At 59.2% G+C, this 41,303-nt stretch carries 36 protein-coding genes, 1 tRNA gene and 1 pseudogene; 23 read left to right on the top strand and 15 right to left on the bottom strand.

Annotated elements, in window-relative coordinates; genetic code table 11:
• Nucleotides 1-9: 9 nt before the first annotated feature.
• The 4 genes from HHJ06_RS11035 to folP form a co-directional block, all read right to left on the bottom strand.
• Entirely contained in the window at nucleotides 10-660 is a 651-nt protein-coding gene (locus tag HHJ06_RS11035; protein WP_215429756.1) for an SDR family NAD(P)-dependent oxidoreductase, read from the bottom strand.
• A 29-nt stretch (nucleotides 661-689) separates the two neighbouring features.
• Nucleotides 690-2,450: a (E)-4-hydroxy-3-methylbut-2-enyl-diphosphate synthase gene (gene ispG, locus HHJ06_RS11030; RefSeq protein WP_215429754.1), complete on the bottom strand. Its 1,761-nt coding sequence runs from the start codon at nucleotides 2,448-2,450 to the stop codon at nucleotides 690-692.
• A 151-nt stretch (nucleotides 2,451-2,601) separates the two neighbouring features.
• Nucleotides 2,602-5,196 carry a YfhO family protein gene (locus HHJ06_RS11025; protein ID WP_215429752.1) on the bottom strand — a complete coding sequence of 865 codons (2,595 nt, stop codon included), beginning with the start codon at nucleotides 5,194-5,196 and terminating at the stop codon, nucleotides 2,602-2,604.
• Between the two features lie 8 nt (nucleotides 5,197-5,204).
• Complete coding sequence (folP, locus tag HHJ06_RS11020) at nucleotides 5,205-6,044, bottom strand: dihydropteroate synthase (protein WP_215429750.1); 840 nt, start codon at nucleotides 6,042-6,044, stop codon at nucleotides 5,205-5,207.
• A gap of 64 nt (nucleotides 6,045-6,108) precedes the next feature.
• On the opposite strand from folP, the gene HHJ06_RS11015 reads away from it, so the two are divergent.
• The gene (locus tag HHJ06_RS11015) at nucleotides 6,109-6,624 is read left to right on the top strand and encodes a hypothetical protein (protein ID WP_146016647.1); all 516 of its coding nucleotides are present in this window, start codon (nucleotides 6,109-6,111) and stop codon (nucleotides 6,622-6,624) included.
• Between the two features lie 256 nt (nucleotides 6,625-6,880).
• Here the strand turns inward: HHJ06_RS11015 and pssA are convergent, their stop codons facing one another.
• Both pssA and alaS read right to left on the bottom strand, forming a co-directional pair.
• Nucleotides 6,881-7,705, bottom strand: coding sequence for a CDP-diacylglycerol--serine O-phosphatidyltransferase (pssA, locus tag HHJ06_RS11010; RefSeq protein ID WP_102713129.1), 825 nt, complete (start codon nucleotides 7,703-7,705; stop codon nucleotides 6,881-6,883).
• A gap of 33 nt (nucleotides 7,706-7,738) precedes the next feature.
• Nucleotides 7,739-10,567 (bottom strand): alanine--tRNA ligase, encoded by a 2,829-nt coding sequence (alaS, locus tag HHJ06_RS11005; RefSeq protein WP_215429748.1) that lies wholly within the window; start codon nucleotides 10,565-10,567, stop codon nucleotides 7,739-7,741.
• A gap of 132 nt (nucleotides 10,568-10,699) precedes the next feature.
• Between alaS and HHJ06_RS11000 the strand changes: the two genes are divergently transcribed.
• The 5 genes from HHJ06_RS11000 to HHJ06_RS10980 all read left to right on the top strand — a co-directional run bounded on the left by HHJ06_RS11000 (nucleotide 10,700) and on the right by HHJ06_RS10980 (nucleotide 15,950).
• Entirely contained in the window at nucleotides 10,700-11,722 is a 1,023-nt protein-coding gene (locus HHJ06_RS11000) for an efflux RND transporter periplasmic adaptor subunit (RefSeq protein ID WP_215429746.1), read from the top strand.
• On the top strand, nucleotides 11,719-13,482 hold the full coding sequence (locus tag HHJ06_RS10995) for an ATP-binding cassette domain-containing protein (protein ID WP_215429744.1): 1,764 nt from the start codon (nucleotides 11,719-11,721) through the stop codon (nucleotides 13,480-13,482). The genes HHJ06_RS11000 and HHJ06_RS10995 overlap by 4 nt, the downstream gene beginning before the upstream one ends.
• Nucleotides 13,479-14,585: an ABC transporter permease gene (locus HHJ06_RS10990; RefSeq protein ID WP_215429742.1), complete on the top strand. Its 1,107-nt coding sequence runs from the start codon at nucleotides 13,479-13,481 to the stop codon at nucleotides 14,583-14,585. The genes HHJ06_RS10995 and HHJ06_RS10990 overlap by 4 nt, the downstream gene beginning before the upstream one ends.
• Nucleotides 14,586-14,589: 4 nt before the next feature.
• Nucleotides 14,590-15,702 (top strand): ABC transporter permease, encoded by a 1,113-nt coding sequence (locus tag HHJ06_RS10985; RefSeq protein WP_215429740.1) that lies wholly within the window; start codon nucleotides 14,590-14,592, stop codon nucleotides 15,700-15,702.
• 173 nt (nucleotides 15,703-15,875) lie between these two features.
• Nucleotides 15,876-15,950 (top strand) — tRNA-Arg (locus HHJ06_RS10980).
• A gap of 173 nt (nucleotides 15,951-16,123) precedes the next feature.
• Here HHJ06_RS10980 and HHJ06_RS10975 read toward each other — a convergent pair.
• Together HHJ06_RS10975 and HHJ06_RS10970 are read right to left on the bottom strand one after the other, a co-directional pair.
• Nucleotides 16,124-16,663: a methylated-DNA--[protein]-cysteine S-methyltransferase gene (locus HHJ06_RS10975; protein WP_343206622.1), complete on the bottom strand. Its 540-nt coding sequence runs from the start codon at nucleotides 16,661-16,663 to the stop codon at nucleotides 16,124-16,126.
• A 54-nt stretch (nucleotides 16,664-16,717) separates the two neighbouring features.
• Nucleotides 16,718-16,928: pseudogene (locus HHJ06_RS10970) on the bottom strand (Ada metal-binding domain-containing protein); the annotation flags it as partial.
• 166 nt (nucleotides 16,929-17,094) lie between these two features.
• On the opposite strand from HHJ06_RS10970, the gene HHJ06_RS10965 reads away from it, so the two are divergent.
• The 7 genes from HHJ06_RS10965 to recR all read left to right on the top strand — a co-directional run bounded on the left by HHJ06_RS10965 (nucleotide 17,095) and on the right by recR (nucleotide 24,773).
• A complete protein-coding gene (locus tag HHJ06_RS10965) occupies nucleotides 17,095-18,048 on the top strand; it encodes a bifunctional helix-turn-helix transcriptional regulator/GNAT family N-acetyltransferase (RefSeq protein WP_215429733.1) in 954 nt (317 codons plus the stop codon).
• A 763-nt stretch (nucleotides 18,049-18,811) separates the two neighbouring features.
• Nucleotides 18,812-19,891 (top strand): DNA polymerase IV, encoded by a 1,080-nt coding sequence (dinB, locus tag HHJ06_RS10960; RefSeq protein WP_215429731.1) that lies wholly within the window; start codon nucleotides 18,812-18,814, stop codon nucleotides 19,889-19,891.
• Between the two features lie 111 nt (nucleotides 19,892-20,002).
• Complete coding sequence (locus tag HHJ06_RS10955) at nucleotides 20,003-20,518, top strand: peptide-methionine (R)-S-oxide reductase (protein ID WP_251841507.1); 516 nt, start codon at nucleotides 20,003-20,005, stop codon at nucleotides 20,516-20,518.
• Nucleotides 20,519-20,636: 118 nt separating this feature from the next.
• Entirely contained in the window at nucleotides 20,637-22,274 is a 1,638-nt protein-coding gene (locus HHJ06_RS10950; RefSeq protein WP_215429723.1) for an alpha/beta fold hydrolase, read from the top strand.
• Nucleotides 22,275-22,388: 114 nt separating this feature from the next.
• Nucleotides 22,389-23,636 carry a beta-ketoacyl-ACP synthase II gene (gene fabF / locus HHJ06_RS10945; protein WP_215429721.1) on the top strand — a complete coding sequence of 416 codons (1,248 nt, stop codon included), beginning with the start codon at nucleotides 22,389-22,391 and terminating at the stop codon, nucleotides 23,634-23,636.
• Between the two features lie 86 nt (nucleotides 23,637-23,722).
• Nucleotides 23,723-24,172 carry a hypothetical protein gene (locus HHJ06_RS10940; protein WP_215429719.1) on the top strand — a complete coding sequence of 150 codons (450 nt, stop codon included), beginning with the start codon at nucleotides 23,723-23,725 and terminating at the stop codon, nucleotides 24,170-24,172.
• Nucleotides 24,165-24,773, top strand: a complete 609-nt coding sequence (gene recR / locus HHJ06_RS10935; RefSeq protein WP_215429716.1) for a recombination mediator RecR — start codon at nucleotides 24,165-24,167, stop codon at nucleotides 24,771-24,773. Before HHJ06_RS10940 ends, recR begins: the two co-directional genes overlap by 8 nt.
• Before the next feature lie 231 nt (nucleotides 24,774-25,004).
• Here recR and HHJ06_RS10930 read toward each other — a convergent pair whose 3' ends face one another.
• From HHJ06_RS10930 to HHJ06_RS10920, 3 genes are all read right to left on the bottom strand, one after another.
• Nucleotides 25,005-25,229 (bottom strand): hypothetical protein, encoded by a 225-nt coding sequence (locus HHJ06_RS10930; protein WP_215429709.1) that lies wholly within the window; start codon nucleotides 25,227-25,229, stop codon nucleotides 25,005-25,007.
• A gap of 14 nt (nucleotides 25,230-25,243) precedes the next feature.
• Nucleotides 25,244-26,797, bottom strand: coding sequence for a hypothetical protein (locus HHJ06_RS10925; RefSeq protein WP_215429707.1), 1,554 nt, complete (start codon nucleotides 26,795-26,797; stop codon nucleotides 25,244-25,246).
• A gap of 102 nt (nucleotides 26,798-26,899) precedes the next feature.
• Nucleotides 26,900-28,609, bottom strand: a complete 1,710-nt coding sequence (locus tag HHJ06_RS10920; RefSeq protein ID WP_215429705.1) for a hypothetical protein — start codon at nucleotides 28,607-28,609, stop codon at nucleotides 26,900-26,902.
• Between the two features lie 135 nt (nucleotides 28,610-28,744).
• Between HHJ06_RS10920 and HHJ06_RS10915 the strand changes: the two genes are divergently transcribed.
• Both HHJ06_RS10915 and HHJ06_RS10910 read left to right on the top strand, forming a co-directional pair.
• A complete protein-coding gene (locus HHJ06_RS10915; protein WP_102725335.1) occupies nucleotides 28,745-29,368 on the top strand; it encodes a peroxiredoxin in 624 nt (207 codons plus the stop codon).
• A gap of 493 nt (nucleotides 29,369-29,861) precedes the next feature.
• Nucleotides 29,862-30,527, top strand: coding sequence for a hypothetical protein (locus HHJ06_RS10910; RefSeq protein ID WP_215429703.1), 666 nt, complete (start codon nucleotides 29,862-29,864; stop codon nucleotides 30,525-30,527).
• Between the two features lie 116 nt (nucleotides 30,528-30,643).
• Here the strand turns inward: HHJ06_RS10910 and HHJ06_RS10905 are convergent, their stop codons facing one another.
• Complete coding sequence (locus tag HHJ06_RS10905; protein WP_215429701.1) at nucleotides 30,644-31,186, bottom strand: hypothetical protein; 543 nt, start codon at nucleotides 31,184-31,186, stop codon at nucleotides 30,644-30,646.
• A 250-nt stretch (nucleotides 31,187-31,436) separates the two neighbouring features.
• On the opposite strand from HHJ06_RS10905, the gene HHJ06_RS10900 reads away from it, so the two are divergent.
• The 4 genes from HHJ06_RS10900 to HHJ06_RS10885 all read left to right on the top strand — a co-directional run bounded on the left by HHJ06_RS10900 (nucleotide 31,437) and on the right by HHJ06_RS10885 (nucleotide 34,096).
• Nucleotides 31,437-32,330 carry a mechanosensitive ion channel family protein gene (locus tag HHJ06_RS10900; protein WP_215429699.1) on the top strand — a complete coding sequence of 298 codons (894 nt, stop codon included), beginning with the start codon at nucleotides 31,437-31,439 and terminating at the stop codon, nucleotides 32,328-32,330.
• Between the two features lie 65 nt (nucleotides 32,331-32,395).
• Nucleotides 32,396-33,121, top strand: a complete 726-nt coding sequence (gene pyrH / locus HHJ06_RS10895) for a UMP kinase (protein WP_215429697.1) — start codon at nucleotides 32,396-32,398, stop codon at nucleotides 33,119-33,121.
• A gap of 53 nt (nucleotides 33,122-33,174) precedes the next feature.
• A complete protein-coding gene (frr, locus tag HHJ06_RS10890) occupies nucleotides 33,175-33,741 on the top strand; it encodes a ribosome recycling factor (RefSeq protein WP_102713087.1) in 567 nt (188 codons plus the stop codon).
• Nucleotides 33,742-33,775: 34 nt separating this feature from the next.
• On the top strand, nucleotides 33,776-34,096 hold the full coding sequence (locus HHJ06_RS10885) for a bactofilin family protein (protein WP_012420356.1): 321 nt from the start codon (nucleotides 33,776-33,778) through the stop codon (nucleotides 34,094-34,096).
• A 343-nt stretch (nucleotides 34,097-34,439) separates the two neighbouring features.
• Here the strand turns inward: HHJ06_RS10885 and HHJ06_RS10880 are convergent, their stop codons facing one another.
• Nucleotides 34,440-36,959 (bottom strand): M16 family metallopeptidase, encoded by a 2,520-nt coding sequence (locus HHJ06_RS10880; RefSeq protein WP_215429689.1) that lies wholly within the window; start codon nucleotides 36,957-36,959, stop codon nucleotides 34,440-34,442.
• A gap of 236 nt (nucleotides 36,960-37,195) precedes the next feature.
• On the opposite strand from HHJ06_RS10880, the gene HHJ06_RS10875 reads away from it, so the two are divergent.
• The 3 genes from HHJ06_RS10875 (at nucleotide 37,196) to HHJ06_RS10865 (ending at nucleotide 39,058) form a co-directional block, all read left to right on the top strand.
• Entirely contained in the window at nucleotides 37,196-37,438 is a 243-nt protein-coding gene (locus tag HHJ06_RS10875) for a hypothetical protein (protein ID WP_215429687.1), read from the top strand.
• A gap of 146 nt (nucleotides 37,439-37,584) precedes the next feature.
• Nucleotides 37,585-38,064: a glycine zipper 2TM domain-containing protein gene (locus HHJ06_RS10870; RefSeq protein WP_215429685.1), complete on the top strand. Its 480-nt coding sequence runs from the start codon at nucleotides 37,585-37,587 to the stop codon at nucleotides 38,062-38,064.
• A 34-nt stretch (nucleotides 38,065-38,098) separates the two neighbouring features.
• Nucleotides 38,099-39,058, top strand: a complete 960-nt coding sequence (locus HHJ06_RS10865) for an aldose epimerase family protein (RefSeq protein WP_215429683.1) — start codon at nucleotides 38,099-38,101, stop codon at nucleotides 39,056-39,058.
• 37 nt (nucleotides 39,059-39,095) lie between these two features.
• On the opposite strand, the gene HHJ06_RS10860 is transcribed toward HHJ06_RS10865, so the two are convergent.
• Both HHJ06_RS10860 and pstB read right to left on the bottom strand, forming a co-directional pair.
• Nucleotides 39,096-39,743 carry a phosphate signaling complex PhoU family protein gene (locus HHJ06_RS10860; protein WP_215429681.1) on the bottom strand — a complete coding sequence of 216 codons (648 nt, stop codon included), beginning with the start codon at nucleotides 39,741-39,743 and terminating at the stop codon, nucleotides 39,096-39,098.
• 185 nt (nucleotides 39,744-39,928) lie between these two features.
• Nucleotides 39,929-40,711: a phosphate ABC transporter ATP-binding protein PstB gene (gene pstB, locus HHJ06_RS10855; RefSeq protein ID WP_215429679.1), complete on the bottom strand. Its 783-nt coding sequence runs from the start codon at nucleotides 40,709-40,711 to the stop codon at nucleotides 39,929-39,931.
• A 397-nt stretch (nucleotides 40,712-41,108) separates the two neighbouring features.
• Between pstB and HHJ06_RS10850 the strand changes: the two genes are divergently transcribed.
• The coding region (locus HHJ06_RS10850) for a hypothetical protein (RefSeq protein ID WP_215429677.1) at nucleotides 41,109-41,303 on the top strand (195 nt) is incomplete at its 3' end.

Below are 41,303 nucleotides of genomic sequence, written 5' to 3'. Positions count from 1 at the left end.
AACTCATCATCAGACAATCCGGCTGTCCAGATCAAACGCCTGGCCGGAAGCCGCCGTGAGAATTTCCTGCAAAAACAGCAGGAACGCTGCGGCCTTTTCCGGCGTATTAAACCTGCCCAGCACATGCCTGGATAAAGCCGCCTCCTTCACACTCTCCCTCAGCCCCGCGGTCATCTCCGTCAGCATGAAACCCGGCAGCACCAGGTTCACGCGGACTCCTTCCCTTCCCCATTCCCGCGCCAGGCTCTTCACCAACCCTTCCAGGGCGGACTTGGAAGCGGCATAAGCCGTCTGAGAGGGCGACGGGCGAAGCGCCGCATAGGAACCGATCATCACCACCTGCCCTTCCCGTTTCTCCCGTATCATAGCGGCGGCGGCACAGCGGGCGCACCAGGCGGCTCCTGTCACATTCACGTCCATCACCTTGTCCCATTCCTTCTCCGTCTGTTTCAGGAATGGCCTGTCCCTGGTGATTCCGGCGGCGCAGACCGCCAGATCATAGGCGGGATGCCCGTCAAACCAGCGGCGCACGGCGGAGCGGTCCTCCACATCCAGCTCCGTATGGGACGGCGCATCCGCCTCCCAGCCGGCAGCGGTAAAACATTCCACGGCGGCCCGCGCCAAACCGCCGTGACCGCCGCTGATGAACAACCTTCCCATACCGGAATCTTTCCAGAACCATCAGAGCCTCACTTGGGGTCCACCCACCGCCCGTATTCCTTGATCAGGTCCACCAGCCGCTCCACGGCCTCCTCCTGGGGAATGTTGAACTTGACGGGGGTATGCTTCACGTACAGGTTGATCTTGTTCGGAGCGCCGCCCACATAGCCGAAATCGGCATCCGCCATTTCACCGGGCCCGTTCACAATGCACCCCATCACGGCAATCTTCACGCCCTTCAAATGCTCCGTGGCTTTCCGGATGCGGGCGGTAGCCTCCTGAATATTGTAGAGGGTGCGCCCGCAGGACGGGCAGGAAACATAATCCGCCCGGGTCAGGCGCGTTCCGGTGGCCTGTAAAATATTGAATCCCAGGAAGGAAGCCAGCCGCGGATCGGACTCTCCCTGAATCAGCAGCGCATCCCCAATGCCGTCGCTCAGCAGGGAGCCGATATTGCGCGCAGCCACCAGCGGCACGTCTTCATCGGAAACGGAACCGGGAACCAGCGTATCCTTCAGCAGAACCAGGTGCCTGTCTTCAATGCGGGCCGCCAGCAGGCGGAAGGCATAAACGGGTTCCATGTCCAGGCCGTTCTTCACGGTGACAATGGACGGCTCCGCCAATTCTTTCAGCGGCTCAAGTTCATCGTCGCGCCGGGGGTCTACCTCAATGACATCCAACTGGCCATAAGCCAGTTCCGGCATCATGTCCCCCATCGCCTCCCGTTCCGTCTGAAGGGCGTAAAACCCGGCATCCGGCACAACCACCCGCACGGGCTGGTCCCAACCCAGGCGCACGCCGTAGCACATCGCCAATCCCCCCTGCCTTTTGGAAAACTTCAGGGAATCGTACCCCAGTTCAGGTTCAGGAAAGGAAGAAGGAGGATCATCGAAACGTTCCGACGGCTGGAACGGATTGGACAGGCGGTAGGCCACCGGCACTTCCTGCACGGCGTCCTCCGTCAGGGAGACGCGCAGGGTATCCCCAATGCCGTCCATCAGCAGGGAACCGATGCCCACGGCGCTCTTGATGCGTCCATCCTCGCCCCCTCCGGCTTCCGTCACCCCCAGATGAATGGGATAATTCCAGTCCGGGCCCAGCGCATTCAGGCGCTCCACCAGCAGGCGGTAGGCGGCCACCATCACCTTCACGTTGGAGGCCTTCATGGAAAACACCAGGGAATGGTAATCCAGGTCGCGGGCAATCCGGGCAAACTCAATCGCGCTCTCCACCATCCCCTCCGGGGTATCTCCAAAACGGTTCAAAATGCGGTCGGACAGGGAACCGTGATTGGACCCGATGCGCATGGCCCGCCCATGTTCCCGGCAAAACAGCACCAGGGGAGTAAACTCCTCCCGCAGGCGTTCCAGCTCCTCGTTATATTCCGTGTCCGAATACTCCCGCACCTCAAACTTCTTCTTGTCGATGAAATTGCCGGGATTAATGCGTATCTTCTCCACCCATTTGGCGGCCTCCATCGCGGCATCCGGCTTGAAATGAATATCAGCCACCAGCGGTACATGACAGCCCGCGGAGCGCAATTCACGGGATATGTTTTCCAGATTGGCGGCATACGCCTTGGTCTGGGCCGTCAGGCGGATAATCTCGCACCCGGCGGCGGCCAGTTCCAGAGCCTCCTTCACGCAGGCGTCCGTATCCCGCGTATCAGACGTCAGCATGGACTGGACCCGGATGGGATTGGACCCGCCCACCCCCACATTCCCCACCATGACCTCCCGGGTCACGCGGCGCGTATATCGATAAGGACTCGGACAATAGGAAGACTGCATGCAACCACTCTACCGCGCCGCGCCGCGCTGTCAACCATCCTTCAAAACAGAACATCTCTTCACCACGCCCGGTAAAAGCGGAAAAACCGGTGGTGCATACGCTGAATGCCTTCTTCCCGTCCGGAAGTATTCCGTCAGGGGAAAGCTTTTCTCACATTCCCAGGGACTGCACGATAAACAAAACAACGGCCCCTATATACACCGCCCCCAGGACAAGCGCGGAACAGCACAGGAACAAACGGTATCCGGCGGCCACAGCCAGCCTTCTCAAGGGAGATTCCGGATGCCGCCGCACCCGCCACGCACATAGTAAAAAGAACGCAGCCGCCCCCGCAGACACGAGCAGGGCAGCCTTTAACAAGGGGGGGTAATAATCAAACACCACCCGGTTACGCCCCTCGTCCAGACGCACCGCCATCAATTCCCCCACTTTTTCAATGGGCGCTTCCACGCCGTTGCGTTCGGCTTTCCATCCCCGGTCGTAAACCACTGGAATCATTAACGCCTCTCCCTTTCCAGCGGACAGAACGGCCTCCACATGTCCTCCCCATCCCCGTGCCTCCAGCCCGTACTTATCCTGTTCCCTGCCCAGCACCGGCACTTCCTGCTCCGGCACGCGCGCCTCAGCCGCCAGAAGAGGAGACTCCACCGGACGGCGCAGAATTCCCTCCACTACGGTTTCCCCGGCTCTGCCCGCCTGCTTCAATTCCAAAACTCCGTTATAAGTGCGCCCCGTCCAGCCCGGCTTCTCCTGCGCCACTGCCATCACTGGGACAGCCAGTCCATTGACCCGGAAGTCATCAATATCCGTCTGCGGAAATCCGTACACAGCGCCGGAACATTCCGCAATCCTCCCCCTGTATCCATCACCATCCTTCTCTGTCTGCACTTCCACGGGAACGTACAGGGCCCCTTCCCCAGATGGACAAAGAGCGGCATGCAGGGCATTGAGATTGGTAAATACATCAGCCTCCGCATCAAGCCTCAGTCCCAGAGCGTTTTGGGGAACCACCAGCCCCCACCGGGCGCCCGGAAGCCTGTACAAGTGCATCCCGTGCCCGGAAAGCACCCTTTCCATTCCTTCCACGGGACGGGACGCCAGCATAAATCCATTCCCCAGCAGCAAATCTGAGAACAGGGTTCCCCCTTGTCCGTACGTGCGCGTGAATTCATCCCGGTACCCCAGGTTTTTCAGAAAACGGAAATGAGCAATGCTCGTGGTATGCCGGAAATTGCTGATGCTGGGCACCGGACCCAGACAGGCGGAATTGTCCACCAGCAGGCGGTCCCTGTCCTTCACGCGCAGCAGCCCGGCACATCCGCCCATGCGGCGCGTCAGCCACTCGGCGTTGAGGGTCTGGACAGCGGCTTTTTCCTCTTCTCCCCGCTTCCAGAATGCGGCAGCCCCCACGGGCAGCCCCAGCAACATCACGGCGGCGATGGACCATGCCAGCTTCCCGCCTTCCGCATGCCGCCAGCACAGCCATGCACACACAAAAAACAGCAATGGCAGCAGGCGCACCGCCAAATCCGCATCTGTCACGGAAAGGACAAGCAGGGAAATGGCAAAAGCCGCCGCGGGAAGGCCCAGGCACAGCCCCCAGCCCCAGTTGCGCCCCGCCGGTTCCGGCAGCCTGCCGCCGGACAAAATCCAGGCGCAGAAGGAGACTGCCACCAGATTGGGGATGAACCCGAACCGGACGGGAAAATCCACATAGCTCCACAGGTGGGCGGCCCGGTGAAGGGGCTCAATGAATGCGGGAAGCACGGACGCGCCCAGCAGGAGAAGGAACAACCGCCTCCCCCGGTCCGATGAAGGGGCCTCTTTCCTCCCATAGGCCAGATAGGCGGCCGCCAGGGAAGCGCAGGCCATTCCCGGCAGGCACGCATACAGGCGTTCCAGGAATTTGGGGGGATCAAACGGCCACGTCAGTTCAAAAAACGTGGGCGCAGTCATGAACAGGGAGCGCATGGAATCCCGGCTCATGTCCATCATCGGCAGCCAGTAATAGCAGGTAGCCATCGTCACCGCCGCCGTGTACCAGAACACGCGGGCCAGGCGCACGCGGCGTTCCTCCGTTCCTTTCAGGGGCAGCGTATAGGCCCAGGCGAACAGCCAGCCCAGCACGACGGCCATGAACGCGCTGTACAGGGAAGTGGCCAGCAGAAAAAGCCCCACGGCGTACAGCCACCCCTTTCCCCCGTTTACCAGCCGGTAAAGGCCCAGGGCAAACAGGGGGAACATGGCCGCATGGTCCAGAAACTGCATGAATCCGTACTTGGTCTGGAAAAATCCCCCCAGCGCATATCCCGCCGTCAGGAGCACGGTCCAGCACACGGACAGGGAGGGAAACACGCGCCTCAGGAACCAGGAGGCCGTCAGGCAGATGCACATCACATCCGCCAGCATCACCCAGACCATGTCCTTCAACAGGAAGGAGTCCCCCATGGCTACGGCAATCCAGGTGGAGGGAACCAGCAGCTGGTGCGGCAGCGTGGGGCTCACGCGAATGCCCGCACCGGAATTGACATCATAAAAAAAGGACCCGTCACACATGCCGCTCATCAGGGCGGACGCGTAATACTTCAAGGTGGGATAAACGAGCTGCCCGTTATCCATGTATTCCAGAAAATGGCCTCCAAGCGGCCAAATACCCCGCACGGCCAGAAACAGGCACAGCGCCGCCAGGGCAAACGCCATGGAGGCCAGAGACGTCAATACCGGACGGGATGAAGCGGGTTCCATGGGAGCGGTCAGCGGACAAAAGGTTCAGCGGCCTGCACCAGTTTCAGGGCGCGGGCGCACTCCTCCACGTCATGGACACGGTGGATACGGGCGCCGTGCAGATGGCCCCACACCGTCATCACGGCGGTACCCAGCGGGGCGCGCCCCTGCTCCACACTTCCCAGAATGGCGCCCAGCATGCGCTTGCGGGAAAGGCCCAGCAGCACCGGGCGCCCCGCCACCTGAAGCTTGTCCATATTGGACAGCAGGGCCAGATTGTGTTCCACCGTCTTGCCGAAGCCGATGCCGGGATCCCAGCAAATCTGTTCTGGAACAAGACCGCGCGCCAGCAGAAAATCATAACGTTCCTCAAAATAGCCGCGCACCTCCCCCACCACGTCACCATAGGAAGGCGCCTCCTGCATCGTCTCCGGCGTTCCCTGCATGTGCATCACCACCACGCCGCAGCGCGCCGCGGCGCACAGCTCCGCCATTCCCTCCTCCTGCAATCCGGAAATATCATTGATCACGTCCGCCCCGGCTTCCAGCACGGCTTCTGCCACGGCTGCATGGCGGGTATCCACGGAAATCACGGCCTCCGTGCACGGGCGCAATTCCCGCACCACGGGAAGCACCCGGTCCAGTTCCTCCTCCACGGAAACCTCCGCGGCCCCCGGCCTGGTGGACTCTCCGCCTATATCCAGAATCAGAGCGCCCTGCCGTTCAAGCTCCTTCGCATGGGAGACGGCGCGTTCCAGCGTATGGAACCGCCCTCCGTCGGAAAAGGAATCCGGAGTCACATTCACTATTCCCATCAGCACGCCTCCGCGCTCCACATTCAATAGGTCTCGCCTTACAAGCCAGTTCATCTAATTACGTTCTTGTCAAAGGCACTATACATCACTTTAATAAGTCAGAAACACTTTTTTCATCATGAAAATATCGCCCCTGCTTCTCATCGTTCCCCTGGCCATGACATCTGGAGCCCTGGCTGCCAGCCAGGACGATTTCAATGTCCAGACCTCCTCCTCCCGGCTGGTCAAGCATGAAGACGGATCACGCAGCTATTTTGAAAAGACCAACGAAGGCAAGGGGATGAAAAAAACGACTTACAATACCCATAACGTGCTGGTTTCCGTAACGCTTTACACCCGGGGCAAATACAACCAGCTTCTCTCCTGCCTCATCTTCGACGGGCAGAAAAACGAGCTGTTCTACGTAAGCTACGGCTACAACCAGAACGCAGAGCTGGTGGAAGAACGGATGTTCGACTCCAAGACCAAGGAACTCGTGCGCCGCTTCCTTTACAGGTATGACGCCATGGGCAACCGCAGCAAGCCCGTGTGCATCACCTTGGTTAAAGACAACAAAAACGTGGAGAAATACGGCAAGGAAACCGCTCCGGAAAAGGACCCCTTTGCCGCCGACTTTGAAAAGAAGAACAAGTAGGCTCCAGAAGACCGGGGAAAACTGTTCCACCCCGCCACCTTTCAACCGGCCTCATCCCCGTGATGCCCGTCCGGTTTTACCCTTCATGCCGCGTGAAGCAGGCCGGAAGGATACACACCTCTTCCAACCAGGGAGGAACGTGCACGAATGCCCTGTTCAAGGCTAAAACACGGCTCCCCGCGTCAACCGCCTCAATCCGTCCTGTACCGGAAACGGGGGCGGATTCAGGAACGTCCTGTCAACAGAGCGGGGTGTCTTATTCCTCGTCGCTGGCCTCCAGCCTGTTCCGCCAGCGGCGGGCCACCCAGGGACGCACCAGCCCGTAAAGCAGGTAAATGGAGAAAATGACCGCGGGCATCACCCACGGGAACTTGAAAATACAGATGACCGCCAGCACAATGAGCACGATCGCGTACATCGTTCCCCGCGTACGCATGTTGATATGCTTGAAGCTGGGATAAACCACCCGGCTCATCATCAGGACGGACACTCCCGCCATTGCCAGCGCAATCACGTACTTGAACACGCCCAGGTCCATGGCCCCGTCCGGAGCCCTGCCCGCCAGGTACATCACCAGGTACATGGTGGAAACCACGGCTCCCGCCGCCATCGGAACGGGAAGGCCCACAAAATCGCTGCTCTGCCCCTCCTTCCGGGGAGCGGCCGCCATGCAGTTGAACCGCGCCAGGCGCAGGGCGGCGCACAGCAGGTACAAGATGCCGATGCCCCAGCCCACCTCCGGCGGAGAAAGCTGGAACAGGACGGCCTTGGCCACCAGCAGCGCCGGGGCGATGCCGAAGGAGACGATGTCCGCCAGGGAGTCAAACTCCCGTCCAAACGGGCCGTCCTGCCCGCGCATGCGCGCGATGCGGCCGTCAAACAAATCAAACAGGCACGCCGCGAAAATCAGGAACGTGGCATTCTGGTAATAGGAAAAGGCCGCCACGGCGTCGCTGTCCGCCTGGTTGATCCCTTCAAAAATCGTCAGAATGGCGAAAAACCCGCACACCAGGTTCCCTGCCGTAAACAGGTTCGGCAGAATGGGAATCTCAGGTTCGTCCGGAAAAATCTTCTTGTCCATGATCAGTGTCCTGTGGGGCGCCCCTGTACGGGGCTAATCATTAATAATATTGCGGGCCGCCGCAGCCAGAGCCTGGGGATCTGCATCCTGCGGGGCGGAACCGCGGGCCTGGTCCGGACGGCCGCCTCCCTTGCCTCCGACAAGAGCGGAAACCTCGCGGATCATATCCCCGGCGGACAATCCGTCCGCAATGGCATCTTTGCCACAATAAGCGCCCAGGAGCAAGGAAGAACTGTCCACGCACAGCAGGAAGGCGGCGCCCGCATACTGGCGCTTTTTCAGACCGTTCAGCAATTCCTGGAGCAATTCCCCGGCGCCCTCCGCCACCTGGATCAGAGAGGCGGGGTCATCGGAAAGCCATTCATTCAGCAGGGCGTCAGCCCGGGCGGCGGACTGCCCGGCGCGGGCCTTCTTAAGCTTCTTTTCCGCCTCCAGGGCCGTCTGCTTGAAATGCTCCACGGAGGCGGCAAAACGCGCCAGGGAATCATTCACCGTCCGGATGTCGGAAGCGCCCAGGGCGGACAGCCCCGGCTTGCCTTCAATCGTGGGGACCGGGACCTGTTCCAGCCCCATGTCCGCCAGTTCGCCATTCACCTCCTTGATTTTCTCCACCGCCCTGGCGATTTCCAGGCTTTTGGCGACGACGTGCTGGCGGATCATTTCCAGAGCCGCGTCTCCCGTCATGGCCTCAATGCGGCGCACGCCGGAGGCGATGGCCCCCTCGCTCTTGATCTTGAACAGGCCTATATCCTTCGTATTGGCAATGTGCGTACCGCCGCAGAACTCCATGGAAACGCCGTCCAGTTCATTCCGGCAGCCACCCACCTGGACCACGCGCACCACGTCCCCGTACTTGTCGCCAAAGAACTGGGCAATCGCGGAATTTCCCTTCACGTCCGCATAGGCGCGTTCCGTGCAGTGAACCGGCAGGGCCTCCTCAATCCAGCCGTTCACCTTCTCTTCAATCCGGCGGAGCTGGTCCGGCGTGACGGCACCGCTGTTAAAGTCAAAGCGCAGGCGGTCTTCCGAAACGTAGGAGCCCTGCTGGGCCGCATCCGGGCTCACCACCTGGTGCAGGGCGCAGTGAAGAAGGTGGGTGGCGGTATGGTGCGCCTCCACACGGCGGCGGCGTTCCGCGTCAATGCTCAGATGCACGCGGTCCCCCGGCTTCACGGCCAGTCCCTCGCGGGCTTCCACCACATGGGCGCGGGCATTCCCGATCTGCTGGACGGCCATCACATGGTAGCTGTCTCCGCCTATTTCAATCAACCCGGCATCAGAAACCTGGCCGCCCATCTCCGCGTAAAACGGAGTCTTGTCCGTAATGATGAACAGGGAATCCCCCTGGCGGCTCACTTCCAGCACCGTGGCGGCGCATTCGTCCACATCATACCCCGTGAACTCCGTCACGGCATCCGTCTTCAAATCCAGGGCGCGGACCACCTCGCTCTTGCGGGCGGCGCGGGCGCGTTCCCGCTGCTCATTCATCAGCCTGTTGAACCCGTCCATGTCAATTTCCAGCCCGCGTTCTTCCGCAAGCAGGGCCGTCAGGTCAATCGGGAAACCGTACGTATCATACAGCTTGAACGCAAACTCCCCGCTCACCTTTCCGGCGGAAGCCGTTTCCGCATCAAACAATTCCAGGCCGCGGTCCAGCGTTTCATTAAAGCTGGCCTCTTCACGGTTCAGCACCTCCTTCACGGTGGCGGCGCGGGCGGCAAGCTCAGGGAACACCTGGCCGAAGGATTCCACCAGCGTATCCACCAGTTCCGCCAGGAACGGCTGGGTGAAGCCCAGGCGGCGGCCGTAGCGCACGGCACGGCGCAGAATGCGGCGCAGCACGTAATTACGGCCGTTGTTGCCCGGCAAAATGCCGTCCGCTATGGAAAAACTGAGCGTGCGCAGATGGTCCGCAATCACGCGGAAGGCAATCGCCTCCTGAAGAGAATCATCCTGCGCGCCCACCTTCTTGGAACCGGGCGCCGGATACACGTCCGCATACTTGCGTCCGCTTAAAACCTCCAGACGGTCAAACAGCGGGCGGAACACGTCCGTGGCGTAATTGGACGGCTTGCGGGAAAAATCCTTGAACCCGTCCGTGCACTGCATGATGGAGCACGCGCGTTCAAAGCCCATGCCCGTATCCACATGGCACGCCGGAAGATTGCGCATGGAACCGTTGCTCTCCGCATTATACTGGATGAACACCAGGTTCCAGATTTCTATGCACTGGTCGGAATCCTTGTTCACCAGGCTCCCCTTCGTATCCCCCTCCGGGGTCAGGTCCACGTGCAGCTCGGAACAGGGGCCGCAGGGGCCGGTTTCACCCATCATCCAGAAATTATCCTTCACGTTCCCGTGCACGATCTGAACGTCCGGGTCCAAACCGCGGGAACGGAACAGCTCAGCCCAGTAATCCCAGGCCTCCTGGTCAAACTCTCCGGGATCGCCCTTGCTCTTGTCCGGCGCGTATACGGTGGCGTACAGCCGTTCCGCCGGGAACCCCCACCGTTCCACCACCAGCTCCCAGGCCCACTGGATGGCCTCCTTCTTGAAATAATCCCCAAAGGACCAGTTCCCCAGCATTTCAAAAAACGTATGGTGGTAGGAATCATAACCCACATCCTCCAAGTCGTTGTGCTTGCCACCGGCGCGGATGCACTTCTGGGTGTCCGTGGCGCGGGCAGGCGTCCACGGCGGGGTCCATACCCCCAGGAAATACGGAACAAACTGGTTCATGCCGGCATTAGTGAACAACAATCCGGGGCTCTGGGGCATCAAAGAAGCAGAGGGCACGACCGTGTGCTGTTTCTCGCGGAAAAAGTCCAGAAAGCTTTGGCGTATCTCGGTGGCGGTCATCATATCAATAATAGGAAAAGTAAAAGTCGCCGGATTATGCCTGTTCCGCCCCCGTTAGTAAACCGCTAATTCCTTCTCCGTCATGCCGGACGTATTTTTACTTGTAAAAAATTATACACTTGTATAAATAGAGACATGAAAAAACTGGTGATCCTCCTGATTCTTCTTGCGGCGGCAGGAGCGGCAGCCTGGTTCATCTACCGGGAAGCTCCGTCCGGGCCTGAGGATAAAGCCGTCCTTTACGGCAACGTGGACCTGCGCCAGGTGGACCTGGCCTTCCTGATCTCCGAACGGATTGACTCCGTGCTGGTGGACGAGGGAGACACCGTGGTCCCCGGGCAGAAACTCGCCACGCTGGAAACGGTGCGCCTGCAGCAGGCTGTGGATGAAGCGCGCCAGACGACGGAGGCCGCGCGCCAGAACTACCTGCGCGTTAAAAACGGCCCGCGCGCGGAGGAAATAGCCCAGGCGCGGTCAAACGTGGAGGCGGCGGAAGCCACGCTGAACAACGCCGCAGTGCGCAGCAAGAGACTGGTGGCGCTGGCTGACACCAAATCCATCTCCCGGCAGGAGGCGGACGACGCCGTAGCCTCTCAGCAAGTGGCGGCGGCCAACCTGGACGTAGCCAGAAAACAGCTGGAACTGCTGCTGGCGGGCTCCCGCGCGGAAGATATTGCCCAGTCCCTGGCCCAGTACAACCAGGCGAAGGCCAACCTGGTCATCAGGGAACAGAACCTGAAGGACGCCGTGCTTTACGCTCCAAGCAACGCCGTGGTGCGCAACCGGATTCTGGAAAAGGGGGACATGGCCTCCCCGCAGAAACCCGTGTACAACCTCTCCCTGAACCACACCAAATGGGTCAGGGCCTATCTGACCGAATCCCAGCTGGGAAAGGTAAAACCCGGCTTTTCCGCCACCGTCCATAACGACAGCTTCCCGGATACGGACTTCAAGGGAACGGTGGGCTTCATCTCCTCCGTGGCGGAATTCACGCCCAAGAACGTGGAAACGCCGGACCTCCGCACCGCCCTGGTGTATGAAGTGCGCATCATCGTGGATGACCCGGACAACCGGCTGCGGCTGGGCGCCCCCGCCACGGTCACCATCCCGCTGGACCAGGGCGCCGGGCAGCGGGCTCCGGAACAGCCCAGGCCATGACCGCGGACTCCCAGCCCCTGATTGACTGCCGGAACGTCCGTAAAATGTTTCCGGACCCGGCGGGCGTTCCCTTTGCGGCGGTGGACGGCGTCTCCTTCCGCCTTTCCCCCGGGGAAATCGTGGGCCTGCTGGGGCCGGACGGCGCGGGAAAAACCACCCTCATCCGCCTCATCACCGGGCTGATGAAGCCGCATGAAGGCTCCATTTCCGTCCTGAATCTGGACTCCGTCAAAAAAGCGCGGGCCATTCAGGCCTCCATCGGGTACATGCCTCAGAAATTCGGCCTTTACGAGGACCTTACCGTGAGGGAAAACATGGAGCTTTACGCCCGCATGCACGGCGTCTCCGGCCAGGACCGGGAAAAACGCTTCCGCAGCCTGCTCTCCATGACCAGCCTGGAGCGCTTCACCACGCGCCTGGCGGGCAAGCTCTCCGGCGGCATGAAGCAGAAGCTGGGGCTGTGCTGTTCCCTGGTCTCCTCCCCGCCCCTGATCCTGCTGGATGAACCCACCGTGGGGGTTGACCCGCTCTCCCGCCGGGAACTCTGGAACATCCTGGGGCAGTTCTCCCGTGAGGAAGGCGTGGGCGTGCTGGTCAGCACCTCCTATATGGATGAATCCGCCTACTGCAACCGCACCCTCATCATGTACAAGGGGGGCCTGCTGATGGATGCTCCGCCCGCGGACGTCATCGCCCGCGCGGAGGGCATGTGCATCACCGTGCGCACGCCGGAAGGCATCCACGCGCGCCAGTTCCAGAGCAGGCTGGCCGCCCTGCCCGGAATCATCAACGCCACTCCCCAGGGAGGCACCGTGCGCATCATCCTGCCGCGTGACCACCCCACGCGGCAGAAGCTGGAGGAATACCACCCGCAGCCGGGGCTGCCGGATTTTTCCGACGGCTTCATGACCCTGCTGGCCGGACAGACGGACCTCACCCCGCAGGACATCCCCGCTCCCGCGGAAACACCTCCTCCCGACCAGGGAACCGGCGGAGAAACCATCATCCAGGTAACGGACCTTGTACGCAAATTCGGCAGCTTCACCGCTGTCAACCACGTCAGCTTCTCCGTCAGCCGGGGGCAGGTCTTTGGCCTGCTGGGACCGAACGGAGCCGGAAAAAGCACCACGTTCCGCATGCTTTGCGGCCTCCTGCCCGCAACCGGAGGCACCCTTAACGTGGCCGGAGCGGACCTGAGAACCGCCGCCGCCCGCGCGCGGAGAAGAGTGGGGTACGTGGCCCAGAAATTCTCCATGTACGGCATGCTCACCACGCGGCAGAACCTGGAATTCTTTGCTGGAGCCTATGGCATGGCCGGAAAGGAACGGCGGGACGCTATCCGCTCCATGGAAGAAGAATTCCACCTCACCCCGTACATGAATGCCCCCGCGGCCCACCTGCCCGGCGGCTACAAGCAGCGCCTGAGCATGGCGTGCGGCCTGCTCCACTCCCCGGACATCCTCTTCCTGGACGAACCCACCTCAGGCGCGGACCCCCTGGCCCGGCGCGACTTCTGGCTGCGCATCAACTCCCTGGCGGAAAAAGGCGTCACCATCATCATCACCACCCACTTTCTGGGGGAAGCGGAATTCTGCGACAACATGCTCATCATGATGGACGGAACCACGCTGGCGGAGGGCTCTCCGGATGAAATACGCAACTATGCCCCGCCCCGCAAGGACGGCGCCCCGGCCTCCCTGGAAGACGCCTTCCTGGCCATCACGGAGGAACACATGCGGAAAGGAGGGGAAGAATCATGACGGCCTCCCTCAAACGCATCGGCGCCCTCATCGTCAAGGAACTCCACCAGGTGGTGAGGGACCCCGGCAACATTGGCATCGCCGTCATTCTCCCGGCCGTGCTCCTGCTCCTCTTCGGCTACGGCATGAGCATGGACATCAAAAACGTGCGCATCGCGTACCTGGCCGTTCCGGCCTCCAGCGAATCCACCAACCTGGAAACGCGCCTCACCCTCTCCAAATACTTCCAGACCACCCGCGTCTTCTCCTCCCGCGAGGCGGAAGAAAAGCTGCGCACCCATCAGGCGGACGCCTTCATCGCCCTGCAAAGCGACGCCCCGGACACGCTCAACGGCGGCGTCACGAAAGTCCAGATCGTCGTCAACGGAGTTAACGCCAACCAGGCCACCCTCATCCGCAACTACCTCCAGGCCGTTGTGGGCTCCTGGGCGGCCTCCCTGGACGGACAGTCCGCCCCCGTGCTGGACGTGCAGACGCGTACCCGCTTCAATGAAGCCAACGACAGCCACTACTACCTGGTTCCCGGCGTCATCGTCACCATCATGACCATGATCGGAGCGCTCCTCACCTCCCTGGTCATGGCAAGGGAATATGAACGGGGCACGCTGGAAAGCCTCTTCGTCACCCCCGTGGGCAGCGGGGAAATCCTCACCGCCAAGGCGGCCACCAACTTCCTGCTGGGCATGGTCAGCCTGGCCATCTCCATGGTCTTCGCCGCCTTCGTCTTTGACATCCCCATCCGCGGTTCCCTCACCCTGCTGCTGGCGGTCTCCGCCCTCTTCCTGATCGTGGCCCTGGGGCTGGGCCTCGTCATCTCCACCGCCACGAAAAACCAGTTCCTGGCCTGCCAGTTCGCCATCATGGGCACCTTCATGCCGGCCCTCATGCTCTCCGGCTTCCTGTATGACATCCTGAACATGCCGCCCGCCGTGCGCGCCCTTACTTACATGATCCCGGCGCGCTACTACGTCACCCTGCTCCAGACCCTCTTCCTGGCCGGGGACATCCCCTCCGTCATCATCCCGTGCTGCATCACGCTGGGCGTCTTCGCCGTCATCCTCATGGGCATCGCCCGCCTGAAAGCCCCCAAATCCCTAGAATAACGCCATGGACTTCTTCGTCAGAATAGCCTCCCTCGTCAAAAAGGAACTGCTGGCCGTGCTCCGGGACAAAAAAAGCCGCATGGCCCTCATCATCCCGCCCGTCGTCCAGATCTGCATCTTCGGATACGCGGCTACCATGAACGTCACGCGCGTGCCCTACGCCGTGCTGGACAAGGACGGCGGGGAAGCGGCCGCCCAGTACATCGCGGACCTGGAAGGCACCGGCATCTTCCGGCGGCAGGCCACGGCAACCACGGAAAAGGACATCGACCGCATGATCGACAACCGGGACATCGTCGTAGGGCTCACCATTCCGCCGGACTTCTCCCGCAACCTCCAGACGGGCCGCCCCGCCTCCCTCCAGCTCATCGCGGACGGGCGCAACGCAAACACGGCAGCTATCGCCCTTGGCTACGCCCAGCAAATCGCCTCCGGCTTCGGCGCGGACCTGGCCGTCAAAAACGGCGCTGCCACCCCGGTGGAAATAGAAGCCCGCTCCTGGTTCAACCCCAACCTCATCACGCGCTGGTTCATCGTGCCCGGCCTCATTGCCGTCCTCGCCCTGATCAACTCTATCCTATCCGGCGCGCTCTCCATCGCCCGGGAACGGGAGGAAGGCACCTTTGACCAGCTTCTGGTAGCCCCGTACAACCCGGGGGAAATCCTGCTGGGCAAAGGCATCGCCACGGTCATCACCGGTTCCATGCAGGCCGTCTTCGTGGTGCTGGTGGCCATGTTCTGGTTCCGCATCCCCTTCCAGGGCTCCATCTGGCTGCTTGCCGCGGCCATTCTGCTCTTCATCATCACCGCGGCGGCCATCGGGCTGTGCATCTCCTCCTTCGCCCAATCCCTCCAGCAGGCCATTGTGGGAACCTTCCTGCTCCTGGTGCCCATGGTCATGCTCTCCGGCTTCGCCACGCCCATCTCCAGCATGCCGGACATCTTCCAGGACCTCACCCTGCTCAACCCCATGAGGTACGGACTGGAACTCATCCAGCGCATCTTCCTGGAAGGAGCCGGATTCCTGGACCTCTGGCCTCTCTTCGGAGCCATTCTCATTGTAACGGCTGTCTCCGTGTTTGCCGCCATCTTCTCCTTCCATCACAAAATCTCCTGACGGAAAACTCCACGGAAACTCTCCCTTCCCGGCCCCCGGAACATCCCGGCGCCCTTTTGCCCTTAATCTTTCGTCTTGAACATTTTCATCACGCCAATCCCGTCACCCGCATAAAAATACTTGCATCCGGCCCGGTTTTTCTATTCTATCTCCTTCGTTCTCCTTGAGAACATGGGCTCGTCGTTCAATGGATAGGACATCGGTTTCCGGTACCGACGATGTAGGTTCGATTCCTACCGGGCCTACCACTTTTTCATGCCGCAAGTTATTATTTATCAGCGCTGGCGATTTTTGTTTCTTGAACTGCAAGACATCAGAACGGTTTTTGGAGTCTCCTCGTACCGTCTGGTGGAACGTTCCGCCAGTGCTGGCCATCCTGCCAGCCCCCCGGAACATTCACCCCAAGACATTACTGCCTCCCTTAAAGGGCCGTCCCCTTTTTCGGCGTGAAAAGACGAGTCAAATCGGCTCCTTCAAGCTCCAGAAGCCGGATTTTTGCAGGGATTCCGCCCGCATAGCCCGTCAGGCTGCCGCCCGTGCCCACCACCCGGTGGCACGGGATGATGATGGAAATGGGATTATGCCCCACCGCTCCCCCCACCGCCTGTGCAGACATCCCCTTTTTATTTCCGTTCCTGGCTATCTTCCGGGCAATTTCCCCGTAAGTAGTTACTTCTCCATAGGGAATTTCACAAAGAATCCTCCATACGGCCCGGCGGAACTCTCCGCCCACAGGGGCCAGGGGCAATTCGCCTGTCCGGGGCTTCCCTCCTGCAAAATACCTGTCCAGCCAGTCTTTTGCTGCGGCAAACACAGGCAGACCATCTTTTTCCTCCATATTCCCGTTGACGGTTCCTCCAAAATACTTCTGGCCTTCCAGCCACAGGCCTGTGAGATGTTCCCCGTCGCCCGCCAGCGTGAGCGGCCCAAGGGGTGACGAATAGTGTGTTAAGTAATACATCATATTTTCAGTGTTTCAGTGAATGCCATAAATTAACGGCGGCATGCTTCCCCACGGCCTCCAGCCCAGGCAAGGCCGGAATCCGGCCCGTTCCGCTTCCGCCGCCGTGGCGTAATAGGTGCAATTCCCGGGCCTGGGAAACTTTGCCCGGCATATGGGCCGGCAATAAATGCCCCGCAGACACAACCCCCACGAAGAAATGGCCGTCAAACCGGGCATCCTTGGATTTAAATGCGGCATACCAGGCCTTTTCATTTCCTTTCATGGTTTTGGCAAACTCCACGTTTGAGACTCACTATAGCAAACTGCGGAAATAATTACCGCCATTTTCGGACATGCATTCAAAAAAATTATTTTGACATCGGGCAAACAATTATATAACTAATTACGTAATCAGTTACGTTTTTAACAACACAAAAGGAGAAGGGAACATGGATTTCTTCAACCAGACAGGGAAAATGGCCATTGGAAGCAGACTGAGGATGCTGACGGATAAAATAACGAATGACGCCGCCCTGATCTTCAGGATGTACGGTGTGGACATCCGCCCCAAATGGTTTCCCGTATTCTTTGTCCTGTCACGGGGAGAGGCCAAAACCATCACCTCCATTGCCAGGGAAATAGGGCACTCCCACCCGTCGGTCAGCAACATCGTCAAGGAAATGGGGGCCAGGGGGCTGGTAAAAGAAAAAAAGGACAAAACGGACGGGCGGAGAAACCTCATCATGCTGTCCGCCAAGGGAAAGAAAATGTCCGATATCATGGCGGAACAATATCCCGACGTGGAAGCCGCCGTGGAGCAAATTTCCCGCCAAACCCGGAACGATCTGTGGCGCGCGATTGAAGAATGGGAAGGCCTGCTGGCTGAAAAAACGCTGCTGGAACGGGTGAAGGAAGCAAAAAGGGAACGGGAAGGCCGGGACGTGGCCATTGTTCCCTACGAGCCCCGCTACCAGACCGCTTTCAAGATGCTCAATGAAGAATGGATTACGGCGCACTGGCAGATGGAAGAACCGGACCATCACGCGCTGGACCACCCGCAGGAGCACATTCTGGACAAGGGCGGCCACATTTTCGTGGCGCTTTATAAGGAGGAGCCGGTCGGCGTGTGCGCCCTGTGCAAAAAGGATGACCCCGTTCATCAGTATGAGCTGGCCAAACTTGCCGTCAGCCCCAACACGCAGGGCAAAGGCATCGGCATGCTGCTGTGCCGGACCGTCATCGCCAAGGCAAAAGAACTGGGCTGTAAAAAAATCTTCCTGGAAAGCAATACCCTGCTCCGCCCGGCCATCCAGCTGTACAGAAAGGCGGGGTTCAAGGAAGTTGAGATTTACCACCCATCCTATGAACGGGTGAATATCCAGATGGAACTGATGCTCCAGTAACGCGCAACCCTTTGCGCAACCCGTCCCGAATAGTTCCGGAGAAAAGCCGCTGTCTTTTCCTCCGGTCAAAAAATTCATGTTTCCTCATATCTCCGTCAAACGGTCATCACTCCTCTTCCGATAAAACAGTCTGGCGTCTTGTGAACAAACTTCATCAAAAAAGAGGAAGCATTGCCATTCCCTGATCTCAGATTTTTATTATAAGGGGACATTTCTCCACTGGTTCCGGCCCGGCAGTTTTTTCTTTAGGAAAAAACTCACTCTTCTTTCGGACGATGGCAGCAGTCCGCCGTTATAACAGTTAGAGATGGGGATGAACCGGGTCCCTCCCCTCCGGTTCCCCGTCTCTCTCCGCCCCTAAACAGTGGCGAAATTCGCACTGCCATCAATAGAAAAGGCATCCTGTCCCCTTTCCATGCCCCAACACCAGCAAGGCCGTTTCCCCCGTGCAGAAGGGAAACGGCCTGTTGTTTTTCCGCCTCCCCATTTCCCTCATGCATGGCGCGGCCGGAAAAAGAAACATATCCCTTATATTCGCGCCCAGGCTGGCGGCACTCCATTTTCCCCTGGAAATTCCGGTGTTCAACCACCTTCCTGCAAACCGTTTCATTCAAAATCGCCGCGTTTTCCAGAAACCTCCCTTTCTTTCATATTCAAGTCTTTCTTTACCCTGTCCAACTGGACTTGGCAGGAAAATTGCGTTATGATGGCGGCGCCCCTTTTCTCATGATTTTCCCTTCACCAGGGATCATGAAGCGCACCCATGAAACAGAGAAAAATCATCCATGTGGATATGGATGCCTTTTACGCATCCATTGAACAGCGCGACCATCCGGAATACCGCGGCAAGCCCATTGCCGTAGGCAGGCCGGAGATGCGCGGCGTGGTGGCGGCGGCCAGCTATGAGGCGCGCCGCTTCGGCGTGCGTTCCGCCATGCCTTCCATGAAGGCGATGAAACTCTGCCCCAAGCTGATTTTCACCAGCAACCGCATGGACGTGTACAAATCCGTTTCAGCGCAGATACGTTCCATATTCCACCGTTATACGGACCTGGTGGAACCTCTTTCCCTGGATGAGGCTTTTCTGGACGTCACGGAGAACAAGCCGGGCATTCCGCTGGCTGTAGATATTGCACGGCGCATCAAGAGGGAAATCCGGCAGGAGCTTCATTTGACGGCCTCCGCAGGCGTTTCCTACAATAAATTCCTGGCTAAGATCGCCTCAGACTACCGCAAGCCGGACGGCCTGTTCACCATTCACCCCTCCCGCGCGGAAGAATTTATTGCGCGGCTTCCCATTGAGGCCTTCTGGGGGGTAGGCCATGCCACCGCGGAACGCATGCGCGCCCTCTCCATCACCAACGGGGCGCAGCTCCGGGAACGGAGCCTGGATTTCCTGCTCCGCCATTTCGGCAAGATAGGAGGAGTCTTCTACAACTTCGCCCGCGGTTTGGACGATCGTCCCGTGGAACCTTCCCGCATTCGCAAATCCGTGGGCTGTGAAGAAACCTACCGGGAAGACGCCACCAAGGCGGAAGCCCTGAAAACGCACCTTCCCCTCCTGTCGGAAGAGCTCGCGGGACGCCTGGCGCGCTCCGGATTCCAGGGCAATACGCTGACGCTGAAAGTCAAATTCCCGGACTTCGTCCAGAAGTCCCGGAGCATGACCGTTCCGGATTGCCTGACGGAGACGGAGGACATCCTGCCCCTGGCACGTACCCTGATGGAAGACCTGGATTCCGGAGACCGTACCTTCCGCCTGCTGGGCCTGTCCGTTTCCCATCCCAGGGAAGAGCAAGCCGGGGGAATCTGGGAACAGCTTTGGCTGGACCTGGAATACTAATCCTCCCACAGACTCCCATATTTTTAGGCTTCTTCCCTTAAAATCAACCTTATCCACAAGATATTGGCGTATGAATGAGCGAAATCCGCCCTTACCTGGTCATAGGTACGTATGAATCAGGAAGAACGGAGACACTGGAGATCATGGATAGGAACGATCGCTGAAGGAGTGGCAGGCGTCATGGCCGTGGACGGGGGGATTCCCGCCTCCCAGGACGTGCCTGATCCCGGCCCTTCCCGGACGCGCCGTCCCCTCACGGAAACGGAAAAGCGCATCATCGAGCACCAGGGCACGGAACCGCCCTTTTCCGGGGAGTTCGTCAACTGCTTTGAGCAGGGAACCTATTCCTGCCGCAAGTGCGGGGAAGCCCTCTTCCGGTCGGAAGACAAATTTGACGCCGGATGCGGCTGGCCCTGCTTTGACGACTCCCTGCCGGATGCCGTCAGAAGCATCCACTCAGGTTCCGGACGGCGCACGGAGGTCACATGCGCCCATTGCGGCGCACATCTGGGCCATATCTTCATGGGGGAACACCTGACGCTGAAGGATACCCGCTACTGCGTCAATTCCCTCTCCCTGGAATTCCAGGCGGAGCCGCAGCCCGCCATGGCGCACAGCTCCCCTTGAGGCGGGCAACACGAAAAAGGACCAGCCGCCAACCGGACAAAACCTCCCGGAAAACAGAATTTTCCGGGAACAATGCCTTGCTGAAACATTCATTCCCGTGCCCGCGTAATGTGGTATCATGAGAATGAACGCACTGCGCATCATCCCGGTACTGCTGGCCCTGCTCCTGGCGCACGCCATGGGCGCGGAACCCAGAATCGCCCTTCTGGGGGACAGCATCCCGTATTCGGGTCAATGGCCTGCCCTGGTGGAATCAGCCCTGCGGCAGACTCCGGCTTACCGGGATGCGGAAATCGTCAGCATGGCCCTCCCCAGTGAAACAGTCTCCGGCCTATCGGAACCGGGCCACGCCGGGGGTGCCTTTCCGCGCCCCTGCCTCCATGACCGCCTGGATTCCATTCTCTCCAAATACAGGCCCACTCTCGTCATTGCCTGCTACGGCATGAATGACGGCATGATGAAGCCTTTTTCAGAAGCCGCTTTCCAGGCCTTTAAAAAAGGCATGGAGCGGCTGAAGCAGCGGGTGGAAGGGGCCGGGGGCCAATTCATCGTCATCACGCCGCCCCTGTACATGGCGGATACCCCGGAAAAGGATGCGGCGCGTTACAACCAGGTGCTGGATACCTATGCCGCATGGCTGGTCAGCCGGAAAAAAGCGGGCTGGAAGGTAGTGGATATGCGCCCGGAACTTGCCAGGCAAATCCGCGAAGCGAAGAAAAAGAACCCCAAATTCATTTATGCCGGGGACGGTGTCCACCCGGGCACGGAAGGCCACTTCATGATTGCCGGGGCCGTCTGGCCGCCGCTCGCCTCCATCCTCCGCCTGCCCTCCCGCGTCCGTTTTCCGGAAGGGGATGATTTCAGAAAAGTCCTGGACCGGCACAACCTTTACAAACTGGCGTGGCTGGCGGAAACGGGCCACCGGCGTCCCGGCATCCCTAAGGGAGTTCCCGTTTCCGTGCTTCCCTGCCTCCGGGAGGGAGTAAGCGTCTCGGAATGGCAGGGCTTCCCTTCCCTGCGGTTCAAAGTAGCGGGCAGAAACGCCACCCTTGTTCTTCCCGGAACACCGGCGGAAAACAGGCCCTGGATATGGCGGCAGGAATTCTTTGGCCATGAGCCCCAGGCGGACGTGGCCCTGCTTAAGAAAGGCTTTCACGTGGCTTATGTGGATGTGCAGAATATGTATGGCTCACCCGCGGCCATGAAAATCATGGATCAGTTTTATAACACCCTGGTCAGGGACTACGGCCTTTCCCCTAAAACGGTTCTGGAAGGGTTCAGCCGCGGAGGGCTGTTTTCCTTTAACTGGGCAGCCCTGCACCCGGACCGGGTAGCGGCCATGTATGTGGACGCCCCCGTTTGCGACGTCGCAAGCTGGCCCGGCGGCAAGGGAAAGGGCAAAGGCTCCCCGGAGGACTGGCAGCGCCTGCTGGCCGCCTGGGGCGTGACGGAACAGGAAGCCGTGTCCGGAAAACTGAGTCCCGTCAACAAGCTGGCTCCGCTGGCCAAGAGCCGCATACCGATCCTCGCCGTAGTGGGGGATGCGGATGACGTGGTGCCCCTGGAAGAAAACATGGCCGTCGTGGAACGGAAATACCGCGCCATGGGCGGCAGCATCCGGGTGATCCATAAACCGGGGGCGGGCCACCATCCCCACAGCCTCCCGGACCCGGCGCCCATAGTGGATTTTATCCTGGAATCCGTCCGTAAAACCGGAACCCCTGCGACGGGACCGGAACCGCGCGCCTCAAGATAGCCCCGGTTCCGGCGCCGCATTCCCGCCGCACTGGGGGACAAGGGGATTAGCTTGACTTTCCTGCAATGACGCCTATTCTGGCTCAAGCATTATTTGCAACCACTCACACTTATTATGACCGACCGCAGAATTGTTATCACCGGCATCGGAGTGATCAGCCCCTTGGGCAATGATCTTGCATCCACCTGGGAAGCCATGAAGGCTGGCCGCAGCGGCATTGACACCATCAAGTCCATGGATGTCACCGACTACTCCACGAAAATCGCCGGTGAAGTCAAGGATTTCGATCCGTCCCCCTACTTCAAGACGCCCAAGGACGCGCGCCGCGTGGACCGCTTCACGCACTTTGCCATGGGCGCCGCCGGAATGGCTCTCAAGGATTCCGGCATGGACCTGGACGCGGAAGACAAAACCCGCATCGGCGTCATGGTGGGCAGCGGCATCGGCGGCCTCGGCACGCTGGAAACCCAGCACGCCACGCTTCTCTCCAAGGGACCGACCCGCGTATCCCCCTTCATGATTCCGTACATGATCAGCAACATCGCCTCCGGCCTCATCTCCATGGAATACGGCCTCGGCGGACCGAACATGTCCATCGTCACGGCCTGTGCCACCTCCAACCACAACATCGGGGAAGCCTGGCGCATCATGAAGTTCGGTGATGCGGACGTCATGGTCTGCGGCGGGGCGGAAGCCACCATCTTGCCCACGGGCGTATCCGGCTTCAGCAACATGAAAGCCCTCAGCTCCCGCAATGACGAGCCCCAGCGCGCCTCCCGCCCGTATGATGTGGACCGCGACGGCTTCGTCATGGGTGAAGGCGCCGGCGTCGTCATTCTGGAAACGCTGGAACACGCCCAAAAACGCGGCGCGAAAATCTATGCGGAACTCGTGGGCTACGGCATCTCCGCAGACGCCTACCACCTGACCGCTCCGGATCCGGAAGGCCGCGGAGCCGCCCGCTGCATGCAGATGGCCCTGGAACACGCCGGAATGAAGCCGGAAGACATTGACTACATCAACACCCACGGCACCTCCACCCCGCTGGGCGACATCTGTGAAACGAAGGCCATCAAGGCCGTCTTTGGCGACCACGCCAAAAACGGTCTGCTCATCAGCTCCACCAAATCCATGACGGGCCACCTTCTGGGCGCTGCCGGCGGCGTGGAACTGGCAGCCTGCATCATGGCCATGCAGGACGGCATCATTCCGCCCACCATCAACGTGGACAACCAGGACCCGGAATGCGATCTGGACTGCGTGCCCAACACGGCCCGGAAGGCCAAGGTGGACGCCGCCCTGAGCAACTCCTTCGGCTTCGGCGGGCATAACTCCTCCGTCATCGTCAAGAGATTCTCCTGATCCCTTCAGGCACCCTCTTCCCGGCGGAAGCGCTGATGTTTGTGTCCACCGCAGCCATCACGCTTCCGCTTTCTTCATTTACAGCCATGCTTTCCCACAAACATCAGGACATTCTGCTCATGCGCTGGGCCCTGTTCTCCGTCACGGGGATCATCCTGATCGTGGTGCTGTATTCCGTGGGCGTCACTCCGGCCTGGGCGCAGGACTTGAAGGAAGCCCTGGCTCCCGCTCCGTTCCTGCTGGGACCGGAAACACCCGCCCTTTCTCCCGGCACGGGCTTCCTGCTGTGCATCATCCTGACTCTGGCCCTGGTCTACGATCTGCTGCTGATCCGCGGGGCTCTCCGTAAAACCGCCGTTCTGGCTGCCTTCCTTCTTCTGCTGGCCTGCTTCACTCCCGTGCTGGGGCTGTGGGGCGTTTTCTTCAATCCCGTTCCATGCCTGCTCTCCGCAGGGTGCGCGGGCATTCTCGCCATCCTGTGGCCCCAGCCGCCACCGGACCAGCCCATTTCCGAACCACCCCCCGCTCATGAATAATCTGGACTATCCCCTTCCCGTACTTGAACTGGTAGCCGCCCTGAAACAGCTTCCGGGCATCGGCACCCGCGGCGCGGAGCGCATGGCCCTGTGGATGCTCCAGGGCCACATGGGAGAGGCGGAATCCATTGCCCGCACCATCGGCCAGGCGGCTGAACACGTCACCCCGTGCCCCGTATGCGGCTTTTTCAGCACCGCCGGCGAACCCTGCGCCGCCTGCCGGGATGAAGAGCGGGACAGCTCGCTCATCTGCGTGGTGGAACAGGCTACGGACGTCATTCCCATTGAACGCAGCAGCGCCTACCGCGGGTTGTACCACTGCCTGGGAGGCAAGCTCTCCCCGCTGGACGATGTGGAACCGGAAGACCTCAATATCCACGCCCTGGTAGAACGCGTCACCCGCCAGCCGGGATGTGAAGTCATTCTGGCAACCGGGTCCGATGTGGAAGGGGAAGCCACAGCCACCTACCTGCACCACCTGCTCAAAGACCTGGACTGCAAGATCTCCCGCCCGGCCCAGGGACTGCCTGCCGGCTCCGGCCTCAGCCATGCAGACACGCTGACGCTGATGAAGGCCCTGGAAGGCCGCACGCAGCTCTGATCATGCGACTACAAGCCGGAGCGCCACCGGCCAAAACGCCAACTTCCCCCGATGCCGTGGCCGTCTTCTGCCTCCACCGGGAGCGGAAGCAGCCCGGTCTTCCTGCCTGAATCTTTTCCGGAACGCAGAAGAGAAGAATTCTTCCTACCTTTTCTGTGCAGAGGTTGCAAGGGGTACCCTCTTCTTCTCTACACGACGAGGAAAAAGAGGAGCAGCTTCTCTCCCAATCTCTCATTCCGCCAGGCCGTCCACGCGGGCGCGGTCAAAATCCGCCGGGCAAATCGTCACGTTCACCCGGTCGCCCGGCTTAAGCACATCTCTCAGCGGGGCATTCTTTTTTTCCACAAAAGCCACGGTGGTCTTGCCATTCGGCAGAGTAGCCCGGAAGGCCGTTTCCGCGATGCGCTCCACAATCACGGCCACCGCCTGCACCATCTGGTAGGGGTAAAGTTTCATCTGGAAAAATCAGGTTACAAATTCATCAGCCCGTTCATCAGGTCACTTCCGGTCTTGAGCCCCTTTTCCGCGGCATCCTGAAGATTGGGCATCACGGGAACGGGAACCTTGTCCGCGGCCGGTATCTTGAAATCGCCATCACCTTTCTCGTCTTTATCCCTGCCCTCTCCAGCCCCTTTGTTCAGCAGGCGGGACGCTACGTCCGCCACTTCCGCCACCTTCCCCATTCCTATCTGCGTCAAACGGTCTCCCGCCGCCTTGATGAGCCGGGCGGACAAGTCTTCCGACGGATTGTCCAGCGTGCCGCCAATGTTCACATTAGCCCACACCAGATTGCCGCCCACTCCCTGGCGGGAAGCGGAAAATACGTCGGAAAATCCCGGCAGCGCGCTCCACAGGCCATCCGCCCGCAGCCCCACCTGGAGCCTTCCGTTCAGTTCGCCCCCCTTGCCGACCTCCAGCCAGCCTTCCACCCTCACCAGATTTTCACTTTCCACCAGAATGTCGGAAATATGCCAGGCGTTCCCGCTGTAGCGGAACTGGGCGGATGCCTTGTGCAGGGGCAGCTGGCGGAATCTGGGGGAACCGCAGAACAGGGCCAGCCTGTCCAGAACGGGAAGCCCGGTCAGCATGCCGTCCTGCAACCTCACCAGGCCCGCCACATGGGTCAGTCCGTCCCGGCCTCCGCGCAGGTCCACCCCGCCGCTCACGCTCCCCCGGACATGCTTTTTCCAGTCATTTTCCAGAATGGAGGCGGCGGGAATGCTGTTGACCACCATATTCGCCGTCCAGGAGGAGGAAAGGCCGTCCCAGTCCCCCTTGATGTCCAGATAGCCTCCCGCATCCGTCGTCAGGCGGCAGGAGGGCACGTTCACCCTCCTGCTGGAATGATTGAACTGCGCCGTGCCGGACATCAGGGAAAATTCCGGACAGCCCTTGAAGGGGATCAGCAGCCTGCCCCCCTGAATGTCAAACCTGTACTGGCTGGATCCGGCGTCATGGGTGCTTTCCATGCGGGCTCCGTTCAGGGCATACATCCTGCCGGGAACCCCGTAGGATACGGACAGGGAATCAATGCTTCCCTTTTCCAGGCGGAACGTATCCGGCAGAATATTCTTTTCCACCCAGCTCTTGGGCTCTTCCTCCCTTTCCTTAAAGTGGAAGGGCACCGGGGCCAGTTGAAGCTTTACTTCCGCAATGTTCACGGAGGTGATGACAAAGGCGCGTTTCAGCAAATCCCAGCGGTTGAATTCCGTCTCAATGGATTTTGCCTGGAGGGAGGTCAGGAATTCATGCCCCTCCATCGTCACGCTGTCGCACCGGATTCCGGAGCCGTCCCAGTCCAAGGGGGCTATTCTGGCGGTATCCACATTCATGTCGTCCACCGCGGACTGACCCAGCATGGTTAAAAAATCATCGCTCTTCAAGTAAGCCCGCACATACAGGTAGGAGCCGGTTACAGCCGCCACGGCCAGCACAAGCGCCCCCAGGACGCTCCACAGCAGCAGCTTTTTCCAAACGCCTCCGGTGCGGGGCTTTTTGCGGCGTATCCTCCTCATTCTGGACATGGTACCAGCCTATATCAAATCCGCCGGGGGTCAAGCCTACGGATGAGGCCCCCGACTGCCGCAAGCCACGGATAAACGGGCATTCCCGCAGTTTTCCCCTGCCTACCGCGGCCCGTGGTACACCTTGTGCCTTCCGGACGCCATGGTGATGAAGAGCAGGAACAGGGTATATGCCGCCAGAAAGCCTACCGGAATCACGGCCCCATGCTCTCCGCGCCCCAGCGCCTGGATGGGAGCGGCCTGCTTCACCCAGATATTCTGTGCCAGCCAGGTCAGGAAAATGGCCAGCAGGAGCGTGGGCGTCACAAACTTCATGATAAAGCGGTAAATCCTGGGAATCCGGATCACGGAGCCGTCCTCCAGGTCCGTCAGCCCCTTGTCCACCCCCAGCTTCCAGGAAAACAGAATCATCATGACCATGGCGCTTACAAAGAAGCACAGGGTGCCCAGAAAGAAGTCATACGTATCCATCGCCAGCAGGTTCCCGCTGTACCAGGCGACAATCAGGGTGCCCGTGGCCGTGAAAAAACCCTGCACCACCACGGCCATCTTGCGTTTCAGCCCCATGAATTCCTCAATGAAGGACAGGCCCACCTGCATCATGGAGATGGAGCTGGTCACCGCCGCCACGGTCAGAAGCAGGAAAAACAGGCTGCCGAAGACCACGCTGGACCCCATCTTGGCAAAAGCCTGGGGAAGCACCATGAAACCCAGCGCAAAGGTTCCCTGCCCGGCGGCTCCGGCCACGCCCAGGAACGCCACGGCGGCGGGAACCGTCATCATGCCGGCAATGCCTACCTCGCACACTTCATTGGACGCGGCGGCGGAAAGGCCGCTCAGCGCAATGTCCTCCTTCTTCCTGACATAGCTGGCATACGTCAGAATCAGCCCCGTTCCCACGGAAAGACTTAGGAACACCTGCCCGGCCGCGGCCACCCAGAGTTCAATGTTTTTCAGCCCGTCCCACAAGGTCACCCTGGTAAGCCTCCGGGCTCCTGCGGACATTTCCACCTGCCGCACGGCTTCATCCATGGCCCCCTCATGGGAGGCGGATACCATGGAGACCGTCTTCCACTCTCCGCTGTGCGGGTCCTGCTCTTCCACCAGTACCTTGCTGGGATTCCACATGTAACCCAGCCCCTGCTCAATGCTGCGGTCCGGCTGGGACGGGTCCGGCGTGCCAATGCATAAAATGCGCACCAGCAGCACCAGGGAAATCAGGAGAAGCAACGGCATGAACCAGCGTGAAAACATCTCAATTCCCTTGCTGATTCCCCGGTAAATGATTCCCAGGTTCAGCAGGATGACCCCTATGACGATCCAGAGCAGCCCGTTGTCAGACAGGAGGGCGCTTCCGTCTCCGTACATGCCCGTGAAGCTGAAGAAGGTATGCGCCGTCCCCTCAGCCGTGGAGAACACTTCCGGCTGGGTCAGCATCTTCCAGAAATAGCCGCAGCACCACGCCTCCACCACCATGTAGTAAAACGCCACGGAGGAAGGCCCCAGAACCGCCAGCACTCCCAGGAACTTCCACAGCCTGGACCCCTTGGTCAGGTACCAGAACACGCCGGGGGCGCAGTGGGCGCCCAACTGGCCGCCGCGGCGCCCGATGGACCATTCCGCCCAGGCCACGGGCAGGCCCACCAGCACCAGCATGATGCCGTATGCCACCATGAAGGCTCCCCCGCCATACTGGGCCGCCAGCCCCGGAAAGCGCAGAAAATTACCCAGCCCCACGGCGCTTCCGGCCACAGCAAGAATCACGCCGATTTTTCCGGACCACTCGTCTTGTTGAGGCTTTGGGGATGACATGCAGGCCATACTGACAAAAAAAGCCTCCCTTTCAAGAGAAAACAGGCTCCTTTCTCATGAAGAAGGCATCATTGCCTCTTGACTTCCTCTTGTTTTTTGGAATCATTCTTTTAGAACTAAACCAAAAAACCGACCATGCTCCTCATTGGAAAACCGGCACCTCATTTTAGTGCAAACGCAGTTGTAAACGGTACCATCGTACCGGATTTCAGTCTTGACCAGTTCAAGGGCAAAAAGTACGTAATCCTGTTCTTCTACCCGAAGGACTTCACGTTCGTATGCCCCACGGAACTGATCGGCTTCCAGGAAGCCCTGGGCGAATTCGACAAGCGTGACGTAGCCGTCATCGGCTGCTCCACGGACAGCGAATTCTCCCACTGGGCCTGGGTGAACACCCCCCGCGACCAGGGCGGCATCCAGGGCGTGACCTACCCCATCGTTTCCGACATCAACAAGACCATTTCCGCCGACTACGGCGTGCTGGCCGGAGACGAGGAAATTGATGAAGACGGCAACGTGGAAGTCAACGGGGAACTGATCGCCTACCGCGGCCTCTTCCTGATTGACAAGGACGGCATCGTCCGCCACCAACTCATCAACGACTTCCCGCTGGGACGTTCCATTGATGAAGCCATCCGCGTGGTAGACGCCCTCCAGCACTTTGAACTGTACGGAGAAGTATGCCCCCTTGGCTGGCACAAGGGTGACGCAGCCATGACCCCGTCCCACGAAGGCGTGGCCTCCTACCTCAGCAAGTAAGCTGCCCCCGGCAACATTTCATGGCCGTTTCCCACGCCGGGAAACGGCCTTTTTTGTCGCTTTTTCTAACATATAAATATTGACCCGCGAAACCTTCCGATTTACTTTACTATGAATGAACTACTTCATTCCAGCTTTCCTATTAATTTCTGCCTTTGCAGGTTCCGCCTGCGCCGCAAACGCCCAGGCGCCAGAAAGCATCAGGGACCTTGAAACGGCCTACCAAAAATTTTGTTTCCGGCGCGGAGAGTCTCTTCTTCCGGCATTTTCAAAAAAACTTCTCTCTCTTCAGCAGCAGGCAGTCAACCAATCCGACTTTGAAAAAGCCAGGCTGATTCAATCCGTTCTTCAAAACATCAAAAAAGATATCCTCTCTCCGCCTCCTGCAACTACCATTGACCCGTTTTTCATAGGAAAGGCCTGGAAAAAGAATGGGGACAGCAGTGAATTCACGCAGTTCCTGGATTCCAGCCTGAGGCGGTTCTCAAAAGACGTGAAGCAAACGGCATTCCAGCCCCAGAACCAGTGGGCAGACCCCGGCAAATCCTCCCGGGAAATAGTTGTCTTCAGGGAGGAGCCCCTGCGCATCTGGGTTAAAAAGGATGACTCCACCATCATTCAAATCCATAAGGACTCCGGCATTGACTGGCTCACGCTCCAAGACGGCAGGCAGGGCATCATCAAATCACCGGAACCGGACTTGAACAATCTGCACCAGGAATTCCGGACGGAATATTCCAAAGCGTGCCAGCCATTGACCCAGAAATATCTGGCCGCTGTGGAAAAAAGGCAGAAGCAGCTGGCCCAGCAGGGAAACATGGAGGAGGCGATCGCCATCCACAACTATATGAAGCCCTTTCGCTCTGACGATAGCCCGGTGGACCAGGTATTAAAAGGAATCTGGAAGAACCAGGGCGGCGAGCTGTATGACTTCTCCAACAAGTCAAAAGCGGCCAAGAAAAACCCGGACGGCTCCCTGAAATTTTATTTGGTCTACACGTCCTCCAGCCCCGGAGGAGAATGGAAAATGGCGCGTGCAGACCGGGGGACCGAGAAGGGCATGGAAGTCATTTTCTTTTCCGCCGGGGAAAAAGTATACCTCATTCCGAACAGACCCTCCCGCTTTTTCTCTGTTTTAACGCGCGTATCCGGAAGCTGACATCTCTTCAAGGCGCACATTCCCGGTACTAAAAAATCCTTCCGTGCCTGCCAATTCACGATGCCCGGCGGAAAAAGCTCTCCCCTGCCGGCAGGGTGCTTCATCCCCGGAAATTGCTAATCCATTGCCACATTCACCTTGTTATTGGCAATCAGATAATTAATCGCCTTCGCCGCCTCCAGTCTGTTCATCATCCCCTCCCGCACCCGCCGGGACAACACGTCCACCAATTTTTCCGCCAGAAGCTTGTCCACCGTTCCAACCTGCACGGCAGCTCTCAGCCTCTGCATGGAAGAGGCCAGCGCTTTCTTCTCTTCCTCCCGTGAAGCTATTTTGGACCGTGCCTCCTGCTCCGCCTGGTTGACAAAGGTTCTGGCCTTGGCCCCCTGCCTCTTCTCCCACGCTTCCCGCGCAGCCCTGGCCCTGGCCTCGGGATCTACGAGTTCTACTTCCGCCTCATAGCTTTTTCCATCTTCTCCAACCACGGAAACAGTATCCCTGACGACGGCAGGGGCGCGGCGCGACTTGAAACGTTCAAAGCGTTCTTTGGCGCTTCTCTCCCCTTTCCCGGAATGGGTATAATACCCGGCGGCACGCCCGGTTTCCAGCGTGCGGCCAGTTCCGGCTTCCGCCGGAAAAACCAGGGAGGATATTCCCATACACCACAGGACAACATTATTTTTATTCATGGTTGTTCAGCAATCTATTCTCTCTGGAAGCGTTTTAACCAGCGGCATTTGTCTCTCACGGCAATGTGACGGTAAAAAACGCTGCACGGCATCACGCGAAAACGGAAGCGCTTCTCCCCCCGCCAAATGGCCGGAACTGTCATAAATCCGGAGGAATACGCGCACGCCCCTTGAGCCGTACATGGGTGTTTGCTACATCCTTGGCATGAATATGGATTTCATGGCAGCCGCAGCATCCAGGGAAGATATCTGGACAAGAACCATGGATTTTCTGAACATGCCGGACTGGCTCAAGCTGGAAATGGTGCAGTCCGTGGGCGCTAAAATCCTTCACGTGGTCATCTGGCTGGTAGTAAGCTGGATTCTTCTGAAGCTCCTCTGCCAGGTGCTCCGGAAAATAACCAGCCTGAAAATGTCGCCGCAGGCATCCCGCCTGACGGTAAAAATCGTTAAAAACGCAGGGTACATCATCATCGGCGTGGAAGCCTTCGCCCTGATGGGCTTTGACATCCTTACCCTGCTGGGCGCGGCCAGCATCATCGGCGTGGCGGTGGGCTTCGCCTCCCAGACCTCCCTGTCCAACATCATCAGCGGCCTCTTCCTGGTAGGGGAAAAGCAGATCAACCTGGGGGACATGATTGAAGTGGGGGGCATCACCGGCAATGTGGACTCCATCAACCTCATGTCCGTCCAGCTCCGGCTGGCGAACAACACCATGGTCCGCATCCCCAATGAAATGATCATTAAAAACCCGGTGAGCAACATCACCCGCTTCTCCACGCGCCGCTGTGACCTGGACCTGGGGGTGGACTACAATTGCGATATTGAGCACGTGGTGGCCGTGCTTGGGGAAGTGGTCAAACAAAACAGGCTCTGCCTGGACGATCCGGCGCCCGTCATCATGTTCACGGGATTCCAGGACTCCTCCCTGGGGTTCAAGATAGGCGCCTGGTGCCTGAAGGACAACTTCCTGGACTGCCAGAAAACGCTTGCCCATGACATCAAGCACCGCTTCGCGGCAGAGGGAATTTCTTTCCCCTTCCCCACCCGCAGCCTGGAGAGCAGAACCCCCATCAAGGTGGAAATCTCCGGTACGCCGGAGAAAAATCAGTAGGGGCTCTCTTTTTGCTTTCTTTTTGCCCCGTGAAATTTCAATCTTGTCTGCGTAAAATCCGCACTATGTCTGACACATCCGCACCCGCCTATCAAAGAATCCTCCTGAAACTCAGCGGAGAAGCCCTGCGCAGCCCCGGCAGCATGGACAATATTTCCCCGGAAATCGTCGCCCGCATTGCTGAAGAAATCGCCCAGGCTCACCGCGCAGGCGTGCAGCTCGGCCTCGTCGTGGGCGGCGGCAACTTCTGGCGCGGGGCGAAAGCCAGCGTGCGCGGCATGGACCGCGCCACGGCGGATTACGTCGGCATGCTCGCCACGGTGATGAACGCCCTGGCCCTCCAGAGCGCGCTGGAACGCGCGGGAGCCCCCTGCGTGGTCCAGTCCGCCATTGAAATGAAAAACGTAGCGGAACCCTTCATCCGCCTGACGGCCCGTTCCTACCTGGACAACAATAAAATCGTCATCTTTGCCGCGGGCACGGGCAATCCGTTCTTTTCCACGGACACCACGGCGGCCCTGCGCGCCAGCGAGATCAACGCGGAAGTGGTGATGAAGGCCACCTCCGTGGACGGCGTGTACGATGCGGACCCCAAGAAAGTTTCCGGCGCCAAGCGCTTTGACACCATCTCCTACCAGGAATGCCTGGAACGCCAGCTCAAGGTGATGGACTCCACCGCATTCACCCTGTGCATGGACAACAAGAAGCCCATCATCGTATTCGATATGCACGAGCCGGGCAACATCACGCGCGCCCTGCTCGGGGAGCCCATCGGCACCACCATCAGCTGAACGCCCGCAAACCCTTTTCCAACCTACAAAAACACTTAGCACCCACCATCATCATGGACGCAGAAACATTATTATTGGAAACGGAGGAATCCATGCTCAAGGCCGTGGACTTCGCCAAACAGGAATTCTCCGGCGTACGCACGGGAAAAGCCTCCCCCGGCCTCGTGGAAAACCTGGACGTGCACGTCTCCAGCTACGGCTCCGTCATGAAACTGAAGGGCCTGGCCGTGATCAGCACACCTGAACCGCGCCTGATCCTCATCCAGCCGTTTGACCCCAGCACCGTTCATGACATCGGCCGCGCCATCAATGAAAGCAAGCTGAACCTCAACCCGCTTGTGGAAGGCCGCTCCATCCGCCTGCCCATTCCCGCCCTCACGGAAGAACGCCGCAAGGACCTGGTGAAGCTGGTAAAATCCCAGGCGGAAGAAGCCCGCGTCCGCGTCCGCGGCGTCCGCAAGGCAGCCATTGACTCCGCCAAAAAGCTCAAGGCAGACAACCTTGTCACGGAAGACGGCCAGCGCGACCTGGAAACGCAAATCCAGAAGCTCACGGACAAATACGTCAAGGAGATTGACGAGCTGGTGGCCGCCAAGGAAAAGGACATCATGACCATCTAAGCCAGACCCCTCCATCCCCAACCATTTTACGACAATGACAGACAACGTAACAAACTTCCTCGCCTCCGGCATTGAAATCAAGGGAACCATCCGTTTCCAGAACGACATGCACATCGACGGCAAGATTGAAGGTGAAATCATTTCCGACAAGGGAAAGGTCACCATCGGAGAAACCGCCCAGATCAAGGGTGACATCACCGCCGGAGACGTGCGCATTTACGGCAATGTAGAAGGCAAAGTCACCTCTGACCGCTGCGAGCTCAAGCAGCAGGCCCGCGTCGTGGGAGACATGAAGACCCGCAGTCTCGCCATGGAAGAAGGTGCCCACCTGCTGGGCCGCACGGAAATCGGTTAAGAAAAAAACGCTCCATTTTTACCAAGCCGTTCCTCAAAAAGGGAACGGCTTTTTTGCGTCCGCGTACAGCACGGAATTCCCCGCCGGAAAGGCAGGTAACAACGCTAGACATCCAGCCGGGAGAGGAAGGCTCCCTCCTTTCGCCTTCATGATCGTACGGAGCACACAGGAGATTTCCTTCCTTTCACCGCCGTACTTTGCAAGGGCTGGGAAACCTTCACTCCCAGCCGGGCGTCTATGCCCATGTGCGCGGTACAGTACAGGAACAAACTCCGGCGGAATTCATCTGCCTGCGCGACAAACTCCGGCAGGCAGGGCGGAAACCACCGCCCCGCGCGCTTCCTCAGGGAAGCGGCGGACGGACGATGGACACGGACCGGGGCTGCGCGGGGTCCAGCACCTTCTTGATAAAGGCGTTCACCTGGTCCAGCGTCATGCCCCTGATGGCGTCCGTCTGCCGTTCAAACGCATCCAGGGGCAGCCCGAACAGGATATCCAGCGCCAGCATCTGGCACAGGGCTCCGTTGGACTGCATGGCCAGCAGGCGGGAAGACAGGGCGGAGGCCTTGGTACGCTCCAGCTCCTCTTCCGTCATGCCGCGTTCATGAATCATTTCCAGCGTTTTTTCCAGGCGCTCTCCGGCTTCCTCCAATTGCTCCGGGGAGGTCCCCAGGTAGAAGCAGATGCCCCCGGCATCCATGCCGATGAACAGGCTGGAACTGGCATAATAGGCCAGCCCGGCCTCCTCCCGGATGCTGGTGAACACGGGCCCGGCCATGTCGCTGCACCAAGCCTGGAAGACCAGCGCCTGGGCCATTTCCGGAGAAGCTACGTCCACACCGGGCAATCCCACCACCAGAACGGCCTGCTGCTTGTCCAGAACGGCCACTTCCCGTCCGGCTTGCAGCGCAGGAGTGGGAGTCAGAACAGGAGGCGTTCCCTTCCGCATTCCCCCCAGACGCTTTTCCAGAAGAGGAAGAACCTCTTCCTTCCTGACATCTCCGGAAATGCAGATCACGGCATTGGAAGCGCAAATGATGCGTTCATACTGGCTCTTCACGTCCTGGACCGTTAATGAAGAAAGGCTCTCCGGCGTGCCGGACGGGGAATTCCCGTAGGATACGGGCCCATAGGCCACCTTACGCTCCTGCCTGAAGGCCACGGAAAGAGGGTCTTCCATATCCTCCTCCGCATCCGCCACAAAAGATTCCTTTTCCCGCAGGAAGGCGTCTTCCGGGAAAGAGGGGTTCATCACCACATCCGCCATCAGTTCCAGACCGGCGTCCAGGTCTTCCGCCAGAATCTGGCAGCCCACGCTCAGGGAATTATTGCCGGTGGAAGTATTGATGGCCCCTCCTATGTCTTCCAGAAAACGGGCGATGTCCGCCGCGGAACGCGTGGCGGTGCCTTTCAGCAGACACTCGGACATCAAATCCGTCACTCCGGCGTCCCGTTCATTCTCCGCACGGCAGCCGGCCTTGAAGGCCAGGCAGGCATACGCCAGCGGGAGGCGGTGGTCTTCACGGATCACTACCTTCATGCCATTGCCCAGCACGTGCTCGCTCAGGGCCGTTTCCGCCCCGGCGGCGGAGCCGTCTTCATCCTCGGCGTTGCTGCCCAGGGGGTCCAGGCTGACTTCCGTCACATTCGGGGAAGACAGCCAGGTGGAGCACACGCGGTGCAGGTCTTCCGTCGTCACCCGTTCAATGGCCTCCTGCCATTCGGAAGACAGGTTCAAATTGCGCGCGCCGAACCAGTCAGCCCCCATTTCCGAGGCTACCCCGGCGGCGGAACTCCTGCGGCGCAGACGGCTGACCCGCGTCTGCTTGCAGACCCTCTTCAGGTCCTCCGTAAAATCCTCCTGCGCCAGATCCCGGAGCTCCTGAAGCACCAGGTCCCGCACCTTGTCGCGCTGGGCCCGGTCCACGTCAATGCTGATGGTGAACGCCCCTTCGTCAGACTCGGACTGGTTGGAATGCACCTCAATGCTATACACCAGGCCCAGCCGGTCATGGAATTTTTCATAAAAACGCGCGGAACGCCCCCCGCCCAGAATACTGGCCAGGGCGGAAAGAGCCGGCGTATCCGGATGGCCGGAACAGGGCAGCCGCCACGCAAGATTCAGCTTGGAGTAAGGCACGGCAAATTCCTTCCGCACCCTGCGGGAGCCGAACTGGTGCGGTTCATGGGGGATAAGCTCCCGGTTCAGCGGGCGGGACTTCAAATCCTCCACCAGCAGTTCCAGGTGGGAAAGAATCTCCGCGGCGTCCACATCTCCGGCGATGGAAAGCACCACGTTGTTCGGAACATAGCGGCTGCCATGGTAATCCAGCACGTCCTGGCGCGTCAGCGCGTCAAAGGAAGCCGGTTCCCCCAGCACGGGCCAGCGGCGCGGGTGCTTCAGGTACAGCGTCTGCATCAGAAGCTGGTAGGCCACGGAATCCGGATCATCCGCATACATGGCCATCTCCCGGCGCACCACTTCCTTCTCCCGTTCCATATCTTCTTCCGGGAACGTGGGGGAAAACACCAGCTCCGTCAGGAGATTCAGGAAAATCTGCCAGGACTCCGCCGGGCCGTCTATATAATAAACAGTGCGGTTCACGCTGGTATACGCATTCCAGTGGCCCCCGCGCTCCTGCACCTTGCGGGCCAGGTCCGGGCCGGAGTAATTCTCCGTTCCCTTGAACACCAGGTGTTCCAGTAAATGGGAAAGGCCGCTTCCCTGCCAATGCCCCTCATTCATGGAGCCCGTGCCCACCCAGTACTGGAGGGACACTACGGGATGGGACTTGTCCTCCTTGATCAAAACCGTCAAACCGTTTCCAAAACGGCGCATCACAGGTTCCTTGGCTGAACTCATGTTACTTACCGTGCCTCAAGAAGGGAGGCCATGCAAGCCGCCGCTCCGTACGCGCCGCGGCACTGTCAGACTTACTCCGGTTTCAAAAACGCAATTGAACCAAAAACCTTCCTCAAAAAAACATGATGACTACACATTTTTTTGAACAAATCTTAAACTCTGTTACTCTATCAGTCGTAGAACGGCAGTTCATATGCCGTTCCCTATCAACACCACCAACCTCATACATCAATAACATGAAAAAGATCCTCGCTGTAGCAGCCTTTGCTTTCGCCTTCAGTGTCAACGGCTATGCCCAGGAAGCCGCCGCCCCGGCCGACTCCTCCGCTCCCGCCGCCCAGAAGTGCTGCAAGAAAGACAAAAAGTGCGACAAGAAATGCGATAAGGAAGGCAAGTGCGGCAAAAAGTGCGATAAGCCCTGCAGCAAGGGTGAAAAGCCCTGCGACTGCCCCAAAAAGGAAGAAGCTCCCAAGGCCTAACCCCACGGAAACCATTACAATGAACACCAGCCCTTGCCGGAACCTTCCGGCAAGGGTTTTCTCCACCGGGAGGAAGTAAAACATCCATCCCGTTGACCATGAAATTACTTGATCTTAACCTTCAACCCATTTTATAAATTGTCATCATGAAAACAACCTCCATTCTTACCATCGGCTGTGCAGCCATCGCTCTGTCCATGACCGCCTGCACCAACTTCGGTTCCCCGAACACTTACAACATGAACGAAATCGGCGGCGCCCAGGAAACCTACACCGGTACGGTCACCAGCGTGGAAAACGTCAAAATCCAGGCCAATAACGCCAATGCCGGTACCGGCATCGGCGCCGTGGCAGGCGGCCTCACCGGCGCCATGTTCGGCGGCGGCAACGCCAAGTACGCCACCGCGGCGGGCGGCGCCATTCTGGGCGGCATTGCCGGCAACCAGATTGACAAGGCCGTGAACAACACGACCGGCCAGCGCATCACCGTGCGCCTGGACCAGAAGAGAAACGGCACCCGTAGCTACACGGTCGTCCAGGTGGCCAGCAAGAACAACCCGATCTATGTTGGGCAGCGCGTACGCGTGATCATCGGCAACAACGGTTCCCGCGTCCTGGCCTATTAACTGGCCGTCATTCCCTGACCAGCTACATACCGGCATGATCTTCGGCACCTTACCCGGCGGCGCTCCAGTAGAATTGTTTGAACTGTCTTCCGACAAGTTGACGGTACGCATCAGCAACTACGGAGGGCGCATCATCTCCGTCGTCAAGGACGGCATGGACATGATCGTTGGGCCCAAGCACTTTGAAGACATGCTGAAAGACACCTGTTATTGCGGTGCGATTTGCGGCCGTGTCGCGAATCGCATCGCAAAAGGCAGGTTCTCCATTGACGGAGACTCCCGCTCCGTGGCCGTCAACAACGGCCCCAACCACCTGCACGGCGGCATCCAGGGCTTTGACAGCAAAATCTGGCAGGTTCAGGAAGCCACGCGCAGCGCCCTGGTGCTCACCCTGCACTCCGCAGACGGGGAGGAAAACTACCCGGGCAACCTGGAAGTGGTGGCCACCTACACCGTGGTGGAGGAAACCCTCCACCTGCGCCTGGAAGCGTACGCGGACGCGGCCACCATCGTCAATCTTACCAACCACGCCTACTGGAACCTCTCCAGCAAGCCCACCATTGACTCCATGACGCTGGAGGTGCGGGCATCCGCCTACACCCCGGTGGACTCAACCAATATCCCGGACGGGCGCATCCTGCCCGTGGAAGGTACGGACTTTGACCTGCGGAAGGCAGCCCTGCTGGGCGAGCGCAATTCCGCCGCCCATCCGGACACAGCCGCCGGACTGGACCACAACTACGTGCTGGATTCAGAACCCGGCGACAAGATTGCCGCCATCCTTCTTGACCCGGAATCCGGACACCGCCTGATGGTGGCAACGGACGCGCCGGGCCTCCAGGTTTATACCGGGGAATACCTGCCCCGGGCCCGCCAGGGAATCGCGCTGGAAGCCCAGGGCTTTCCCAACGCCGTCAACACGCCCCATTTCCCCAGCGTCATCCTGCGCCCCGGCCAGTCCGCCACGCGCAATATCACCTGGACCGTCAGGTAGGAAGCAGGGAGGAGCCATCTGAACGTCCCCTGCGCCGCTACACCGCCGCATACAGGGCTTCTGCCACCACCTTTTGCAGGCCTTCCGCCATGCGTTCCATGGAACGGCCCACAAAAATCAGATCCGCCACGGCCACCAGATTGTCCTGATACCGTTCCGGCAGACGGGTAAACATGCCGGTAAGGGACGCCGCATGCTCCGCCAGCGTCTCCAACGCAGGCGCCAGCTCCTCCAGAGCCTTCCCGTTCCAGGTGGAAACGGCCTTGTTCACAGCCCTGAAGTGCTCCGCCATCTCCCGGTACACGGGGTCCGCCTGGGCAGTCTCCCGGATGCGGGGGCGCTTGTTGAGCTTGTTGGCCCTCTTGGCGACCGTGACGGCCTCATCCCCAATCCGCTCATACATGGAAGACATGCGTATGGAAGCCAGCACCACCTTGAGATCGGAGGCCACCGGGCTGTAAAAAGCCAGCAGGTGCAGCCCTTCCCGGTCCACCGTCATTTCCAGCTCGTCCAGCTCCTCGTCATCGGCAATCGCCTGGTTGGCGGCGGATTCATTCTGCTGCAAAAGTCCTGCGGCGGCCAGGTCAAGGGCGCTCTGCGCCTTGTAGGCCATCTGCATTAAATGCGTATTCAGGGAGGAAAGGGCGGCGTCAAACTCCCTCAGGGCATGTGCGTCGTGATTCATGATTCGGAATATTGGCTTGCTGGCGGGCGGCGGTTCTGCCCGCATGATAAAAAAGATGCTGCCTGCGCCGGCTGTCCTTGCTGGCGGCGGATGAAGACTTCCTCCGGACAACGCCGGAGGAAGAGGAAAAACGGCCCGCTCCGCCCCTGGAAGTAAATTTTGATAAAACCATAATCAACTTTCTGTCAACTGAATCTTCCCGTAATGTAATCCTCCGTTTCCTTCATGGAGGGATTGGAAAAAACTTTCTCCGTGGAATCAAATTCCACCAGCCGGCCCAGCATGAAAAATCCCGTCAGGTCTGAAACGCGCGTAGCCTGCTGCATGTTATGGGTGACTACAATGATGGTGAACTCCTCCTTGAGCCTGTGCATCAGCTCCTCCACCCGCACCGTGGCGATGGGGTCCAGGGCGGAGCAGGGTTCATCCATCAGCAGAATGCGCGGCTTCACGGCAATGGAGCGGGCAATGCACAGGCGCTGCTGCTGGCCGCCGGAAAGGCCGTTGGCGGAGACATGGAGGCGGTCCTTCACTTCATCCCATAAAGCGGCGTGGCGCAGGCTTTCCTCCACCGCCTCATCCAGAAGACCGCGGTTTTTCACCCCGGCCAGCTTCAACCCGTAGGAAACGTTCTCATAAATGCTCATCGGGAAGGGATTGGACTTCTGGAACACCATGCCCACTTCCCGGCGCAGATGAATGGGGTCCAGCGTGGGGGAAGTCACGTCCACCCCGTCAATGCGGATGGAGCCGCCCGTGACGCGGGCCTCCGGAATACGGTCGTTCATCCGGTTGATGCAGCGCAGCAGCGTGGACTTTCCGCAGCCGGAAGGGCCTATAAACGCCGTCACCCGGTTTCTTGGAATTCTCATGGTGACATGAAATAGAGACTGCTTGTTCCCATAACAAAAATCCAGGGAATCCACTTCTACGGCGGTCTGTCCGGCTGCTGCTGGGTGTGGGGTCATCTTCGTTCAAAAGCGCATCTTGCGCCGTTACCCGCATGGTATCCCAAATCCGGCCCTCCATGGCTACTACGAGTTTGTGACAATTTCTTAAGGTGGCTTTTTGAGAAAAAGAAAATCATGCAGCGGATTTAGAATCCGTTAATTTTTAACTGACTATAAAACCAAATGAGGGCGGCCTCAGGAATACGCTTGGTCTTTTCTTTTTAGAGATACGTTTTTACTTGCAAACTGAGAACTATTTTTCTTGCTGGAAAAAAACTATTTTGTATGTTGGTATGAAATGCTGGCCAACCTACTGACAGCGGCTTTACATCTCTCATTTTTAATAGATTTCAATAATTTTTAGATAAAAATTTTAATGAAAAGAACAATTCCTCAGAATCCAAAACCCAGACATATGAGCAAGGGTTTTGCCCTGATTGCCACCATCACCCTGATGATGCTTCTGGCCCTCCTCAGCGTTGGCCTTCTTACCATTGCATCCTCTCAGACCAGACTCTCCGAAAAACATCTTTTTGCCGCGGAGGCCAAATCCCTAGCCAGGTTTTCCCTGGAAGTGGCTCTGGGCCAGCTCCAGTGTGAGCTGGGGCCC

It is taken from the genome of Akkermansia muciniphila (assembly GCF_018709685.1).
Taxonomy (GTDB): Bacteria; Verrucomicrobiota; Verrucomicrobiia; order Verrucomicrobiales; family Akkermansiaceae; genus Akkermansia; species Akkermansia muciniphila_E.
Note: the sequence above shows the minus strand (reverse complement) of the source record. Positions and strands in the feature narration are given on the sequence as shown.

What these genes read in the sequence shown, in the direction of transcription:
- alaS (WP_215429748.1), bottom strand. Translation starts at nt 10,567, where the DNA reads ATGATGACCGCCACCGAGATACGCCAAAGCTTTCTGGACTTTTTCCGC.
- HHJ06_RS10915 (WP_102725335.1), top strand. Translation starts at nt 28,745, where the DNA reads ATGCTCCTCATTGGAAAACCGGCACCTCATTTTAGTGCAAACGCAGTT.
- fabF (WP_215429721.1), top strand. Translation starts at nt 22,389, where the DNA reads ATGACCGACCGCAGAATTGTTATCACCGGCATCGGAGTGATCAGCCCC.
- HHJ06_RS10865 (WP_215429683.1), top strand. Translation starts at nt 38,099, where the DNA reads ATGATCTTCGGCACCTTACCCGGCGGCGCTCCAGTAGAATTGTTTGAA.
- HHJ06_RS10990 (WP_215429742.1), top strand. Translation starts at nt 13,479, where the DNA reads ATGACGGCCTCCCTCAAACGCATCGGCGCCCTCATCGTCAAGGAACTC.
- recR (WP_215429716.1), top strand. Translation starts at nt 24,165, where the DNA reads ATGAATAATCTGGACTATCCCCTTCCCGTACTTGAACTGGTAGCCGCC.
- ispG (WP_215429754.1), bottom strand. Translation starts at nt 2,450, where the DNA reads ATGCAGTCTTCCTATTGTCCGAGTCCTTATCGATATACGCGCCGCGTG.
- HHJ06_RS11025 (WP_215429752.1), bottom strand. Translation starts at nt 5,196, where the DNA reads ATGGAACCCGCTTCATCCCGTCCGGTATTGACGTCTCTGGCCTCCATG.
- HHJ06_RS11015 (WP_146016647.1), top strand. Translation starts at nt 6,109, where the DNA reads ATGAAAATATCGCCCCTGCTTCTCATCGTTCCCCTGGCCATGACATCT.
- HHJ06_RS10930 (WP_215429709.1), bottom strand. Translation starts at nt 25,229, where the DNA reads ATGAAACTTTACCCCTACCAGATGGTGCAGGCGGTGGCCGTGATTGTG.
- pyrH (WP_215429697.1), top strand. Translation starts at nt 32,396, where the DNA reads ATGTCTGACACATCCGCACCCGCCTATCAAAGAATCCTCCTGAAACTC.
- folP (WP_215429750.1), bottom strand. Translation starts at nt 6,044, where the DNA reads ATGAACTGGCTTGTAAGGCGAGACCTATTGAATGTGGAGCGCGGAGGC.
- HHJ06_RS10975 (WP_343206622.1), bottom strand. Translation starts at nt 16,663, where the DNA reads ATGTATTACTTAACACACTATTCGTCACCCCTTGGGCCGCTCACGCTG.
- HHJ06_RS10880 (WP_215429689.1), bottom strand. Translation starts at nt 36,959, where the DNA reads ATGAGTTCAGCCAAGGAACCTGTGATGCGCCGTTTTGGAAACGGTTTG.
- HHJ06_RS10870 (WP_215429685.1), top strand. Translation starts at nt 37,585, where the DNA reads ATGAAAACAACCTCCATTCTTACCATCGGCTGTGCAGCCATCGCTCTG.
- HHJ06_RS10955 (WP_251841507.1), top strand. Translation starts at nt 20,003, where the DNA reads ATGAATCAGGAAGAACGGAGACACTGGAGATCATGGATAGGAACGATC.
- HHJ06_RS10925 (WP_215429707.1), bottom strand. Translation starts at nt 26,797, where the DNA reads ATGTCCAGAATGAGGAGGATACGCCGCAAAAAGCCCCGCACCGGAGGC.
- HHJ06_RS10905 (WP_215429701.1), bottom strand. Translation starts at nt 31,186, where the DNA reads ATGGGAATATCCTCCCTGGTTTTTCCGGCGGAAGCCGGAACTGGCCGC.
- HHJ06_RS10875 (WP_215429687.1), top strand. Translation starts at nt 37,196, where the DNA reads ATGAAAAAGATCCTCGCTGTAGCAGCCTTTGCTTTCGCCTTCAGTGTC.
- HHJ06_RS10965 (WP_215429733.1), top strand. Translation starts at nt 17,095, where the DNA reads ATGGATTTCTTCAACCAGACAGGGAAAATGGCCATTGGAAGCAGACTG.
- HHJ06_RS10885 (WP_012420356.1), top strand. Translation starts at nt 33,776, where the DNA reads ATGACAGACAACGTAACAAACTTCCTCGCCTCCGGCATTGAAATCAAG.
- pssA (WP_102713129.1), bottom strand. Translation starts at nt 7,705, where the DNA reads ATGGACAAGAAGATTTTTCCGGACGAACCTGAGATTCCCATTCTGCCG.
- pstB (WP_215429679.1), bottom strand. Translation starts at nt 40,711, where the DNA reads ATGACCCCACACCCAGCAGCAGCCGGACAGACCGCCGTAGAAGTGGAT.
- HHJ06_RS11000 (WP_215429746.1), top strand. Translation starts at nt 10,700, where the DNA reads ATGAAAAAACTGGTGATCCTCCTGATTCTTCTTGCGGCGGCAGGAGCG.
- frr (WP_102713087.1), top strand. Translation starts at nt 33,175, where the DNA reads ATGGACGCAGAAACATTATTATTGGAAACGGAGGAATCCATGCTCAAG.
- HHJ06_RS10950 (WP_215429723.1), top strand. Translation starts at nt 20,637, where the DNA reads ATGAGAATGAACGCACTGCGCATCATCCCGGTACTGCTGGCCCTGCTC.
- dinB (WP_215429731.1), top strand. Translation starts at nt 18,812, where the DNA reads ATGAAACAGAGAAAAATCATCCATGTGGATATGGATGCCTTTTACGCA.
- HHJ06_RS10985 (WP_215429740.1), top strand. Translation starts at nt 14,590, where the DNA reads ATGGACTTCTTCGTCAGAATAGCCTCCCTCGTCAAAAAGGAACTGCTG.
- HHJ06_RS10860 (WP_215429681.1), bottom strand. Translation starts at nt 39,743, where the DNA reads ATGAATCACGACGCACATGCCCTGAGGGAGTTTGACGCCGCCCTTTCC.
- HHJ06_RS11035 (WP_215429756.1), bottom strand. Translation starts at nt 660, where the DNA reads ATGGGAAGGTTGTTCATCAGCGGCGGTCACGGCGGTTTGGCGCGGGCC.
- HHJ06_RS10920 (WP_215429705.1), bottom strand. Translation starts at nt 28,609, where the DNA reads ATGTCATCCCCAAAGCCTCAACAAGACGAGTGGTCCGGAAAAATCGGC.
- HHJ06_RS10995 (WP_215429744.1), top strand. Translation starts at nt 11,719, where the DNA reads ATGACCGCGGACTCCCAGCCCCTGATTGACTGCCGGAACGTCCGTAAA.
- HHJ06_RS10940 (WP_215429719.1), top strand. Translation starts at nt 23,723, where the DNA reads ATGCTTTCCCACAAACATCAGGACATTCTGCTCATGCGCTGGGCCCTG.
- HHJ06_RS10900 (WP_215429699.1), top strand. Translation starts at nt 31,437, where the DNA reads ATGGCAGCCGCAGCATCCAGGGAAGATATCTGGACAAGAACCATGGAT.